Raw genomic sequence first — 45,576 nt, forward strand, 5'->3', positions numbered from 1 at the left:
GGCGTGTGGGGGGGGGGGTCCCCCGCGGGCGGCCGGGGCGGGGCGGCCGGCCCGCCCCCCCCCCCCCCCCCGGCCGCTGTCTGCGGCACCCCGCCGCGGCGCCGGGCGGCCGGCGGGGAAACCCCGTCGAGCCTCCGGCCGGATCGGGGTACCGTTCTTGATGTCCCTGCCCACACCAGTGGCGGGGCCATCGATCCCGTGCCGGCGGGTCATCCGGATACACACATGTACGTGGGGACGCTGTCCTTCGACCTCCTCCTCGGCGACGTACGGTCGCTGAAGGAGAAGCGGTCCGTCGTCCGCCCGATCGTCGCCGAGCTCCAGCGGAAGTACGCCGTGAGCGCGGCCGAGGTGGAGAACATGGACCTGCACCGGCGAGCCGGTATCGGCCTCGCCATGGTCTCCGCGGACGCGGGGCACCTGACCGACGTGCTCGACCGGTGCGAACGGCTGGTCGCCGCCCGTCCCGAGGTGGAACTGCTGTCGGTGCGACGGCGCTTCCACGGCGAGGACGACTGACTTACCCAGCCCAGGAACAGAGACAGGAAAGAACGGGAGACGGACCAGTGGCCGACAACGCGCGGGCGAAAAGGCTGGCGGACCTCATCCGAGAGGTGGTGGCCCAGAAGCTGCAGCGCGGGATCAAGGACCCGCGGCTCGGCTCGCACGTCACCATCACGGACACCCGGGTCACGGGTGACCTGCGGGAGGCGACCGTCTTCTACACGGTGTACGGGGACGACGAGGAGCGCAAGGCCGCTTCCGCCGGGCTGGAGAGCGCCAAGGGCATCCTGCGCTCCGAGGTCGGCAAGGCGGCCGGCGTGAAGTTCACGCCCACCCTGACCTTCGTCATGGACGCCCTCCCGGACACCGCCCGGAACATCGAGGACCTCCTCGACAAGGCGCGCCAGTCCGACGCGAAGGTGCGCGAGGTGTCCGCGGGCGCCGCGTACGCCGGCGAGGCGGACCCGTACAAGAAGCCGGGCGCCGAGGACGACGAGACGGACGACACCGCGGAATGACCGACAAGCACACCACGCCCGACGGCCTTGTCATCGTCGACAAGCCGTCGGGCTTCACGTCGCACGACGTCGTCGCGAAGATGCGGGGCATCGCCCGGACGCGGCGCGTCGGGCACGCCGGCACGCTCGACCCGATGGCGACGGGCGTCCTGGTCCTCGGCGTGGAGCGGGCCACCAAGCTCCTCGGGCACCTCGCCCTCACCGAGAAGGAGTACCTGGGCACCATCAGGCTCGGGCAGACGACGCTGACGGACGACGCCGAGGGCGAGATCACGAGGTCGCAGGACGCCTCGAAGGTCACCCGGGAGGCCGTCGACGCCGCCGTCGCCAAGCTGACCGGCGACATCATGCAGGTGCCGTCCAAGGTCAGCGCCATCAAGATCAACGGCGTGCGCTCCTACAAGCGGGCGCGCGAGGGCGAGGAGTTCGAGATCCCCGCCCGTCCCGTCACCGTCTCCTCCTTCACGGTGTACGACGTCCGGGACGCCGTCGCCGAGGACGGCACCCCGGTGCTGGACCTGGTGGTCTCGGTGGTCTGCTCCTCCGGCACCTACATCCGCGCCCTGGCCCGCGACCTCGGCACCGACCTCGGTGTGGGCGGCCACCTCACGGCGCTGCGCCGCACCCGCGTCGGCCCGTACAAGCTGGACGGCGCGAGGACGCTGGAACAGCTTCAGCAGGACCTCACGGTCATGCCGGTCGCCGAGGCGGCGGCCGCGGCCTTCCCGCGCTGGGACGTGGACGCCAAGCGAACCCGGCTGCTCCTCAACGGGGTGCGGCTGGAGATGCCCGACACCTACGCGGGCGCCGGTGCCGTGGCCGTCTTCGACCCCGAGGGCCGCTTCGTCGCGCTCGTGGAGGAGCACCGGGGCAAGGCGAAGAGCCTGGCCGTCTTCGGCTGAGCCCACGCCCTGTCAACTCCCGTCCGTGGAGCGGCGGTCACGAGGACTGCCACGTCCGCCGCTCCACGGTCCCCCTCGGTTCCCCCACCCCTAGGTGTATCCAGCCCCTCCCTTCTGTTCACCCGTCCGGGCAGGCGCTCGGAGTGAACCGGGGGAGCGGAAGGGGGCGCGTTCGCGAGGCGATCTGTCCCGCCGATCTTCACGTGCCTACCGTCGAAACGGAGCACGGGTGTACGGCGGTACGGCGGGGAGGTGCGGCGATGGCGTCGCGGAACCGGTCCCGGGAGGCGGGCGGCAGCGCACGGCGGCTGTCGCGGGACGACCTTCCGGGCGCGCAGGACGGTGCCCGGCCGTCGCCCGACGGAGCGGACGGCCCCCTGGTCCGCATCCACGACCTGGCCGGCCGCCCCCGGGGCACGGGATTCGCCGCCGACCACCACGGCACGGTGATCACCAGCCACGAAGCGGTCGACGGACTGACCCGGCTCGTCCTGCGCACCGCCGGCGACCGCCGCCTGGTCGTGGCCGCCGCGGACGTCACCCCCCTGCCCGGCCTCGGCCTGGCTCTCGTGCGCGCCGGGGGACTCGGCACCGAACCGCTGCCGGTCACCGTGCGGGACCGGGTGGAGGCGGGGACCTACGTCCGGATCGCCGCAGGCTGCTGGCGCGAGGCCCGGGTCCTCGGCACCACCGGCGTCACCTACACGGCCACCGACCGCTTCCACCACGTCGGGGGCGCCTTGGAGCTGGCGGTCGGCACGGCCGGGCGGGACGCGCTGCGGCTGGGCGGCGGCGCGGCCGGCGGTCCCGTGCTCGACGTCGGGACCGGTGCCGTCCTCGGGGTCCTCGGCACCGCCCTCACCTCCGGGCACCGCGACGTCGGCTTCGCCGTGCCGCTGCGCGCCGCCTCCGGCCCCCTCGCCGACCTGCTCGCCGAGAACGCGCGGACGGTTCCGGCGTACGGCGCCGACCTCAATACGGCGGGCACGCTCGAGCTCACGACGGCGTCGGTGCGGTGGGACGGCCCGGAGGGAGCGCGGCCGGTACGGCCACCGGATCCGGCGGACCGGTCGGACGCCCCGGGGACCGCCGAGCCGGTCGGACGGGCCGTGCCCGCCCGCGAGTTCGCCGCGTTCACCGCCCGCAGCGGGGGGCCGGCCCAGGTCCTCGGTCTCGTCGGCGCGCCCGGGAGCGGCCGGACGACCGAGCTGGCGGCCCTCGCCGCCCGCCGTTCCCGGGGCCCGGAGGCCGCGCCCACGCTGTGGCTGCGGGGCGCCGGACTGTGCGACGACGACACGTCGGTGGCCGACGCCGCGCGCAGGACACTGGCCCGCGCCGCGCGCGTCGTGGCCGGCGCCGGCGACATCTCCCCGGAACGCCTCGCCCGCGTCGCCGGCGCCGCCGGCCGTCCCCTGCTGATCCTCCTCGACGGCCCCGAGGAGATGCCGCCGGTCCTGGCCCACCGCCTCGCCGAGTGGACCGAGGGCACGACGGCATGGCTCCGGGAGACGGGAGCACGGCTGGTCGTGGCGTGCCGGGCCGAGTACTGGGAGCGGGCGGGGGCGGAGTTCCCACGGGAGGTGCTGCACAGGGCGGTCGGGGCGACGGCGGGGGAGCTGCCCGGGACAGCGGAGGGGGCGAGGCCCGGCGATGCGGGGCCGGTGCCCTGTCCGCTGCCCGGCACGGAGCGGCCAGGGGATGTCCGGTTGCGGGGGAGCGGGCGGGACGCCCTGGGCGCGCGACGGGGGATGGACGGCGCGGTCGCGGTGACGCGCGCGTCGGGCGACGGAGGCCGGCCCGGTACGGGGCCGGAGGCAGGGGGCGACACCGTGAGGTTGGGTGCGGGTGTGGCGAGGCCCGGCGACGGCGGGCTCGGGGCTGACTCGGCGGGTGGTGCCGGGCGGATCGAGGCGGGTCGCGTGCCGGAGGCCGGTGCCGGGGGTGCCGGGGCTGTTCCGGTGGGTGCCCGTGACGAAGACGGTGCCGACGGGGCCGGGAGGGGCCCGGGGGTCCGCGGCAGGGCATCCGGGCGGCCCGGGGCGCCCCGGCCGGCCGCGGACGCCGAGCGCCCCGCACCACCCGCCGGCGTCGGAACCGTCGCGCTGCCGCCCTGTGTGCACCTCGGTGACCTGCGGGACGACGAGGCGCGGGAAGCGCGGGCGCGGTACCGGATCGCGGAGGGCACCCTGTCGGACGGCGACGGCCGCCACCCCCTCACCCTGCGCCTGCTCTCCGAGGTCCAGGCGGTCCTCCCCGGCCCTCCGCCGACCGTCCGCACCGACCGCGACGCGGTCTTCGGGGCCTACCTGGACCTGATGTGCCTGCGCGTCGCGACCCGGCTGGCCGCGGAGAACGGCCTGCGCGGCACCGCCGTGCGCCGGCTCGCGGCCCGGGTCTCCGGCCAGGTCCACGAGGCCGCCCGGCGCAGCCTCGGCCCCGGGCAGGGCGAGCTGGACCCGGAGTCCTTCGGGGCGGTGTTCCCCTGGGGCCCGGCGCCGGCCCGGCTCGGCGGCGGCACCGGCTGGGCGTACGCCGTACTCGCCGAGGGCCTCCTCGTGTCCGCGGGCAGCGGCTACCGCTTCGCGCACGAGGAGCTCGCCGACTGGATCCAGGGCACCCACCTCGACCTGGACGAGGCCCTGCGCGTCCTCGTCCACGACCGCCACGGCCCGCACGACCCCCGCACCCTCCCCGTCCCGCACCACCGCATCGGCCCCGTCGTCGAGGCCCTGCTGCACCTCGGCCGCCAGCACGGCGTTCCCCAGCTCGCCCTGACCCTGGAGGAGCTCGCGCACGCCCTGGACGCCGACCCGCACTCCTGGTGGGCCGGCCGGCTCCTCGCCGGGACACTGACCCGCGTACCGGACGCGGCGCCGTACACGGAGGTGCTGCGCCTGCTCGCCGACGGCATCGCGGAGCGGCGGGGCGAAGGGCACCCCGTGCCCGCGGAGTTCGGGCCCGCCTTCTGGACGGGGCTGCGGCTGCCGGACACCACGCGTCTCGACCTGCTGCGCCGCCTCGTCCTCGCCGACGGCGCCCCGCTCGAACCCGGCCCCCGGCACCTCGACACCGCCGCCCGGCTGCTCGCCGCCGAGCCCGCGACCGTACAGCCGCTCCTGGTCCGCTGGTTCGACGACGAGCGGCCGCTGCCCGCCGCCCCGCACGCCACCGTGGCGACCGCCGCCCAGGCGCTGCTCCACACCCACCGCCACCGGGGCCTGGACGGCCTCACCGAGGTGCTCGCCGACAGCGCCCACCGGCGGGCCGACGAACTGCTCGCCGTACTGGCCGAGGAGGAGCCGTCCGCCGTCTGCCGGGCCGTCGACCGGTGGGCCCGCGACGACCGGCCGGCCCGGCACACGACCGCCGTGGTCCAAGGGCTGCGCGCCGCGCCCCACGCGCGCACCGCCGCCGACCGCACCCTGCTGCGCCACGCCGCCCTCGTCCTCCTCACCCGCCCCGCCGACGGACTGCTGCACGGCGGCGCCCTCGCCCTGCTCGTCCAGGACCCGGGCAGCCGCGACCGGCACCTGCCGCGCACCCTGGAGCAGTTCGCCGCGGGCGACCCGTATCTGCCCCCGAGCGCGGTGGCCGCCGCCCTGCCGACCCACCCCGATCCGGTGCTCCGCGCCTTCCGGGCCCGGCTGTGCGGCCCGGACGCCGGGGAGGCGCTGCGCAGACTCGTCGACGCCACCACCCCCCGGCTGGCCCGCCGGGTCGCCGCACTGATCGCCCAGGCCGTGACGGAACGGCCGGAGACCGCCGGACACGTGGCCGCCTACACCGACCGGCGCCTCGATGAGGGCCCCGCCGCCCGGGGCGTACTCCTCCCGCTGGTCACCGGACTGCTGGACGGCGGACCGGAGCCGGTGCGGTCCGCGCTGGCCGGCGTCCTCGCCACCGACGGCGCGCCCGCCTCCGGTTCCCTCCGCCGGGAGCTGCGGGAACACCTCCTGGCCCGCGAGGACGACCCCGCCGTCCTGGACGCGCTCCTGCGCGCCGCGTCCCGGTGCGGCGACCGGCGGGCCCTCGTCCACCGCACCGCCCTGCTCCTGGTCCGCACCCCCGACGGCACCACCCGCCTCGACCGCGCCCTGGTCGACCTGGCCCGCCACCTCCCCGGGTTCGCCGAACGCCTGACCGGATGGCTGGCGGACGCCCCCCAGGAGTGGGCGGCCCTGGTCGGCCCGAGCGCACGCCGCACGATCGAGGGCCTCGCGGGCACCCGGATCCCCGCCTGACCACCCCCGCGGCGCGGCGTGCGGCCGGTCACAGCACCCATGCCGATGCGGGCGGGAGGGCCCCGGCATGGCACCCTTAGACCTGCATCGAAGGCTTCGACTCCGACGAGTGTGCGACAAGGAGCAGACACAGTGCAGCGCTGGCGTGGCTTGGAGGACATCCCCGAGGACTGGGGGCGCAGCGTCGTCACCATCGGCTCCTACGACGGAGTCCACCGCGGACACCAGCTGATCATCAAGCACGCCGTGGACCGCGCCCGTGAGCTGGGCGTCCCCGCCGTCCTCGTCACCTTCGACCCGCACCCCAGCGAGGTCGTCCGCCCCGGCAGCCACCCGCCGCTGCTCGCCCCGCACCACCGCCGCGCCGAACTCTGCGCCGAGCTGGGTGTGGACGCGGTGCTGATCCTTCCGTTCACGAAGGAGTTCTCGAAGCTCTCCGCGGCCGACTTCGTGGTCAAGGTCCTCGTCGACAAGCTGCACGCCAGGGCCGTCGTCGAGGGCCCCAACTTCCGCTTCGGCCACAAGGCCGCCGGCACCGTGGACTTCCTCGCCGAGCAGGGCCGGATCTACGACTTCGAGGTCGAGGTCGTCGACCTGTACGTGTCCGGCGAGGCGGGCGGCGGTGAACCGTTCTCCTCCACTCTGACCCGCCGCCTGGTCGCCGAGGGCGACGTCCGGGGCGCCGCCGAGATCCTGGGCCGCCCGCACCGGGTGGAGGGCGTGGTAGTCCGCGGCGCCCAGCGCGGCCGCGAGCTGGGCTTCCCCACGGCCAACGTCGAGACCCTGCCGCACACCGCGATCCCCGCCGACGGCGTCTACGCCGGCCGGCTGCACGCCCAGGGCGAGGCGATGCCCGCCGCGATCTCCGTCGGCACCAACCCGCAGTTCGAGGGCACCGAACGCACGGTGGAGGCGTACGCCATCGACCGCGTCGGCCTCGACCTGTACGGGCTGCACGTCGCCGTGGACTTCCTCGCCTTCGTCCGGGGCCAGGCGAAGTTCGAGACGCTGGACGCGCTCCTCGAGCGGATGGCCGAGGACGTCCAGGAGTGCCGCGAGCTCATCGCGGCGGACGACAAGCGGGCCTGACCCCGCTCCGCACCGCCCCGCGCCCCCCGCCCGGTCAGTCCACCGCGGGGGCGACGGCGTCCCCGGACGGCGCGGTCCCGGCCTCCGCCGCGCCGGCCTCCTCCCGCGCCCGCGCCCAGTGGCAGGCCACCTGCGCCGCACCGCCGCCCCGGAGGATCCCCGGGTCCCGGGTCCGGCACGCGTCGGCGACGCCAGCGCGGGACGCCTCGCCGCTCGCCAGGACCTGGCAGCGGGCGTGGAAGCGGCAGCCGGCGGGCACCCGGGACGGGTCCGGCGGCTCGCCCGTGAGGACCACCGGAGCTCCCGGGGCCTCGGGCAGGACGGACAGCAGGGCCCGGGTGTACGGGTGGCGCGGTGCCGTCAGCACCCGCTCGACCTCGCCCGTCTCCACGATCCGGCCGAGGTACATCACCGCGACCCGGTCGGCGATGTTCCAGGCCAGCCCGAGGTCATGGGTCACCACCAGCGCGGACAGTCCCAGCTCGGTGCGCAGCCGCAGCAGCAGCGCGAGGATCTCGCCGCGCACCGAGGCGTCCAGGGAGGCCACCGGCTCGTCGGCGACGAGCAGTTCGGGCTCCAGGACCAGCGCGCCCGCGATGACGACCCGCTGGCGCTGGCCGCCCGACAGCTCGTGCGGATAGCGCAGGAAGAAGCGCTCGGGCGGCCGCAGCCCGGCCCGGGCCAGCGCGCCGGCGACCGCCGCCCGTTCGTCACCGCCGTACCCGTGGATGCGCAGTCCCTCGGCGACGGCGTCGTAGACCGTGTGCCGCGGGTTGAGGGAGCCGCTCGGGTCCTGGAGGACCAGTTGGGCGCGCTTGCGGTAGGCCTTCAGGGCGCGCGAGGAGTAGTCGAGCGGCGCCCCGTCGAAGGTGACGCGGCCCGAGGTCGGCGGGACCAGGCCCAGCAGGGAACGGGCCAGCGTCGTCTTGCCGCAGCCGGACTCGCCGACCAGCGCCACGATCTCGCCCGGCCGGATGTCGAGGTCCACCCCGTCCACGGCCCGGGCGGGCGGTGCGCCGTGCCGGCCGGGGAAGGCCACGTGCAGGCCCTCGACGCTCAGCAGCGATGGCGTGGTCGTCATGCGGTACCGCTCCTCACTTCCGGCTCGTCCGTGGCCGCCGGTGTTCCCCCGGCCACGTGCACGCACGCCGCCCGCCGGTCCGCCCCCGCCCCGCGCAGCACCTGGTCGTCGGTGGCGCAGACGTCCAGGGCGACGGGGCAGCGGGGGTGGAAGGCGCAGCCGGACGGCACGGCGGCGGGGTCGGGCGGATCGCCCGGCAGCCCGCGCGGCGCGAACCGCGACCGCGGGTCGCCGATCCTCGGGAACGCCTCCGACAGCGCCCTGCCGTAGGGGTGGCGGGCATCGTCGTAGACCAGTCGCGCAGGGCCCTCCTCGACCACCCGGCCCGCGTACATCACCGCGAGCCGGTCGCAGGTGTCGGCGAGGACGGCCAGGTCGTGACTGATCATGACCAGTCCCACGTCCTGCTCGCTCACCAGCTCCTCGATCAGCCGGAGTATCTGGGCCTGGACCATCACGTCGAGCGCCGTGGTGGGCTCGTCGGCGACGATCAGACGCGGATCACAGGCCAGCGCCATCGCGATCATCACGCGCTGCCGCTGCCCGCCGGACAGCTCGTGCGGGTAGGCGGACGCCCGCGCCGCCGGCAGACCCACCTGCTCCAGCAGCTCACCGGCCCTTCTCCGCGCCTTCGCCGGGGTCGCCCCGCGGTGCAGCAGGATCGGTTCGGCGATCTGGTCGCCGACGCGGTGCACGGCGTTGAGGGAGTGCATCGCGCCCTGGAAGACGATCGACGCCCCGGCCCAGCGCACCGCCCGCACCCGGCCCCACTTCATGGTCAGCACGTCCTCCCCGTCGAGGAGGATCTCGCCGCCGACCCGGGTGCCGGCGGGCAGCAGCCGCAGCAGCGCCAGCGCGAGCGTCGACTTGCCGCAGCCGGACTCGCCCGCGATGCCGAGCTTCTCGCCCGCGGCGAGGCTCAGGTCGACCCCGCGTACGGCGGCCGCGCCGCCCGGGTACGTCACTTCCAGGTTCCGGACGTCGAGCAGAGTCAACGGGACACTCCCAGCCTGGGGTTGAGAATGGACTCGACCGCACGCCCGCACAGCGTGAACGCCAGCGCGACGACCGCGATCGCGATGCCCGGCGGCACCAGGTACCACCAGTCGCCGGAACTGACCGCGCCCGCCTCCCGCGCGTCCTGCAGCAGCCCGCCCCACGACACGACCGAGGGATCGCCGAGCCCCAGGAACGCCAGGGTGGCCTCGGCGAGGATCGCCGAGGAGATGATCAGGGTGGTCTGGGCGAGGATGAGCGGCATGACGTTCGGCAGCACGTGCCGGGACATGATGTGCCCGTGCCCGCCGCCGAGCGCCTTCGCGCGCTCGATGTAGGGCCGGGACTCCACCGCCAGCGTCTGGGCCCGCACCAGCCGTGCGGTCGTCGGCCAGGTGGTGACGCCGATCGCCAGGACGATGGTGCCCAGCGAACGGGACATGACGGTCGCGAGCACGATGGCGAGCACCAGCGTCGGCATCACCAGGAACCAGTCCGTGACCCGCATGATCACCGTGGCGTACCAGCCGCGGAAGTGCCCGGCGGTGATGCCGATCAGCGCCCCGATGGCCACCGACAGCACGGCCGCGAGCAGTCCCACCAGCAGCGAGACGCGCGAGCCCCAGATCAGCAGCCCCAGCAGGTTCCGCCCGAACTGGTCGGTGCCCAGCGGGAACCGGCCGCTGGGCCCCTCCAGCGGCTGCCCGGGGGCGTCGGTCACGCTCTGCACGTCCGACCCGACGGTCAGCGGCGCGGTCAGCGCGATCAGCCCGAACAGCACCAGCGCGGCGAGCCCGAACAGGCCCGCGCGGTGCCGCCGGTACTCCTTCCAGAAGCGTGCGGCGGAGGCCCGGCGGCGCTGCCACGCGAGCGTGCGCGGGCCGAGCGGCGGTGCGGTCTCGGCGGTCATCGGCCCACCCTCGGGTCGAGCAGCGGATACAGGAGGTCGGCCAGGGTGTTCATCAGGATCACCGCCGAGGCGAAGACGAAGAACAGCCCCTGCACCAGTGGCAGGTCGGGCACGCTCAGCGCCTGGTAGAACAGCCCGCCGAGCCCCGGCCAGGAGAACACCGTCTCGACGAGGATGACACCCGCGACGGTCCGGCCGAGGTTGACGAAGATCAGGGTCACGGTGGGCAGCAGTGCGTTCGGCACGGCGTGCCGGCGCCGTACGAGGTCGTCCCTAAGGCCCTTGGCGCGTGCCGTGGTCAGATAGTCGCCGCCCATCTCGTCGAGCAGCGCCGACCGGGTGACCAGCAGCGTCTGCCCGTACTCGACCGCGACCAGCGTCAGCACCGGCAGGACGAGGTGGTGGGCGACGTCGACGACGTACGCGAAGCCCTCCTCGCCGCCGGACTCCATGCCCCCGGTCGGGAACATCCCCGGGATCGGGCCCACGCCGACCGACAGCACGATGATGAGCAGCAGCCCCAGCCAGAAGGACGGGATGGAGTAGAGGGTCAGTGCCAGCCCGGTGTTGACCCGGTCGCCGAGCCGGCCGTGCCGCCACGCGGAGCGGGTGCCGAGGAAGATGCCCAGGGCCGTGTAGAGCACGAAGGCCGTGCCGGTGAGCAGCAGCGTGTTCGGCAGCGCCTCGGTGATCCTGTCGACGACGGGACCGTGGAACTGGTAGGAGGTCCCCAGGTCTCCCGTCAGCGCCTTGCCGCAGTACTGCGTGAACTGCTGCCACATCGGCAGGTCGAGTCCGAACTCCCGCCGGTAGGCGGCGATCTGCTCCGCGGACACCGGGCGGCCGCCGGTCATGAACTTGACCGGATCGCCCGGGATCAGCCGGAACAGGAAGAAGCTGGTGACGAGGACGGCGAACAGCGAGACGGCCGCACCGGCCAGCTTGGCGGCCACGTACCGCAGATATGCTGTCCCGCCGCCGGCCCGCGGGGCGCGCCCCGCCCCGGCCGGCCCGGACTTCACCGGACCGGCCGCGGCCGCACCCCCGAGCGGGGAGGATGTCGCTTCCGTGGTCATGGGCACCCGAGCCTGGTCGTGGACGTTCGGCCGGTCGTGGACGCGCGCCGCACGGCCCGCCTACTCACGCTCTTCCGCCGTCGCGCGGCGACGCACCGCGACCAGCACCCCGAGGCCGACGAGTACGACGACGCCCGCGACGATCCCGATCACCACGCCGGTCGACGAGGAGTCGCCGGAGGAGTCCCCGGAGTCCGCGGGGACGGCGGACCACCAGCTCCAGTAGCCGTCCTGGCCGTAGATGTTGCCCGCCCCGGACGGCATCGTGGTGATCGACGCGATCTGGTCCGTGCGGTAGGCCTCGACGGCGTTCGGGTAGGCCATGACGTTCATGTAGCCGAGGTCGTACAGCCGCGACTGCATCTGCCGGACGAGGTCGGCCCGCTTGGCCGGGTCGTACTCGGCGAGCTGCTTGGCGTACAGGCCGTCGTACGTCGGGTCGCAGATGAAGTTGTCCGTGGCGCCGGTGTCCTTGGGCGTCTGCGGACGGGCGGCGCAGGTGTGGATGGACAGCACGAAGTCGGGGTCCGGGTTGACGGACCAGCCGTCGAAGGCGAGGTCGTACGTGCCGGCGAGCCACGGGTCGGTCACGTTGTCGAGGCAGTTGAGGGTGGTGCCGATGCCGAGCTCGCCCCACCACTCCTGGAGGTACTTGCCGACCGCCTTGTCGTTCGGGTCGGTGGCGTGGCACAGCACCCGGTAGTTGAGCGGCTTGCCGTCCTTGCCGACGCGCTTGCCGTCGGCGTTCTTCCGGTAACCCGCCTCGTCGAGCAGCTTGCCCGCCGCGTCCGGGTCGTGGGCCAGCTCCTGGTCCGCCGCGGGCTTCCAGAAGTACGAGGAGAAGCGCGGGGGTATGTAGCCCTCGCCCTGGACCGCGTGCCCCCGGAAGACCCTGTCGACGATCGCCTTGCGGTCCACCGCCATGAACAGTGCGTGCCGCACCCGCTGGTCGAGCAGCGAAGGGTGGCCGTCACCGATCTTCGTGCCGTCCTTGGCCTGTGCGCCCGGGTTGGTGGCGAGGGCGTAGAAGCGGCGGCCGGGCGCGTCGTTGACGTGGATGTTCTTGTCGCCCTTGAGCGAGTCGGCCTGGGCGGGCGTCAGTGACGGGGACCCGGCCACGAAGGACACCTCGCCCTTGCGCAGCGCGGCGACGGCGGCGTCCTGGTCCTTGTAGTACCGGAAGACGAGCTCGTCGAACTTCGGCGCGCCCCGCCAGAAGTCCTTGTTGGCCTTCAGCCGCACATAGCTGTCCGGCTTGTAGTCGGTGAGGACGAACGGCCCGTCGCCCACCAGGGGGAAGGCCTTGTCGTTGTTGAACTCGGAGAAGTCCCCGACCTTCTCCCACACGTGCTTGGGCACGATCGGCACGTCGAGCGCGGTCATCGTGGCCTGCGGCTTCTTCAGCCGGATCACCAGCTGGGTGGGGCTGGGCGCGGTGACCTTCTCGAAGTTGGTGACGAAGCTGCCGTTGGCGGTGGCGGCGCCGTCGTCGGTCATCATCTTGTTGAACGTCCACGCCGCGTCCTCGGCGGTGACCTTCCGGCCGTCCGACCACTTCGAGTCGGAGCGGATCGTGTAGGTCCAGGTCAGCTTGTCCGGGGAGGACTGCCACTGCGTGGCCAGGCCCGGGGTGACGTGGTTGTCCTTGGGGTCGTAGCCGGTCAGGTACTCGTACGTCAGCCGGAGAATGCTCGTGCTGACCAGCCGCACCGCGAGGAAGGGGCTGAGCGAGTCGACGCTCTGCGCGACCGCGACGGTGAGGACCTTGTCGCCCTGCTCGCCCTCCTTGGCCTGCACCGGGCCGCTCCGCGGTCCGGCCGAGGCGGACGGGGCGGCGACGCCGGACGCGAGGACGAGGGCCGCGGCACCCGCGGCGGCCAGCAGCCGCGTCCTCCTCAGACGGGAGCCGATAGGTCCTCTGCCGTGCTGATCCTGTGTGTTCATGGTTCGGAGACCTCGCGTCATCACTCGCGCGGGACGCTCGCTCGGCGTACCGCACGGGGCGGGCTTGAACAGATGCGAACAGACTTGAACGGGTTTGAGCAGCCTTGGGTGAAGCTTGATCGGTTGGCGCCGACGCAATGAAGTGTGTGTCTATCAGCGGCAGTCTGCGCCCGTCAACGGTGTGTCAAACCCCATGTGGCCTGCGGAAACGGCGAGTTCACCGCAGCTTCGCCCACATTGGTGGAGACCACTGACGCCTTGCAGGTGAGAGTGTGGCGGCGCGTTCCCGCCGGTTCTGACCGCGAACGCGCGAAGGCCCGCGCCGTCGGATGACGACGCGGGCCCGGGGACCGCCGGCTCACTGCTGCGGTGGAGGCGGGGGCGGGGTCCGGCCCTGCGGGGGCTGCGGCTGGTGGGGGTGGCCGGGCTGCTGCGGATACGGCTGCCCGGGCTGCTGCGGGTACGGCTGGGGCTGACCCGGCTGGTGCGCGGGCTGCCCGTACGGCTGGGGCTGTCCCGGCTGGGGCATCCCGGGCTGAGGCGCGTACTGCCCCGCGCCCGGCTGTCCGTAGGGCTGCCCCGGGTACGGCTGCTGCTGCCCGGGCACGCCCTGCCCCGGTACGGGGTGACCTGGCATCGGCTGACCGGGCATCGGCTGGCCGGGGAACTCGTGGCCCGGCATGGGCGGCGCGGCGACCGGCGGCGGGTTGCCGTCGGACGTCCACAGGCCGTGGGACTGCTGATGGCGGACGAAGTCCTCGGCGACCATGGCCGCGAGGTTGAAGTACGCCTCCCGCACCTTCGGCCGCATCATGTCGAGGTCGACCTCGGCGCCGGCCGCCAGGTGCTCGTCGAACGGCACCACCACGACACCCCGGCACCGCGTCTGGAAGTGGCCGACGATGTCCTCCACCTTGATCATCTTGCCGGTCTCGCGGACCCCGGAGATGACGGTGATGGAACGGGACACCAGGTCGGCGTACCCGTGGGCGGACAGCCAGTCCAGCGTCGTGCTGGCGCTGCTGGCACCGTCCACGGACGGCGTCGAGATGATGATGAGCTGGTCGGCGAGGTCGAGCACCCCGCGCATGGCGCTGTAGAGCAGACCGGTGCCCGAGTCGGTCAGGATGACCGGGTACTGCCTGCCCAGGACGTCGATCGCACGCCGGTAGTCCTCGTCGTTGAAGGTCGTGGACACGGCCGGGTCGACGTCGTTGGCGATGATCTCCAGCCCGGACGGCGCCTGGGAGGTGAACCGCCGGATGTCCATGTACGAGTTGAGGTACGGGATCGCCTGGACGAGGTCACGGATGGTGGCCCCGGTCTCGCGGCGCACCCGGCGGCCGAGCGTGCCGGCGTCCGGGTTGGCGTCGATCGCGAGGATCTTGTCCTGCCGCTCGGTGGCGAGCGTGGAACCCAGCGCGGTGGTCGTGGTGGTCTTGCCGACACCGCCCTTGAGGCTGATGACGGCGATGCGGTAGCAGGACAGCACAGGTGTGCGGATCAGCTCGAGCTTCCGCTGCCGCTCGGCCTCCTCCTTCTTGCCGCCCAGCTTGAACCGTGAGCCGCCGGCCGCCGGGCGGCTGCTCTTCGCCTTCTGCCGCTTGTTGTTGAGCAGCCGGTCCGACGACAGCTCGACGGCCGCCGTGTAACCGAGCGGCGCGGCGCCCGGGTTGGTGGGCTGTCGCTGGTCGTGCTGTATGGGCTGCGGCCACGCGGTACCGAGCCGTGGATCGGCCGGCTGCTGCGGGTGGGGCTGGGGCTGGGCCTGCTGCGGCTGGTGCTGCTGCTCGGGCTGTGCCGGCTGTGCCGACTGCGGCGGCTGCGGGACCTGGCCGGGCTGCGCCTGGGGCGGCAACTGCTGCGCCTGGTGGGGCTGGTGTGGCTGGTGCGCATGGTGCGCCTGGTGCGGCACGCCGGGCTGCGGCTGCTGCGCGTGCGGTGCGGTCGGCTGCGGGAAGCCGTAGCCGGCGGCGGGTGGGGTGCCCGGGGCACCCTGCTGCGGGAAGCCGTAACCGCCGGGCTGCGGCTGCTGTCCGTGCGGGGCGGGCTGCTGGGGGAAGCCGTAGCCGGCCGCGGCGGGCATGGCGCCCGGGTGGCCCGGCTGCGGTGCGGCGCCGCCCGGCTGCGGTGCCGGGGGCTGGGCCGTCGCCGGGGGAGTGGCGCCCTGCGGCGGGAAGCCGTAACCCGCCGGCGCCGCGGGCTGCCCGGGTCCCTGACCGGGAGGCATCGGCGCACCGGTCTGCGGGTGCCACGCGGCGGGCGCCGGCTGCGGGGCCTGGGGCTGGAAGGAGGGCTGCTGCGCTGGTGCGTCCGGCTGCCCGGGCGCGGCGGGCGCCGGCTGCGGCTGCGCGGGCCAGTGATGGGCCGCGGCGGGCGCGGCCGGAGGGTACGACGGAGGCAGCGGCGGCACACCGTGCGGCGCCGCGGGGGGTCCGCCGACGGCAGCGGTGTCCTGCGGTGCCGTGTCCTGAGAAGCGCTGCTGTCCTGCGGCGCCGGGTCGACCGAAGCCGCCGGGTCGGCCGAAGCCGCCGGGTCGGCCGAAGCCGCCGGGTCGGCCGGAACCGCCGGGCCGGACTCGGCGACCGGGGCCGGACCGGGCTCCGCGTCGGGTTCGACGCCACCGGCCGCGTCCGGAGCGTCGGCGGCCTCGGCGGAGGGGCCGTCGTCGCCGACCTCACCGTCCCCGTCCGGCAGTTCGTCCGCACCGTGGGCGGTGTGCTCGGGCTCCACCGCGTCGTCGTCCACGGCGGCCGGCTCCGGCGTCGCGTCGTCCGCGGCGGCCTCGTCGGTCGCTTCGGCGTCAGAGGCGGCGGACGCGTCGGACGCGGCGGCGGAGGCGGCCGGTTCGGCGCCGGTCGCTTCCCCGGCCGCGGTCCCGCCGGCGGCGGTCTCCCGCTCGGCCTGCTGCCGCGCCTGCTCCTGCCGCGCCTCGTCGGCGGCGGCGAGTTCCGCGAACTCCCGCTTCAGGGCGGCGGCGGAGAACCGCATGGTGGCGCCGCTCTCGAGGTCACCGTTGCCGGGCTCGGGCTCGACCCGCGGCTCCGGCTGCACCGGCTGCCGGACCTCCGGCTCCGGATCCGGCTCGCGGCCGGTCGCGGCCTGGGCCGGCTGCTGCTGGGGCTCGAAGCCGCTCCCGACCGGAAGACCGGGCACCCCGGCCGACCCGGCGACGGGAGGAGCGGTCGGGGCGGGCGGTGCGTACGGCGTGCTCGTCGCCGGCGGAGGCGGCGGCGTGAAGGCGCCCTGGGACGGGGGCTGGGGAGCAGGCGGAGGGGAGGCGGCGCCGCCGGGCGAACCGGCCCCCTGACCCTGCCCGGTGTCACCGGACGCGTTCTGCGTGTACCAGGCAGGCGGCGCGTAGTCGATGGTGAACTCGCCCGTCGTCTCGATCGCGGACTCCGCGTCGGGCTGGTCGTCGCCGGGTGTCGCCCAGCCCCCGCGGTTCCCGTCCCGGTCGCTGCTCACAGTTCCTCCTGGTGTGGTCGAGCACCCTCACGCCGTGCTGGGGCGACCCTTGCTTGTCATTCGCAGTTGTCCGAGGCCGTTCGAGGTCGTCCGCTCCACCGGCTCTCCCCCTGGGACGCCGACGCCCCGTCCACGGGTTCTGGCGCAGCGCCGGGACCCAGCCTAATCACCACGGGCACGACCCCGGCAGCCCCGCCCGCCAATCTCGCCGCACCCCCCGGCGAGGACGGGCACGCACAGGTGACGTGAGGCCCCAAAACGGTCGAAAGACGGTCGGTCAGTCCATCCGGCGAGGGGTGCCCAGCAGGCCGACCTCGGCATCCGTCGGCTGCGTCATCACGTACTGCCGGTCGCGTTCCGTGCACCACAGGGTGACGCCGTCGGCGAGCGTGGGCAGGGCTTCGTACTCGGCGCGAGGCAGCCGCGCCCCGCGCCCGATCTCCACGGCCTCGTCCGGCGAGACCCGCTGGACGCCCACCAGGCGCGCCTGACGCATCAGACGCGGCGCCACCGGGCTCAGATACGGCAGCAGCGTGAGCACCGACTGCCAGGGTGCCGACGCCACCCGGCCCCGCGGCGGCCGCATGCCGCAGTCCCGGATCACCAGGACCGGCCCCATCGCCGAGGCGCCCTGCGGCGGCACCCGGCCCACGTCGTGCACCGTCATCCCCGACTGGCCGCCGCCGACCGCCTGGACGACCTGCGCCCAGTGTCCGGGTCTGCCGGTCTCCACCGTGACCCGCGCGCCGGTCGCCGCCGCACGCAGCGCCAGCACCTGAGCCGTCCACAGACCGCCGATGAACAGGATGTCGAACGGCGTCGGGCGGTTCACCCCGAGAACGGCGGGCTGCCCCTCGGCGTCCACACCGACGACGACGCCGTCGTCCCCGACGGGCAGGGCCAGCGCGTCGATCTGGGAGAGGGACAGCGTGTGCCGCGGATGCCGGGGCCCCAGCAGCCCGAACCCGGTGCGCAGCCGCTCCCGCAGGCCACCCTCGGGTCCGCCGCCGCCACCGGCGGGGCGGGCAGGTGTCGTCGATGTGGTGGTCATGGCCATCAGCGGGCACCTCCGAGCGGCAACGTGGCGAGCACACCGGGCAGTTGCTCGCGGTCGAGACGGACGATCCCGGTCCGTTCCTGGCGCGCCGCACGCTCCAGGGCCCGCCGCGCGTCGGACAGTTCGGTGCTGCTGCGGCCGGTGACCCGCACGTGCCCGGTGACCGCGACGTCCTGGCGCCCGCTGCGGGCCAGCGTCAGACTGAACGTCGTCGCCAGCGCGGGAACCGCCGTCAACCGGGCCACCAGCTGCGGCAGCGCGACACCGGAGCCGCCGAGCTGCGGCCAGCGCCGCACCCAGTAGGTGGTGTGCCGCCGGTTGTCGCAGCGCCAGCTGCGGCTGGACTCCTCGGTCCGGCGCCGGGGCGCGTCCCCCTGGTCGGCCTGGGAGGTCACCATCGGGTTGGCGCACGCCGAGGTGGCGATCGCGGCCGACAGCTCCTCCTCCGTCAGCACGTTCGCCCGGAACCCGGCGCCGGTCAGCCGGCTCGACAGATGCCCGGCCGCGCGCACCAGGCACTTCTGCGCCCCGAGGAGCCCGCCGCCGCGTGCGGCCACCGCCTCCGGGCACAGCTCGGGGTCGAGCTTCAGCGCGATCCACATGATCCGCACCGCGGGGGAGGCCGTCTCCGCCTGGAGCTGCGCGTAGTTCGTCACCACGACCGACTGCTGCGGCAGATGAGGAGCGGGCGCGGGCTGGGTGTGCACCACGACCTGAGCCGACTCCAGACGTATGCCGTCCACGTCGAGCACGTCCCGCACCAGGGCGAGAGGGAGCGGCGTGCGTCCCCGCTCGGCGCGCAGGGCGCCGGCGTCGGCCTCCACCTGAAGCACGGCGGTGAGGAAGCCCCCGTCGCCCACCATGCCCACCGGGCGCCGGTCGTGGTCGTCCCGGTGGCTGTACTGGTAGGTCCGCAGGTTCGGCTCGCACTCCACGGCGGGAGCCAGGCTGGAGTCCACCCCGGCCGGCAGCGCGGTGCCCGCCGCTTTGCGCAGCCGGGCACGCAGGGCCAGCTGACTGCCCAGCCACTCCGGCAGGGAGCGCCCGCGCCGGCGTACGACGGCGAGCAGCGCGAGGATGCCGGCGACCACCCCCGCCGGCACCAGCGCGGCGGGGCCGACGAGCCAGCCGCACACCACCAGCGCGGCGGCCAGCTCCAGCATCACCAGCCGCTGCAGCGCGAAGGAGCCACCACGCCCCGAACGCGCCTGCAGGTGCGGCGTGACGGATCCGCGAGCGGACGAGGAGCCGCGTGCGGGCGCGGCACCACCGCTGGTCGGCGCCGCGTCGGCCCGCCGCGCCGCGGATTGCGATCGCGACCGGGTTCGCGGTGCGGAAGCCATCACTGCAAAACCCCCGAACTGTCCCGAAAATCACCGCACTCAGCAGGCGGCGAGGCTTCAGCACCCTACCCGTGCCGCGCGCACCACTGTGCAACAGGCATAGTAGGGGCCGGGTCTGACAGCCGAGGTTCCAGAGGCGACCGGGACGGGGGCGGACGTCAGTGGTCCGCACTGCCGCTCCATCGGTCTCCATGGCTTCGTACGGGGAGAGAACGAACACAGATGGCATCACGGCGCGATGAACTGAACGCCTACACCTTCGCGAAGCGCCGCACTCTCGCGTCCTTCCTGCAACCCTCTCCCTCGGGTTCGGAGGAGGGAGCGCCCAAGCCGCTCCGAGCGGTCGTGCCGAGCCTCATCGTCGGGGTGGTCGTCCTCGCCGTCTTCGGCGCCATCGGCATGTTCAGCCCGACCGCCCCGAAGGGCTGGGACGAGCCGGGGGCGCACGTGATCGTGGCCAGCAAGTCCACGACCCGGTACGTCGTTCTGAAGACGGGCGGGGAGACGCAGCTGCACCCGGTCCTCAACATGGCGTCCGCCAAGCTCCTGCTGGACCCCGACAAGGACAGCGTCATCACCGTCGCCGAGGACGTGCTGGACAGCGGCGACCCGCCGCACGGGGCCACCATCGGCATCCCCTACGCGCCCGACCGCCTGCCCTCGCCCGAAGAGGCCGAGAAGGCCATGCGGTGGGCGGTCTGCGAACGCCCCGGACCGGGCGGCCGGGCCATCCAGAAGGCGGCGTTCGTCCTCGCCGGCAAGGAGTGGTCCCGGACCGAGGGCGCGGACCGGGTCACCGGTGGCGAGCTGATGTACGTCGTCGGCCCGGACGGCAAGAAGCAGTACGTGGTCGACTCGCGCGGGTACGCCTACCCGCTGGCGAACCCGGCCGACAAGGAGGTCCTCAAGGCCCTCGACACCCAGGGCCGCGCCCCGCAGCGCGTCTCCCAGGACTGGCTCGACACTCTCCACAAGGGCGATCCGATCGCCATCCCCGACATCAAGGGCACGCCGGGCGCGGCCGCGGGAGCCTCCGACATGCTCCGGCAGTACGACAAGGTCGGCATGGTCATCAAGGCCTACGACGGCCGGCGCATGCAGTACTACGTGGTCCTGCAGGGCGCCGTGGCACGCATCTCGGAGTTCACCGCCACCCTGCTCCTCAACAGCGGTGACCTCGTCGGCGTGGGACAGGCCGGTGAGGCACAGCAGGTCAGCCCCGGCGCGGTCGTCGACAGCACCGACTTCGAGGGACAGCGCAACTGGCCGCTCTACCGGCCCCAGACGGTCAACGACGGCTCCTCCGCCACCGCCGGCCGCAACACCGTCTGCAACGTCCTGCGCGCGGTGGACGCCAAGAACGGCACGACGACCCTGTCCACCTGGGCGGGCAAGGACTTCCCCGCCCAGCTGCCCACCGGTTCCTCCAGCGCCTACGTCACGCCGGGCTCCGGACAGCTCTACCGGCAGTTCCAGGGCACCGAGACCAAGGCGGGCGGGGTCTTCCTCGTCACCGACACGGGGCTGCGCTACGCCCTGCAGTCCAACAACGACAGCGCCACCGACGACAAGGGCATCGGAACCTCCGAGAAGCAGCGCGAGCAGCAGCTCAACGAGGCCCGCATCGCCCAGACCCGCCTCGGCTACGAGAAGGTGGAGCCGTCCCCCGTTCCGGTGAACTGGTCGACGTTCCTGCCCACCGGCCCCCGCCTGTCGGAAGCGGCGGCCCGGCAGCCTCAGGGCTCGTAGCGGTGGCAGCCCAGGAGAACGGCGAGGACATGCAGCGCGACAGCCGCTTCCACAGGATCCCCCGTACGGCGACGACCGTCCTCGCGGCGACGCTCCTCGCCGGTACGGCGGTGTGCGCCCTCCCGGCGCCCGAGGCCAGAGCCGACGACGGCGGACAGTGCACGTTCCCGTCGAAGAAGTACGAGGGCCGGCCGTGGTCCCTGCAGCGCGTCAACCTCGACGAGCTGTGGGAGCAGTCGAAGGGCGCCGGCGTACAGGTCGCGGTGATCGACACCGGCGTCGACGTCAAGAACCCGCAGCTCACCGCCGCCGTCGATGTGTCCAGGGGCAAGAACTACCTCCCCGCCAAGAACTCCAAGGGCGAGGAGATCGACCGGGGCAACGCGCAGGGCACCACGGACGCCGTCGGCCACGGCACCCGCGTGGCCGGCATCATCGCCGCCCGCCCGGCCAAGGGCACCGGCTTCGTCGGCCTGGCCCCCGAGGCCACGATCATCCCCGTCAAGCAGAACGACGCGGAGGGCAACGGCACCGCGAAGACCCTCGCCGAGTCGATCCGGTACGCCGTCGACGCGGGCGCCGACGTCATCAACATCTCCCAGGACACGGCCAACGCCGTCGAGCCCGGCGAGACTCTGAAGACGGCGGTGGACTACGCCCTGGCCAAACAGGTCGTGGTCGTCGCCTCGGCCGGCAACGACGGCCTCGGCGGCAACGTCAAGGTCACCTACCCGGCCTCCTACGAGGGCGTCCTGGCCGTGGCGTCCTCCGACCGCAACAACGAACGCGCGTCCTTCTCCCAGTCGAACGAGTTCATCGGCGTGGCGGCCCCCGGCGTGGACATGATCTCCACGGTCCCCGGCGGCGGCCACTGCTCGGACAACGGCACGAGCTTCTCCGCCCCGTACGTGGCCGGCGTGGCCGCCCTCCTGAAGGCCAAGTACCCCAAGTGGACGGCCGCCCGGATCGTCGCCCAGATCGAGCAGACGGCCGAACGCTCCATCCCCGGCCACGACCGCCTCGTCGGCTGGGGCGTGATCGACCCGGTCAAGGCCCTCACGGACGTCGACCCGGCCCACCCCGTGGAGTCCCCAACCCCCGACCGGGGCGTACTCCCGGCCGAGGCCCCCTCGGTACCCCCGCTGCACTTCGGCGAGACGGCCGATGAACGCAACACCCGCGTGGGCACCTACGTGGTCGTCGGCGGCCTCGTCCTGGTAGCGGGCCTGAGCGGCACAGCAGTCGCCCTCAGAGACGCCCGCCGCCGACGGCGGGGGGAGCGGTGAGGTCGCGCGGTCCTCTTACGTCCACGCAACGCACCCGGCTGGGGGCCGGGTTCTTCGCCTCGTAGCTGATCTATGTTCCTGGCGGAAGCAGCTGAGAGAGTGCGCCCTGATCAACCGCAAGGCCGCATAGCGAACCGGGGACGCTGTACTCCCGTGTCCGGTTCGCCTCACTGCAACTGGCGGGGCAGTCCGCGACCACGAGACACTCGACATCTCACGCGGGTCTGCGCCGCTCGCCGGGTGTACGCCATATCGGCGTCCTGGCCATTCTCCCGGCTCTCGCCCATCGTGGGGTGATTGCGGAGGTGAAGTTTCGGGGAGATCCGCCGGTCGATGAATGGCGGAGCAGTGGACGGCCTCAAGCACGACGCCTCGGGCCTCCTGCTCGCAGTGCGTCCCGAAGGAGTGCACCGTCCAACTCCGTCCCGGTGCACTCCTCCGAGTGATGCGACGGTCCGCGCCCGCGTGGGCGTCTAACGGGACAGCACATCGTTGACGCTTTAACCACATGGCTGCGACCGTGGCGCGCCAGTCCGCTGCCGGACGGCTGGGTCACCGAGTGCCGCCCCGCCCTCGACCGCCATATCGGTCCAAGTGTCATGTCCGAGGCACCTTTGTAACTGGACTAGCACACTTCCCGGTTGGCCCTGTCGTACCCGTTGACTACAGTGGTGATCGCAAAACGCGCGCGACCCGCTTTGCGATCGCGGGGGCGAGTGGCCGGCCGGCCACAGCGATGAAGCTACGGGGAACGGGGAGGGAGCGGCGTGCTTCCAGCGGACATGGTGGGGGGCGTGTCGGCAGCCAGGGCGGCGAACCTGGAGGTCACCGGCGAGGCACTGAGCACGTTCGTCAAACGGGTGGACGGGGTCCTGACCGGTCTGGAGGGCTCGCCCGGCAACCCGGCACGAGTCGGTGCGCAGACGATCAAACCCGGGTCGCTGGCGGGGAACCCGTCCGCCTTCCCCGAGGCGCATGCCCTGTACCTGCAGTACAACCAGGTGCACGAGAAGCTCACCTCTCTGTCCAAGACCCTGCACCTGCAGATCGAGGCGATCGGTATCGCCGTCCGGGGTGCGCACGTGGGCTTCGACAACCTCGAAGAAGAGCAGCGCCGTCGCTTCTGGGCGATCCAGACGCAGATCAAGGGCATCCAGGACGCAGGGGACGGCAAGCAGCGCGCTCAGGGCGACAACACCACCGGGGACCTGTGATGACCGACAAGCAGCACGAGCAGGATCTGGAGCGGGTCTCCGGGCAGAACACCTTCACGGACCTCACGCGTCACGCCGAGGAGCACCCGGGCGGTGGCTTCCTCAGCGGCGTCATCGACAACCTGGTGCGTTCGGCGGCGAAGGGCACGCCCTACGCACGGGGGGTCCACGGGCGTACGGACTTCGACAACCACCGTCTGAACGACATGATCGACCTGGTCGAGCAGACCAACCCGGAGGACCTCGAGTCCTCGGGCAAGGCGCTGTGGGACGCACGGGACGCCATCACGGAGGCCGCCAAGGAACTGGACGGCCACATCGAGAAGGTGCACTGGGTCGGCAAGTCGGGCGAGGCCTTCCGCAAGTGGGGGCGGTCGCTCGTCACCAGCACGTACGGGCTGAGCGACTTCGCCGGCGGGGCCGGGGACCAGATCACCGCCGCCGCCGTGGGCCTGGCCGCGGTGCGCAAGGCCATGCCGCCCCGCGACACGAGGCCGGAGAGCCAGGCGCTGAAGCCGGACAAACTCCCGACGCCCAAGCAGGTCGAGGGCAACGCCGAGTACGCCGAAGCGGTCCGCGTGGAGAAGAACCGTCAGGAGGCGATCAACCAGATGAACCGGTTGTCGTCCTACTACGCGGTGGCCAACGAGCAACTCATGGCACTGCCCCAGCCGGACTTCAAGACCATGCCGGACGTGGGCGTCCCGAAGCCCGCCGGTGGCTACGAGACCTGGCCCCAGAGCACGCCCACGTCTTCTGCTCAGAGGGCGGAATCGGGAAGTGGCTCGGGGCCGCATGCAGCCGGCTTCACCTCCGGGCACACAAGCACACATGGGGCCCCGGACACGCCGCTGCCGCCCACGCAGGCTTCCGGCAAGATCTCCTACCCGGATGCCCCCACGCTCCCGAGCGTGGGTACGAGCATCGACAGCGTCGGCACTTTGCCTCCCCCCACCACGCCACCCGTGACTGGTCACACCCCCCCTGTGCCCACCACTCCGGTGGCGAACGGAAACACCAACTTCCCGGGTCAGGGCTACGGGCTTCCGTTGCCCCAGACCGCGGCACCGAAGACCGGGCGCACACCCGGCGGTCTGCGGGCTCCTGTGTCGGCTCAGGGTCTGACCGGGAAACCCGCGACGGGCAACTCGCTCCCTGGTCGTACCACCGGGCCGGGCAACTCGCTCCCCGGTCGTGCCACGGGGCCGGGCAACTCGCTCCCCGGTCGTCCCACCGGGCCGGGGCAGGGACCGCTCCGACAGTTCGGCCAGCCGGCGCCGACGGGGCAGCCGACCGCCAGGGGCACCACGGGCGGACCCAGGTCGGTCCCGATGGGACGCGGGGTGACCGGTGGTACACCCCGGGCCGGTGGCACAGGCGCGCCACGGCCGGCTGGAGGACCGGCGACCGGCGCAGGCCGCTCCAACGGTGTGGTCGGAGGCCGGCCCACGACAGCCCCTGCCACGGGCGCGGGCACCGGACGGCAGATTCCCCGCGGCACGGTCGTCGGAGGCGGCACGTCGGCGACTCCTCAGAGTTCGGCAGGTCGCCCGCCGCAGCGGGGCGTCGTGGGGGCACCCCAGCCCCCGTTGCGGCAGGGCGCCGGTGCGAACGGCTCCCGTGCCGTCCCGGGCAAGTCGGCTCCGGTGACAAGCAAGCCCGCCACGCGTACTTCCGTCACCGGCGCCGAGCGCAACGGCATGACCCGTGGGGGTGCCGGTCTTCGACGCGGTCCTGGTGGCCGGGGAGAGCCGGGCGATCGGCGGGAGACCGACCGGGCAGGGCGCCCGGACCGAGAGGTCGAAGAGGAAGAGTCGGGGACCGACCTGCCCACCGAGCCGCGGCGTGACACGTCGTCGGGCTCCCACTGACCGCGAACGAGGACGACGAAGCGATGAAGTCAGCAACCAGCCGCCGAACCGAGCGCGCCGGTCTCATCAACCCGGACCGCAGAAGGCGGGTGCGTGTCGCGGGTGCGTTGGCCGGCGCCATGGTTGCTGTTGGTGTCGGGTTCGCACCCAGCGCCGCTGCCGACGACATCAGGCCGAAGCAGTGGTACCTGGAGCCGATGCAGGCCGAGCAGATGTGGAAGGTCAGCACCGGAGAAGGGGTGAAGGTCGCTGTGATCGACAGCGGCGTGAATGCGAACACCCCCGCCCTCAAGGGGCAAGTCCTCGCCGACGAAGTGCCGGACAGCTTCTCCTCCCACGCGACGCGTGACGACGTCGGTCACGGAACGAGCATGGCGGAGCTGATCGCCGGGACCGGGGCCGGCGGTGGATTGCAGGGACTGGCTCCCGGAGCGAAGATCGTCCCCTTCTACGTCAGCGTCGACCCGGCGAAGGCGGGCGGAAAGCAGGAGACGCCTGATGTGGCGGAGGTGATCAGGGCGGCGGCCGACACCGACGCGAAGATCATCAACATGTCGTTCGGCAACCCGGCGTTCGACGCGGAAGAACAAGCGGCCGTGGAGTACGCCGTCTCTAAGGGCAAGTTGCTGGTCGCTTCCGCCGGTAACGATGGTCTGGAGAACGGGTTCGCGGGCTACCCGGTCTCCTACAACTACGTCCTCGGCGTCTCCTCGATGAACGAGGCCGGCACGGTCTCGCGGTTCGCCACCCACGGGAACTATGTCGATCTCGTCGCACCGGGTGAGGAAGTTCCGACCTGGTGCGACGCCTCGTTCCAGTCCTATTGCAGCAACAGCGCGGGAACAAGTATCTCGAGTGCGCTGGTGTCGGCCTCCGCGGCCCTCATCTGGTCCGCCCACCCCGACTGGACCGCGAACCAGGTCACCCGGGCGCTCATCGACACCGCGAGCCGCAAGTGGCCGAAGAACGACCCGACCCAGTACGCCGGTTACGGCACCATCCGGCCCCGCATGGTGCTCGAGAACCCCGACTACGACGCAGGCCCCGCCTACTCCGACCCCCTCGCCAAGTGGAACAAGGAGAAGGGCAAGAAGCTGGTGACGGAGATTCCGCCCGCTTCCGCCGCCTCCCCTTCCGCAACAGGCTCGTCACAAGCCCCCGAGACCTCTTCTGATGGCGGGAAAGCCGCAGCAGGATCGAAGGCGGAGGGCACGGAGAAGACGGAGAAGGCGGCAGCGGAGTCCTCGAGCGACGACAACAGCACGCTGTGGATCGTGCTCGGCGTAGCCGCCGCCGTGGTCGTCGTCGGAGGCGGAGCCGCAGTCGTCCTGCGATCGCGTCGCACCGCGTGACGCCGGCCGCCCGCGCCCCGCGCCGATAGGCCCGGGCATGGAGAACGTGCTCACCGCCGCGAGGCGTTGAGCCGCACAGTTGGACCCCGAAACGGAAAGAGGGAGGGCAGGCGGAACATGGCCGTCGACCAGAAGCTCGAAGATGCAGCGGTAGTCAAGCTGCAGAAGGACATGTACGAGAAGTTCGACAGCATCCGCTCGCGGGTGCACAGCCTGCAGGGTGTCATCGACAGCCTCGAGGGTCAGTGGCAGGGCATCGGCCGCGCCGCGTTCGACACCAAGCAGTACGAGATCAACACGTCGCTGAAGAACATGGGTGGCATCCTCGCCGAGGTCATCGAGGCGATGACCGCGACGCGCAACATCAAGGACACCAAGGAAGACGAAGTCCGCGCGGCCGTGAACAAGATCAACGTGAAGGACGGCGCCCCCACGGTGTCGCCGTTCAGCTCGATGTCGTAACGACATCCAAGGCGCGGACAACAATCACCGGCGGAAAGAGACGAGGTAGGCGGATATGGGCGCTAACGGGGACGGCCTGCAGGTAACGTACGACGGGCTCGACATCGCGGCGACGACCATCGCCAACCAGGCGAAGCAGCTCGACGAGGACATCCAGCAGCTTCGGAAGATGGTGGAGAACAGCAAGCAGTACTGGGTGGGTAAGGCCCAGGACACCTACAACGCCAAGCTGGAGCGCTGGGACAGGGAGACCAGGGACATCCACCAGGCCCTGATGGGCATCGGCCACGTCGTCGGCCAGTCGGGCGGTACGTACATGGAGGGTGACCTGGCGGCGTCCAGGTACCTGCAGTAGTCACCGGCGGCCGAGGCCGCGGCAGGAACGAGGGTGGGCGTGCGCGGGAGACGCCCACCCTGCTGCTGTGCGCCACGCGACCGTGCGGGCGCTGGACGTCGCGCTCGGCCAGTTGCACCGCAGCGACGTGGTCTGGGGTGCTGGTCTTCGCGGCCACCGGCCGTGCCCCGTTCAGGCACGTACACCGCGAGCCCCCTGCCGGTGCAGGGGCGCCTGCTTCTGAACGACACCGATCAGCCCGGCAGCCGCAGCCCCGTGCACCCGTGCCGCTTCGCCGACCGCTCGGCGAAGGTGTGCAGGGCCGACGCGAGGAACTCCCGCGTCGGAGCGGCGTAGACCGTCGCGCCGATGCTGAACACGGCCGGCACGGTGCTGCCCGGGCAGGTCGCCGTCGCCAACGCGCTGTCGCGTGTCAGGCGCGGCTGCGGCCAGTCCTCGTCGTCACCGGCATCCGGCCGCAGCCGTTGGGCGTACGGGCCGAACGAGGCGTTCAGGGAGTAGAGGACCTCGTCGCGTCCCCCCGTCTCGCCCAGGAGACACCGCTCCAGCGGTGCGCCGTCCGACGCCTCGGTCTCCTCGATCCAGTCGATCCAGTCGTCCGGCGCGGAATCCGGTATCCGGATGCCGGCGCACGTGCCCGACGCGCTCAGCAGGGCCGTCTTCCCCTTCGGGAGCGAGAGTTCCGGTATGGCGCCGCCGAGAGTCGTCACGCACGACTCCGTTTCGGCCGCCTCGCGGGCGACGGCCGCGGCGAGCCGTCCCACCGCCCGGCCCTCCTCGGCGTCCTCGTGGGACGCGTCGCCGGCGACGCTCACCACCAGGGACGCGTCCTTGCCGGCGCAGGGCAGCACGACGCCCGTGTTCCGCAGGTCCGTGTAACCGCGCCAACCGCCGCCCAGCGCCACGGGGAGCCTGTCCGGGGAACCGCCGCCCAGCATGCTCAGCATGCCGTCACGCGTGCCCGAGACAGCCGCGTCGGCGGGGATCAGCCCGACGGACACGGTCAGATCCGCCACTTGGCACGAGCGGAAGCGGTCCGCGCCGTATCCGTACTCCCCGTCCCGAGAGAGGCCGGCCTCGGTGTCGAGGCCGGTGAAGACCGCCGACTCGTCGTACGGAATCAGGCCGCCGCAGTAGGACGCGAGCTTGTCCTCGTAGCGCCATCCCCGGCCCGTGTCGCTCTGCCGGTACCAGATGTAGGCGGCGGTCAGGGCGAGCACCAGGGGAAGCACGCAGTAGAGCCCGACCCTGCGGACGACCGTCACCGTCCGTCGCCGTCCTGCACCAGACCCACCTGCACCAGCGGCTTGCCCCGGCGCCGGGACACGAACACGCCCCGCCCCGGTGGCATCTGGCGCGGCCGTACTCCACCGAGCAGATCGCCCTCGGCCGGGTCGCCGCTGAGAACGACGCCCTGGGCGCCGAGTTCCTTGATGCGCTGCATGAAGGACTCGTAACCGGCGCGGCCCGCGCCCGCCGTGGAGCGGGCGATGATGAAGCGGACGCCGACGTCCCGGGCGAAGGGCAGCATCTCGGTCAGGCCCGCCAGCGGGTTGCCGCTCGACGTGGCCACCAGGTCGTAGTCGTCGACGATGACGTAGATCGTCGGGCCGTTCCACCAACTGCGGTCACGCAACTGCTCCGGCGTGACGTCGGCGGTCGGGGTGCGGCGCTGCATCAGCTCGGCGAGCGCGTCCATGTGGTGCTGCATCTGGTTCGACATCGGGACGTACTCGGCCAGGTGCGAGGTCGGGGTCACGCCCAGCAGGGAGCGCCGGTTGTCGACGACGAACAGCTTGCAGCCGTCCCCGTCGTAGCGCTCGGTGATCCGCTGGATGAGAAGCCTCAGCAGGTTCGACTTGCCGGACTCGCTCTCGCCGAACACCAGGAGGAACGGGTCCTGCTCGAAGTCCACGAACACCGGCTCGAGGTTCTCCTCGTCGAGCGCGAAGGAGACACCGCGGCGGGGGAACCGGTCGCCGGGCGGAAGCTGGTGCGCCGGGAACTCCCGCGGCAGCAGCCGCACCGCCGGGGCACCGGGCTGCTGCCAGTGCCGGGAGACCTCCGTGCCGAGCGCCTGCGTCGCCTCCGCCAGGTCCGTGTCGGAGGACAGGCCGTCGATGCGCGGCACCGCCGCCATGAAGTGCTGCTTCTGCGGGGTCTGGCCACGGCCCGGCACGCCCGTCGGCACGTTGGCCGCGACCTTGCGGTCGAACTCGGAGTCCATGGGGTCGCCGAGCCGCAGTTCCAGCCGGTTCATCAGCTGGTCCTTGAGGTTGCTGCGGACCTCCATGGAACGGGACGCCGTGAGGATCAGGTGGATGCCGTAGCCGAGACCGCGCGCCGCGATGTCCAGGACGTACGGCTCCAGCGCCTCGTAGTCCGTGCGGAAGTTGCCCCAGCCGTCGATGACCAGGAAGACGTCGCCCCAGGGCTGATCCGTCACGGAGATGTCGCCCCGCGCGCGGCGGCTGCGGAACTCCGCGATCGAGGAGATGCCGGCGCTGCGGAAGTACTCCTCGCGACGGGTCATGACGCCGTACACCTCGGCCGCCGTCCGCCGTACCTGCTCGGGGTCCAGACGTGAGGCCACCCCGCCCACGTGCGGCAGGCCCGACACGGCGGACAGGCCGCCGCCACCGAAGTCCAGCGCGTAGAACTGCACTTCGTACGGGGTGTGGGTGAGACCGAAGGACGCGATGATCGAGCGGAGCAGCGTCGACTTGCCGGACTGCGGACCGCCGAGGATCTGCATGTGGCCGGCCGCGCCGCCGAAGTCCACCCACAGCGGGTCACGGCGCTGCTCGTACGGCTTGTCGACGAGACCGACGGGCACCACCAGGCGTCCCGCGCCCTCGTAACCGGGCTGGGTCAGGCCGCGGCCCGGCACCTCCGCGAGACCCGGCAGCAGCGTGTCGAGCGACGGCGGGCTGTCCAGCGGCGGCAGCCACACCTGGTGGGCGGCCGGCCCCTGCGCCTCCAGGCGCCGCACGATGACGTCGAGCACCGTGTCGGCGAGCGCCTCGTCCGTCTCCTCCCGCGTCTCCTCGCGCTGCGCGGGAACCGCCAGGTACCGCACCGGCACCTGGGCGGCGGTGAACAGCACCGGCCGCCGGTCGACCGGGAGCGGCCCCCCGAAGGACGCCGTCTGCTGAGCGCTCGTGCGGTACACACCCGACACGTACGCGGCCTTGAAGCGGACCATCTCGTCCGTGCCGAACTTGAGGAAACCGGAGCCGGGGACGTTCGGCAGTTCGTAGGCGTCGGGGACGCCGAGCGCGGCGCGCGACTCGGCCGCCGAGAAGGTGCGCAGACCGATCCGGTACGACAGATAGGTCTCCAGCCCGCGCAGACGGCCCTCCTCCAGCCGCTGCGAGGCCAGCAGCAGATGCACGCCCAGCGACCGGCCGATGCGGCCGATCTGCACGAACATCTCGATGAAGTCCGGCTTTGCGGTCAGCAGTTCGCTGAACTCGTCGATCACCAGGACGAGGGACGGGATCGGCTGGAGCGCGGCACCGGCGGCGCGGGCCTTCTCGTACGCGTGGATGTTGGCGTAGTTGCCCGCGTCGCGGAGCATCTCCTGCCGGCGGTTGAGCTCACCGCGGATCGAGTCGCCCATCCGGTCGACGAGCGTCAGGTCGTCCGCGAGGTTGGTGATGACGGCCGCCACGTGGGGCATCTGCGCCATGCCCGCGAAGGTGGCACCGCCCTTGAAGTCCGCCAGCACGAAGTTGAGCGTCTCGGAGGAGTGCGTGACGGCCAGGCCCAGGACCAGCGTGCGCAGCAGCTCGGACTTTCCGGAGCCGGTCGCGCCGACGCACAGGCCGTGCGGGCCCATGCCCTCCTGCGCCGCCTCCTTCAGGTCGAGCATCACGGGCCGGCCGTCCTCGCCGACGCCGATCGGCACCCGCAGCCGCTCCGACTGCGAACGGGGCCGCCAGGTGCGCCGGGTGTCGACGGAGGCCGCGTCACCGAGGTTCAGCAGGTCGGTGAACTCCAGGTTGGCGAGCAGCGGTTCGTCGTCGTCCCCGCCCGACGCCATGCGCAGCGGCGCGAGCTGCCGCGCCAGGGCCTCGGCGGCCTCGTACGACAGGCCGTCGGGCGTGCCCTCGTAGACCATGCCGTGCGCCGACTCCAGGCGCAGCTCCTTCGGGTGGACGACGATCGAGAGGTCGCCGCGGCCGCTGGTGAGGCTTCCGGGCATGACCTCCAGCACCGTGACGCCCTGCATGCCCTCCGGGCTGGCCAGCAGGGAAGTCGGCGGCAGCGAGACCCCGTCGAGCACGACGACCAGGTGCGGCTGGTCGGGCACGGGCTGCCCGTCCGGGTGGAAGCGGGGGCGCCCCTGGAGCCGGTCGGCGAGCAGGTCCTCCAGCTCCACCGGGTCGGTCGTGACCAGGCGGATGCTTCCCGCGCCGTCCGCGGCGCCCCGGGACTGCACGTGCGGGAGCCACTTGCTCCACTCCCACTCCCCGGTGGACTCCCGGCCGGTGGCCACGGCGATGACCAGGTCGTCGGGGGAGTGCAGCGAGGCGAGCGAGGCGGTGACGGCGCGGGCGGTGGCGCGCACGGTGCCCGGCTCGCCGCTGACCGTCACGTGGTAGAAGGCGCGCAGCGAGACCGCCATCGGCAGGTCGTCGAGGGTGCTGTGCGTGACCAGGAAGCGCTGCATGGCGCCCGTGGTCAGCGGCTCCAACTGGTCGACGGGGGCCGTCTCCGGGGCGATCAGGGGAGTGGCCAGGGCCTGTGGGCCGAGGCCCACCCGCACCTGGCCGAAGTCCTCGTCACCGGCGCGGCGTTCCCACACCCGGCTGCCCTCGGCGACCAGCGCCCACAGTTGCTCCGGTGAAGGATGCAGGTAGTACTGGGCGTCGCGCTGGACGCGCGCCGTCGTCTGGGCGGACTGCCGGGCCTGGGACAGGTAACGCAGGTAGTCCCGGCGCATGTCGGCCATCTGCCCCTGGTTGCCCCGGCGGTAGCGGACCAGCATCGCGACGCCCATGGCGATCGTGGAGGCCACCATCACCATGCCCATGATCTTCATGAACGGCTGGGCCTGGGGATTGAAGAAGAAGACCACGGACCCGCCCATGCCGAGCATGGGCAGGAGTTGCATCAGGGCGCCCTCGGTCTGCCCGCGCGGGAGCTCGGGCGGTGGCTGGAGCACGACCTCCTGCGTGGGCACGTCCTTCGGCAGTGCCCGTGGTGGGCGCTTGACGACGATGTGGCTCACTTCGCACCAATTCCCTTGCCCGGCCGATCCGTTCCGCCCGCCGCCCCGTGTCCGGCGCACGTCGATCGCGAAGGGCGATCCTACTGACTCCCGCCGGCGACGGCGGACGATAGGGTGCCCGTGAGACGTGTGAACAGTTGCGAATCGGCCGGGGTCGCGGGCGGCACGGAACGGCCCGGCGCGACGGCCGACGGTGGGCGAGGCGCAACGGTACCGCGCCGTACCGTATTACCGACGAGGGGGAACAGCAGGTGAGCATGACGGCCTCCGCGCCGGCCGGCGCGGCCGGCGGACCGGGCAGCACAGTCCCAGCGGGGTCAGGTACGGGACTTGGCTTCTGCCGGGTCACCATCGTGGCTCCCGACAGCCGCATCGACGTGGCACTGCCCGACGACGTACCGGTCGCCGACCTCTACCCGGAGATCCTGAGGTTCTCCCAGCAGAGCCCCGCCGAAGGCGGGCCCGTCGGCTACCACCTCGTGCGCCGCGACGGCACCGTCCTCGACAGCGCCCGGTCGTTCGCGGCCCAGCGCATCCTGGACGGGGAACTGCTCACGCTGCGGCCCTTCGCCGAGTCCCTGCCCCCCGCCGTCATCGACGACGTCTCGGAGGCGGTCGCCTCGGCGGTCACCCGCGACCGCGCCCTCTGGGACGGCGAGCTCACGCGCACCGCCGGCCTGATCGGGGCGGGAGTGCTCCCGGTGCTGCTCGCCTTCGTGGCGTGGAGTTCGCAGGTCCACCACGACATGCACAGCCTCCAGGGCATCATCGCCGCGGTCACCGGTGTCCTGCTGGTCACCTTCGCGTGCGTCCGCGCCCGGGTGTACGACGACCGCGGCTCCGCGGTCGCGCTGGGGCTGGGTGCCCTGCCGAACATCGCCGTGGCGGGCTCGGGGCTGCTGCCGCTCGCCGACGGGCAGGGCATCGGACGGCTCCAGTTCCTCCTCGCCTGTGCCGCGGTCCTGGTCGCCTCCGTCGTGCTGACACTCGTGTCGCCGGGCGGCGACAGCCCCTTCGTGGCGTTCGTCTTCTCCGCCACGATCGGTCTCCTCACGACCTTCGTCGCGATGCTGACCCACCTCGAGCCCAGGGAGACGGCCGCGATCTGCGCCCCCCTGTCGGTGTGCGCACTGGCCTTCCTGCCCGGTCTGTCCATGCGCTTCGCCCGGCTGCCGATCGGCTTCGAACTGCCCAACGGCTCGCGCGGCTCCTACACGACGGACGAGATGGTCTCCCCGGAACCCGTCGACGCCGAACGCGTCGCCGCGCAGGCCCGCCGCGGCCACGAACTCCTCGCGGGACTGGTCGGCGGCTGTGCGCTCCTCTCGGTCGGCGCGGCGATCGTCCTCAGCTTCTCCGCCGACGTGTGGGCCCAGCTCCTCGCCCTGGCCACCGGGATCGCGATGCTGATGCGCGCCCACCTGTTCCGCTACACCACGCAGGTCGCCGCCACGCTGGCCGCCGGACTCGGGTCGCTCGTCTTCCTCGGGCTCGGCCTCGCGATGAATCCGCCGATGGAGTACTGGCGCGACGCCCTCCAGGGCGACACCGCCGCCCTCGACATCCGCAGCGTGTGGCTCGCGGCGGCCGTCGCCGCGGCCGTCGCCCTGGTCACGGCCATCGGCCTGATCACCTCCCGCCGCGGGGTCACGCCCTTCTGGGGCCGTTTCACGGAGATCGCGGAGGCCTTCGTCCTCCTGACCCTGATCCCCCTCGCGCTCGCGGTGTTCGACGTGTATGCCGCGGCGCGGTCGATGACCAGCGACTGACCGCCGGTACCCCCGGCGGCGCGGGGCGCGCGCCCGCCGCCCAGCCCGCGGGGCGGCGCACACCGTGCCGCCCCGCCCGCCTCAGCCCGCGCCGTTCCCCGGCGCCGGCTCCAGGTCGAATTCCCCGTCCCGCGCGCCGAGCACGAACGCGCGCCACTCCGCCTCCGTGTACCGCAACACGGTGTCCGGGTCGAGCGACGACCGCATGGCGACGGCACCGGCCGGAAGATAGGCGATCTCCACCCGCTCCTCGTGCTCCTCGGTGCCGGGCGCGCTGTGCCACTCGACGCCGGAGATGTCGAGGGAGTACAGCTCGTCCCTCTCCCGCTCCTTGCGCGCCTTCGCTTCGGCGTTCTCGGTGCTCTCGGCGTTCTCGGCGTCGGCCATCGGGGCTCGGTCCTTCCTGCGGTGCCAACGGGATGCGCGGCCACCCTACTTCCCGGGGTTCTCCCAGCTCAGCGGTTTGCCGATGTCCGTACCGGCACGAGTGACGACCCGGCCCCGAGCCCACGGACAGCGGCGTCCGCACAGGCTGGTACGCTGTGTGACGGCCGTTTGTGTACGCGCCCCCGGAGCCCGGTGCCCTGGAGGCCGCGCCCAGCGGATCCCCGCCTTCCGAGTCACGGAAGATCCCCCGAGACGCAGACCGGGGGCACTCGAAGGCCAGTCACAGACCCAAAGAGGAGTACGCGTGTCGCTCGACGCCGCCGTCAAGAAGCAGATCATCTCCGAGTTCGGTACCAAGGAGGGCGACACCGGTTCCCCCGAGGTCCAGGTCGCGCTGCTGTCCCGTCGGATCTCCGACCTGACCGAGCACCTCAAGACCCACAAGCACGACCACCACTCCCGCCGTGGCCTGCTGATCCTCGTGGGTCAGCGCCGCCGGCTGCTGCAGTACCTCGCCAAGAAGGACATCCAGCGCTTCCGTGCGCTGGTCGAGCGCCTCGGCATCCGCCGCGGTGCGGCGGGCGCCAAGTAGGACGCCGTGGAGGGAGCGGTTCCCATCGTTCGGGGGCCGCTCCCTTTGCTGTACGTGCGAGGTGTCACCGCCGCTTTGTAGTGTGGTAGCACAACACAGGACGTACGACACAGCGTGATGGGTACCCGCCGTATCGGGCGGGGCACACCACGCACACCGAACGAAACGAGGAGAAGCGCGCCTCGCCGCCGCCGGTCCTCGGTAGTGGCCCCCGGGGAATGTGCCCCGGGTGCTTCGATCGAAGACCGGCCCGCACAGGACGGAGCGCTTCTCCGCAGACGTCCCCCCGCCACACGGGCGAGGAGGGACGAAGACGAGGAGAAAACACTAGTGGAGAACGAGACCCACTACGCCGAAGCCGTGATCGACAACGGCGCTTTCGGCACCCGCACCATCCGCTTCGAGACGGGCCGCCTGGCCAAGCAGGCCGCCGGTTCCGCCGTGGCGTACCTGGACGACGACACCATGGTGCTGTCGGCCACCAGCGCCTCCAAGAACCCCAAGGACCAGCTCGACTTCTTCCCGCTCACGGTGGACGTCGAGGAGCGGATGTACGCCGCCGGCAAGATCCCCGGCAGCTTCTTCCGCCGCGAGGGCCGGCCGTCCGAGGACGCCGTCCTCACCTGCCGCCTCATCGACCGCCCGCTGCGCCCGTCCTTCAAGAAGGGCCTGCGCAACGAGATCCAGGTCGTCGCCACGATCATGGCGCTCAACCCCGACCACCTGTACGACGTCGTGGCGATCAACGCCGCGTCCGCGTCGACGCAGCTGGCCGGCCTGCCCTTCTCCGGCCCGATCGGCGGCGTCCGCGTCGCGCTGATCCGCGGCCAGTGGGTGGCCTTCCCGACGCACACCGAGCTCGAGGACGCCGTCTTCGACATGGTCGTCGCGGGCCGCGCCCTGGAGGACGGCGACGTCGCGATCATGATGGTCGAGGCCGAGGCCACCGAGAAGACCATCAAGCTCGTCGAGGGCGGTGCCGAGGCCCCCACCGAGGAGGTCGTCGCCGCCGGTCTCGAGGCCGCGAAGCCCTTCATCAAGGTGCTGTGCCGCGCCCAGGCCGACCTCGCCGCGAAGGCCGCCAAGCCGACCGGCGAGTTCCCGATCTTCCTGGACTACCAGGACGACGTCCTGGAGGCCCTGACCGCCGCCGTCCGCCCCGAGCTCGCCCAGGCGCTCACCATCGCCGGCAAGCAGGACCGCGAGGCCGAGCTGGACCGCGTCAAGGCGCTCGCCGCCGAGAAGCTCCTGCCGGAGTTCGAGGGCCGCGAGAAGGAGATCTCCGCCGCGTACCGCGCGCTGACCAAGTCCCTGGTCCGCGAGCGCGTCATCAAGGAGAAGACCCGCATCGACGGCCGCGGTGTCACCGACATCCGCACCCTGGCCGCCGAGGTCGAGGCCATCCCGCGGGTCCACGGCTCCGCCCTGTTCGAGCGTGGCGAGACCCAGATCCTGGGCGTCACCACCCTGAACATGCTCCGCATGGAGCAGCAGCTGGACACCCTCTCCCCGGTGACCCGCAAGCGCTACATGCACAACTACAACTTCCCGCCCTACTCCGTCGGCGAGACCGGCCGCGTCGGCTCCCCGAAGCGCCGCGAGATCGGCCACGGCGCCCTCGCCGAGCGCGCCATCGTGCCGGTGCTGCCGACGCGCGAGGAGTTCCCCTACGCGATCCGCCAGGTGTCCGAGGCCCTCGGCTCCAACGGCTCGACGTCCATGGGCTCGGTCTGCGCCTCCACCATGTCGCTGCTGAACGCCGGTGTGCCGCTGAAGGCCCCCGTCGCCGGTATCGCCATGGGCCTGATCTCCCAGGAGATCAACGGCGAGACGCACTACGTCGCCCTCACCGACATCCTCGGTGCGGAGGACGCCTTCGGCGACATGGACTTCAAGGTCGCCGGCACCAAGGAGTTCGTGACGGCCCTCCAGCTCGACACCAAGCTGGACGGCATCCCCGCCTCCGTCCTGGCCGCAGCCCTCAAGCAGGCCCGTGACGCCCGCCTCCACATCCTCGACGTGATGATGGAAGCGATCGACACGCCGGACGAGATGTCCCCGAACGCGCCGCGGATCATCACCGTGAAGATCCCCGTCGACAAGATCGGTGAGGTCATCGGCCCCAAGGGCAAGATGATCAACCAGATCCAGGAGGACACGGGCGCCGAGATCACGATCGAGGACGACGGCACGATCTACATCGGTGCCGCCGACGGCCCGGCCGCCGAGGCCGCCCGCACCACGATCAACGGCATCGCCAACCCGACGATGCCCGAGGTCGGCGAGCGCTACCTGGGCACCGTCGTGAAGACGACGACCTTCGGCGCGTTCGTCTCCCTGCTGCCGGGCAAGGACGGTCTGCTGCACATCTCGCAGATCCGCAAGCTCGCCGGCGGCAAGCGCGTGGAGAACGTCGAGGACGTGCTCGGCGTGGGCCAGAAGGTCCAGGTCGAGATCGCCGAGATCGACTCCCGCGGCAAGCTCTCCCTGATCCCCGTGATCGAGGGCGAGGAAGGCTCCGACGAGAACAAGAAGGACGACGCCGACCAGTGACGTCCCGTGGCTCCAAGGCGACGGCCCGCACCTCCTCGGAGGCGCGGGCCGTCGCCCGTACCCAAACCCTCATCAAGGGCGAGAACGGCACCGGCACGGTCCGCAAGACCACCCTCCCGGGCGGCCTGCGCATCGTCACCGAGACCCTGCCCTCGGTCCGCTCGGCGACCTTCGGCATCTGGGCGCACGTCGGCTCCCGCGACGAGACCCCGGCCCTGAACGGCGCCACCCACTACCTGGAGCACCTGCTCTTCAAGGGCACGCGCAGGCGCAGCGCCCTGGACATCTCCTCCGCCGTCGACGCGGTCGGCGGCGAGATGAACGCGTTCACGGCCAAGGAGTACACGTGCTACTACGCGCGCGTGCTCGACACCGACCTGCCGCTCGCCATCGACGTCGTCTGCGACATGCTGACCGGCTCCCTGATCCGCGAGGAGGACGTCGACGTCGAGCGCGGCGCCATCCTCGAAGAGATCGCGATGACCGAGGACGACCCGGGCGACTGCGTGCACGACCTGTTCGCGCACACCATGTTCGGCGACAGCGCCCTCGGCCGCCCCGTCCTCGGCACGGTCGACACGGTCAACGCCCTCACCGCCGACCGCATCCGCCGCTTCTACAGGAAGCACTACGACCCGACCCACCTGGTGGTCGCCGCCGCCGGCAACGTCGACCACAACAAGGTCGTACGCCAGGTCCGCGCCGCCTTCGAGAAGGCCGGCGCCTTCAAGGACCCCGTGGCCGTGCCGATCACCCCCCGCGACGGCCGGCGCAGCCTGCGCACCGCGGGCCGCGTCGAGCTCGTCGGCCGCAAGACCGAGCAGGCGCACGTCATCCTCGGCATGCCGGGCCTGGCCCGCACCGACGAACGCCGCTGGGCCCTGGGCGTCCTCAACACCGCCCTCGGCGGCGGCATGTCTTCCCGCCTCTTCCAGGAGGTCCGCGAGAAGCGCGGCCTGGCCTACAGCGTGTACTCGTACACCTCGGGCTTCGCCGACTGCGGTCTCTTCGGGGTGTACGCGGGCTGCCGGCCCTCCCAGGTCCACGACGTGCTGAAGATCTGCCGCGACGAACTGGACCACGTCGCCGAGAACGGACTGTCCGACGACGAGATCGGCCGCGCCGTCGGCCAGCTCCAGGGCTCCACCGTCCTCGGCCTGGAGGACACCGGCGCGCTGATGAACCGCATCGGCAAGAGCGAGCTGTGCTGGGGCGAGCAGATGTCCGTCGACGACATGCTGGCCCGGATAGCCTCGGTCACGCCGGACGACGTCCGCGCCGTCGCCCGCGACGTCCTGGGACGGCGGCCCTCGCTGTCGGTCATCGGCCCGCTGAAGGACAAGCAGGCGTCCAGGCTGCACGACGCCGTCGCCTAACCCCCTCCGGTAAGGAAGCAACAGACATGAGCAAGCTGCGCGTGGCCGTCCTCGGCGCCAAGGGCCGTATCGGCTCCGAGGCGGTGCGGGCGGTCGAGGCCGCCGAGGACATGGAACTGGTCGCCGCCCTGGGCCGCGGCGACTCCCTGGAGACGCTGACCGGCAGCGGCGCACAGGTCGCGGTCGAGCTGACCACCCCGGCGTCCGTCATGGACAACCTCGAGTTCTGCGTGGGCCACGGCATCCACGCCGTCGTCGGCACCACGGGCTGGACCGACGAGCGCCTCGCGCGGCTGAGGGGCTGGCTCGACGGCTCCCCGGAGACGGGCGTGCTCATCGCGCCCAACTTCTCCATCGGGGCCGTGCTCACCATGAAGTTCGCGCAGATCGCCGCCCCGTACTTCGAGTCCGTCGAGGTCGTCGAGCTGCACCACCCGAACAAGGTGGACGCCCCCAGCGGCACCGCCACGCGCACCGCCCAGCTCATCGCCGAGGCACGGCAGAAGGCAGGCGTCGCTCCGGCGCCCGACGCCACTGCCACCGCCCTCGACGGTGCCCGCGGCGCGGACGTGGACGGCGTCCCGGTGCACGCGGTCCGCCTGCGCGGCCTGCTCGCGCACCAGGAGGTCCTGCTCGGCGGCGAGGGCGAGACCCTCACCGTCCGGCACGACTCCCTGCACCACAGCAGCTTCATGCCGGGCATCCTGCTCGGCGCCCGGCGCGTGGTGAGCACTCCGGGCCTCACCTTCGGCCTGGAACACTTCCTGGACCTGGGCTGAACCGTGCGCGCGAAGATCTCCTACGTCATCACGGCCGCCGTCCTGGTCTTCTACTTCGCCCTGGTCGGCAGCCGCGGTGTGATGCTCATCGACGCCGGCACCCCCGTCACCGTGACCCTCGGTGTGGCGGTGCTGGTGCTGCCGGTGATCGGCGTGTGGTTCCTGTGGAAGAACACCCAGTTCGTCCGCCGCGCCAACCAGCTCGCCGCCGAACTGGACGCCGAGGGCGGACTGCCGGTCGACGAGCTGAAGCGCACCCCCAGCGGCCGCATCGACCGCGACTCGGCCGACGAGGTCTTCGCCCGCCGCAAGGCCGAGACGGAGGCGGCTCCGGACGACTGGCGCAGCTGGTTCCGGCTCGCCGTCGCCTACCAGGACGCCCGCGACACCCCGCGCGCCCGCAAGGCGATGCAGCGGGCGATCGCCCTGCACGACCACAAGCAGGTCGAGGCGGCCTGAGAGACCCGTAATGCCGGTGGCCCGGTCGAAGGCCTCCGGCCGCGCGAGGAAGTCCGCGTTGTGGCTGGTCATCAGCACGGGCACGGTGTCCGCTGCCCGGCCCTTCCGTACGAGGAGCAGCGCCTGGCCCTGCACCGTGCGCGGCAGACCCAGCCACCGGACCGGCTGCTGCACGGTCCGCACGCTGGCGACCTGCTGCCAGGCCACCGTGCGGGTGGTGAAGAACCCCACCTGGCGCACGCCCCGCGCGCTCACCCACGCACCCATGCGCAGCAGCCGCAGGGCACAGACGATCATGACGAGGGCGACGGCGAAGACCACGCCGGCCGAGGACGGCGAGTCCGTCACCGCGATGATGACCGCCGCGAACAGCACGAACGAGGCGAGCAGCAGCGTCAGCGCCGCCACCCCCACCCGCCAGGGCCCCGGCCGGTAGGGCCGACGCCACTGGTCGCGGTCGTCGTGCGGCAGTGCGACGTCCTCGACCGCGTCGAAGGCGCGGTCGGCCGTCAGGAAGGGCAGGGGCACGGCTGGTCCTCACTCGTTCCATGGCGTGTGCTGTGCCCGGTGAGGCTACCGACCTGTGTGTCCGGTCACCACCTTCGGGGCCCGGATGGAGTCAGGACCGGCCGGTGCCGTCTCAGCGCCCGTCGGACGCCTGTGACTGCTGATGCTGTGACGAGGGCTGGTCGGCCGACAACGCGGGCATCCCGATCAGCAGGGACCCCGCGATCCCGGCGACCACGGTGAGACCGAGGAGCCAGCGCCCGGCCAACTGGCCGAAGGACGCCCGCTCGCGGGGCGGGGGAGTGACATTGCTGCGGAACCTGTCGGCTTCGGCGACGAAGGCGAACGGCACGGGTTCACGCCGGCGGATCATCGGAGGTGCGTCTCCCTTCAGGGATCAAGCGAATCGCTGTTACTCATACAGACGAACGAACGCCCCCGCGGGTGCCCTCTTTCACCGACTTCATCGCGGCACGGCACCGAACGCCCCGTTTGGCGGGACGTAGAGTGGCCTCGCCAAGCGACAAGATGGGAAGGCCCTCCACCCGTGACCGACACCCCCGCCGACGATCTCAAGATCGACCTTCGCAGCGACATCACCGTCGAGCTGGTCAAGAACAGCGCCACCGACTCCGACGTGCTGTTCGCAGCCCGCGTCTCGACCGTCGGGGAGCAGTCCCTGGACGAGCTGAACAAGGACCCGGAGCGCTCGAAGGGCCTGATCAACTACCTGATGCGGGACCGGCACGGCAGCCCGTTCGAGCACAACTCGATGACCTTCTTCATCAGCGCCCCGATCTTCGTGTTCCGCGAGTTCATGCGGCACCGCGTCGGCTGGTCCTACAACGAGGAGTCCGGCCGCTACCGGGAGCTCCAGCCGGTCTTCTACGTGCCGGGCGCCGAGCGCAAGCTGGTCCAGCAGGGCCGCCCGGGCAAGTACGTCTTCGTCGAGGGCACCGCCGAGCAGCACGAACTGGTGAGCCGGTCGATGGAGGACTCCTACCGCCAGGCCTACCGGACGTACCAGGAGATGCTCGCCGCCGGCGTCGCCCGCGAGGTGGCCCGCTCGGTGCTCCCCGTCGGCCTGTACTCCTCGATGTACGCCACCTGCAACGCCCGCTCGCTGATGCACTTCCTCGGCCTGCGCACCCAGCACGAGCTGGCGAAGGTGCCCTCCTTCCCGCAGCGGGAGATCGAGATGGTGGGGGAGAAGATGGAGCAGGAGTGGGCGCGGCTCATGCCGCTCACCTACGCCGCCTTCAACGCGAACGGGCGCGTGGCTCCGTAACGCCTCCGAGCGCCCGACCGGGCACGGATGTGCGCATCAGCCGCCTGAAGTGTCCCGATTGCGGCATTTGGAGAAGTTCATCTAGCCTGATCAAAGGGACCCGGCACTGCTTGAACCCCCGAGCAGGCAGTGCCGGGCTCCACCTCCCCGCCGACCTGCCGCCTCCCCCGAGGGCAGACCCCGCCCTGAGCAACGAGTAGCGTGTAACCCATGGCTCCGACCTCCACTCCGCAGACCCCCTTCGGGCGGGTCCTCACCGCCATGGTCACGCCCTTCGCGGCGGACGGCGCACTCGACCTCGACGGCGCGCAGCGGCTCGCCGCCCACCTGGTGGACGCAGGCAACGACGGCCTGATCGTCAACGGCACCACCGGCGAGTCCCCCACCACCAGCGACGCGGAGAAAACGGACCTCGTACGAGCCGTCCTGGAGGCCGTCGGCGACCGCGCCCACGTCGTCGCCGGAGTCGGTACGAACAACACGCAGCACAGCATCGAGCTGGCCCGCGCCGCCGAGCGCGCCGGCGCCCACGGCCTGCTGCTGGTCACGCCGTACTACAACAAGCCCCCGCAGGAGGGCCTGTACCGCCACTTCACGGCCATCGCCGATGCCACCGAGCTGCCCGTCATGCTCTACGACATCCCCGGCCGCAGCGGCGTCCCGATCAACACGGAGACGCTCGTCCGCCTCGCGCAGCACCCGCGGATCATCGCCAACAAGGACGCCAAGGGCGACCTCGGCCGCGCGAGCTGGGCCATCGCGCGCTCCGGCCTCGCCTGGTACTCCGGCGACGACATGCTCAACCTCCCGCTGCTCTCGGTCGGCGCGGTCGGTTTCGTCTCGGTCGTCGGCCACGTCGTCACCCCCGAGCTGCGCGCCATGGTGGACGCCTTCGTCACGGGGGACGTGCAGAAGGCGCTGGAGATCCACCAGAAGCTGCTCCCGGTCTTCACCGGCATGTTCCGCACCCAGGGCGTCATGACCACCAAGGCCGCGCTCACCCTCCAGGGCCTGCCCGCGGGCCCCCTGCGCGCGCCCATGGTCGAGCTCACGGCGGAGGAGACGGAGCAGCTCAAGATCGATCTTGCTGCCGGCGGGGTACAGCTCTGACAACGGACTTCGCACCACCGCACCGCCAGGTGCCACAACGGCTTCACAACTGAATACGCAGGCCACCGGTGCCTGCACCCCACTACGACAACTGCTTCTGCACGAACGTCACGCGCGCCACGTGCCCACCGGTACGTGGCGCGTGTGGTTGAGGAGAGTCTTTTGAGTCATCCGCATCCTGAACTGGGCCGGCCCCCGGCGCTCCCCGCAGGCGGCCTCCGGGTCACTCCGCTGGGAGGCCTCGGCGAGATCGGCCGCAACATGACGGTCTTCGAGTACGGCGGCCGCCTGCTGATCGTCGACTGCGGAGTGCTCTTCCCCGAGGAGGAGCAGCCCGGAATCGATCTGATCCTGCCGGACTTCACGTCCATCCGGGACCGCCTCGACGACATCGAGGGCATCGTCCTGACCCACGGCCACGAGGACCACATCGGCGGCGTCCCCTTCCTCCTCCGAGAGAAGCCGGACATCCCGCTGATCGGCTCCAAGCTGACCCTCGCCCTCATCGAGGCCAAGCTCCAGGAGCACCGCATCCGCCCGTACACCCTGGAGGTGGCGGAGGGGAACCGCGAGCGCATCGGTCCGTTCGACTGCGAGTTCGTCGCGGTGAACCACTCGATCCCGGACGCGCTGGCCGTCGCCATCCGCACCCCCGCGGGCATGGCGGTCCACACCGGCGACTTCAAGATGGACCAGCTTCCGCTGGACGGCCGCCTCACGGACCTGCACGCGTTCGCCCGGCTGAGCGAGGAGGGCATCGACCTCCTCCTCGCCGACTCGACGAACGCCGAGGTCCCGGGCTTCGTCCCGCCCGAGCGCGACATCTCCAACGTCCTGCGGCAGGTCTTCGCCGGAGCGCGCAAGCGCATCATCGTGGCGAGCTTCGCCAGCCACGTCCACCGCATCCAGCAGATCCTGGACGCCGCGTACGAGTACGGCCGCCGGGTCGCGTTCGTCGGCCGCTCCATGGTCCGCAACATGGGCATCGCCCGTGACCTCGGCTACCTGAAGGTCCCGCCGGGCCTGGTCGTGGACGTCAAGACCCTCGACGACCTGCCGGACAGCGAGGTCGTGCTGGTCTGCACGGGCTCCCAGGGCGAACCGATGGCGGCCCTGTCCCGCATGGCCAACCGGGACCACCAGATCCGCATCGTCGAGGGCGACACGGTGATCCTGGCGTCGTCCCTCATCCCGGGCAACGAGAACGCGGTCTACCGCGTGATCAACGGCCTGACCCGGTGGGGCGCCAGCGTCGTCCACAAGGGCAACGCCAAGGTGCACGTCTCGGGCCACGCGTCCGCGGGCGAGCTTTTGTACTTCTACAACATCTGCCGCCCGAAGAACCTGATGCCGGTCCACGGCGAATGGCGCCACCTGCGGGCCAACGCGGAACTGGGCGCCCTGACCGGCGTCCCGCACGACCGCATCGTCATCGCCGAGGACGGAGTCGTCGTCGACCTCGTCGAGGGCAAGGCGAAGATCGCCGGCAAGGTCCAGGCGGGATACGTGTACGTCGACGGACTCTCCGTCGGCGACGTCGGGGAGCCGGCCCTCAAGGACCGCAAGATCCTCGGCGACGAGGGCATCATCTCGGTCTTCGTCGTCGTCGACTCCTCCACCGGCAAGATCACCGGTGGCCCGCACGTCCAGGCACGCGGTTCGGGTATCGAGGACTCGGCGTTCGCCGACGTCCTGCCCCGGATCACGGAGGCCCTGGAGCGCTCGGCCCAGGACGGGGTCGTCGAACCGCACCAGCTCCAGCAGCTGGTGCGCAGGACCCTCGGCAAGTGGGTCTCGGACAAGTACCGGCGCCGGCCGATGATCCTCCCTGTGGTCGTGGAGGTCTGACGGACCGTCGGCCCAGGGGCCGTCCGAACGAGGAGCGGGGCGCCACGATTTGCATCGGGGCGCCCCGCTCCAGTACGTTTACAACTCCGCTCGGACGGGCATCCGACCACCTCGTGGTTCGGAGCAGCCCCGGAGGGCGGGAAATCCGACTCAGAATCTCTGATAAAGTCGGAACCGCCGGAAAGGGAAACGCGAAAGCGGGAACCTGGAAAGCACCGAGGAAATCGGATCGGAAAAGGATCTGATAGAGTCG

At 72.1% G+C, this 45,576-nt stretch carries 33 protein-coding genes and 1 pseudogene; 21 read left to right on the forward strand and 13 right to left on the reverse strand.

What is annotated here, in order from left to right; all coding sequences use genetic code 11:
- Positions 1–225 precede the first annotated feature (225 nt).
- From ACFWJB_RS30955 to ACFWJB_RS30975, 5 genes are all read left to right on the forward strand, one after another.
- A complete protein-coding gene (locus tag ACFWJB_RS30955) occupies positions 226–519 on the forward strand; it encodes a DUF503 domain-containing protein (RefSeq protein ID WP_385465609.1) in 294 nt (97 codons plus the stop codon).
- 47 nt (positions 520–566) lie between these two features.
- On the forward strand, positions 567–1,022 hold the full coding sequence (gene rbfA, locus ACFWJB_RS30960) for a 30S ribosome-binding factor RbfA (protein WP_385465606.1): 456 nt from the start codon (positions 567–569) through the stop codon (positions 1,020–1,022).
- The gene (gene truB / locus ACFWJB_RS30965) at positions 1,019–1,924 is read left to right on the forward strand and encodes a tRNA pseudouridine(55) synthase TruB (RefSeq protein ID WP_385465603.1); all 906 of its coding nucleotides are present in this window, start codon (positions 1,019–1,021) and stop codon (positions 1,922–1,924) included. The genes rbfA and truB overlap by 4 nt, the downstream gene beginning before the upstream one ends.
- Positions 1,925–2,184: 260 nt before the next feature.
- Positions 2,185–6,165 carry a hypothetical protein gene (locus tag ACFWJB_RS30970; RefSeq protein ID WP_386926349.1) on the forward strand — a complete coding sequence of 1,327 codons (3,981 nt, stop codon included), beginning with the start codon at positions 2,185–2,187 and terminating at the stop codon, positions 6,163–6,165.
- A gap of 132 nt (positions 6,166–6,297) precedes the next feature.
- Complete coding sequence (locus ACFWJB_RS30975) at positions 6,298–7,254, forward strand: bifunctional riboflavin kinase/FAD synthetase (protein ID WP_385465598.1); 957 nt, start codon at positions 6,298–6,300, stop codon at positions 7,252–7,254.
- A 34-nt stretch (positions 7,255–7,288) separates the two neighbouring features.
- On the opposite strand, the gene ACFWJB_RS30980 is transcribed toward ACFWJB_RS30975, so the two are convergent.
- The 8 genes from ACFWJB_RS30980 to eccE all read right to left on the reverse strand — a co-directional run bounded on the left by ACFWJB_RS30980 (position 7,289) and on the right by eccE (position 19,130).
- The gene (locus tag ACFWJB_RS30980) at positions 7,289–8,335 is read right to left on the reverse strand and encodes an ABC transporter ATP-binding protein (RefSeq protein ID WP_385465595.1); all 1,047 of its coding nucleotides are present in this window, start codon (positions 8,333–8,335) and stop codon (positions 7,289–7,291) included.
- On the reverse strand, positions 8,332–9,330 hold the full coding sequence (locus tag ACFWJB_RS30985) for an ABC transporter ATP-binding protein (RefSeq protein ID WP_386926352.1): 999 nt from the start codon (positions 9,328–9,330) through the stop codon (positions 8,332–8,334). The genes ACFWJB_RS30980 and ACFWJB_RS30985 overlap by 4 nt, the downstream gene beginning before the upstream one ends.
- A complete protein-coding gene (locus ACFWJB_RS30990; protein ID WP_386926354.1) occupies positions 9,327–10,241 on the reverse strand; it encodes an ABC transporter permease in 915 nt (304 codons plus the stop codon). Before ACFWJB_RS30990 ends, ACFWJB_RS30985 begins: the two co-directional genes overlap by 4 nt.
- Entirely contained in the window at positions 10,238–11,317 is a 1,080-nt protein-coding gene (locus ACFWJB_RS30995; protein ID WP_386926356.1) for an ABC transporter permease, read from the reverse strand. Before ACFWJB_RS30995 ends, ACFWJB_RS30990 begins: the two co-directional genes overlap by 4 nt.
- A gap of 60 nt (positions 11,318–11,377) precedes the next feature.
- Complete coding sequence (locus tag ACFWJB_RS31000; RefSeq protein WP_386926358.1) at positions 11,378–13,261, reverse strand: ABC transporter substrate-binding protein; 1,884 nt, start codon at positions 13,259–13,261, stop codon at positions 11,378–11,380.
- Positions 13,262–13,619: 358 nt separating this feature from the next.
- Positions 13,620–16,730, reverse strand: a complete 3,111-nt coding sequence (locus tag ACFWJB_RS31005) for an SCO5717 family growth-regulating ATPase (protein ID WP_386926360.1) — start codon at positions 16,728–16,730, stop codon at positions 13,620–13,622.
- Between the two features lie 277 nt (positions 16,731–17,007).
- Positions 17,008–17,781, reverse strand: a complete 774-nt coding sequence (locus ACFWJB_RS31010) for a hypothetical protein (protein WP_385465577.1) — start codon at positions 17,779–17,781, stop codon at positions 17,008–17,010.
- Between the two features lie 5 nt (positions 17,782–17,786).
- Positions 17,787–19,130 carry a type VII secretion protein EccE gene (gene eccE / locus ACFWJB_RS31015; protein WP_385465574.1) on the reverse strand — a complete coding sequence of 448 codons (1,344 nt, stop codon included), beginning with the start codon at positions 19,128–19,130 and terminating at the stop codon, positions 17,787–17,789.
- 222 nt (positions 19,131–19,352) lie between these two features.
- On the opposite strand from eccE, the gene eccB reads away from it, so the two are divergent.
- The 7 genes from eccB to ACFWJB_RS31050 all read left to right on the forward strand — a co-directional run bounded on the left by eccB (position 19,353) and on the right by ACFWJB_RS31050 (position 27,419).
- On the forward strand, positions 19,353–20,879 hold the full coding sequence (gene eccB, locus ACFWJB_RS31020; protein ID WP_385465571.1) for a type VII secretion protein EccB: 1,527 nt from the start codon (positions 19,353–19,355) through the stop codon (positions 20,877–20,879).
- Positions 20,880–20,908: 29 nt separating this feature from the next.
- Positions 20,909–22,165, forward strand: coding sequence for a type VII secretion-associated serine protease mycosin (gene mycP / locus ACFWJB_RS31025; RefSeq protein ID WP_386926380.1), 1,257 nt, complete (start codon positions 20,909–20,911; stop codon positions 22,163–22,165).
- 767 nt (positions 22,166–22,932) lie between these two features.
- Positions 22,933–23,379: a hypothetical protein gene (locus ACFWJB_RS31030; RefSeq protein WP_385465568.1), complete on the forward strand. Its 447-nt coding sequence runs from the start codon at positions 22,933–22,935 to the stop codon at positions 23,377–23,379.
- Positions 23,379–25,250 carry a hypothetical protein gene (locus ACFWJB_RS31035; RefSeq protein WP_386926364.1) on the forward strand — a complete coding sequence of 624 codons (1,872 nt, stop codon included), beginning with the start codon at positions 23,379–23,381 and terminating at the stop codon, positions 25,248–25,250. Before ACFWJB_RS31030 ends, ACFWJB_RS31035 begins: the two co-directional genes overlap by 1 nt.
- Positions 25,251–25,339: 89 nt before the next feature.
- On the forward strand, positions 25,340–26,602 hold the full coding sequence (locus ACFWJB_RS31040) for a S8 family serine peptidase (protein ID WP_385465615.1): 1,263 nt from the start codon (positions 25,340–25,342) through the stop codon (positions 26,600–26,602).
- 117 nt (positions 26,603–26,719) lie between these two features.
- Positions 26,720–27,064 carry a WXG100 family type VII secretion target gene (locus ACFWJB_RS31045; protein ID WP_385465562.1) on the forward strand — a complete coding sequence of 115 codons (345 nt, stop codon included), beginning with the start codon at positions 26,720–26,722 and terminating at the stop codon, positions 27,062–27,064.
- Positions 27,065–27,119: 55 nt separating this feature from the next.
- On the forward strand, positions 27,120–27,419 hold the full coding sequence (locus tag ACFWJB_RS31050) for a WXG100 family type VII secretion target (RefSeq protein ID WP_385465559.1): 300 nt from the start codon (positions 27,120–27,122) through the stop codon (positions 27,417–27,419).
- A gap of 233 nt (positions 27,420–27,652) precedes the next feature.
- On the opposite strand, the gene ACFWJB_RS31055 is transcribed toward ACFWJB_RS31050, so the two are convergent.
- The gene (locus ACFWJB_RS31055) at positions 27,653–28,684 is read right to left on the reverse strand and encodes a hypothetical protein (protein ID WP_386926367.1); all 1,032 of its coding nucleotides are present in this window, start codon (positions 28,682–28,684) and stop codon (positions 27,653–27,655) included.
- Positions 28,681–32,655 (reverse strand): type VII secretion protein EccCa, encoded by a 3,975-nt coding sequence (gene eccCa, locus ACFWJB_RS31060; protein ID WP_386926369.1) that lies wholly within the window; start codon positions 32,653–32,655, stop codon positions 28,681–28,683. The genes ACFWJB_RS31055 and eccCa overlap by 4 nt, the downstream gene beginning before the upstream one ends.
- A 257-nt stretch (positions 32,656–32,912) precedes the next feature.
- Between eccCa and eccD the strand changes: the two genes are divergently transcribed.
- The gene (gene eccD, locus ACFWJB_RS31065) at positions 32,913–34,424 is read left to right on the forward strand and encodes a type VII secretion integral membrane protein EccD (RefSeq protein WP_386926382.1); all 1,512 of its coding nucleotides are present in this window, start codon (positions 32,913–32,915) and stop codon (positions 34,422–34,424) included.
- A gap of 81 nt (positions 34,425–34,505) precedes the next feature.
- Here the strand turns inward: eccD and ACFWJB_RS31070 are convergent, their stop codons facing one another.
- The gene (locus ACFWJB_RS31070; protein WP_385465550.1) at positions 34,506–34,811 is read right to left on the reverse strand and encodes a DUF397 domain-containing protein; all 306 of its coding nucleotides are present in this window, start codon (positions 34,809–34,811) and stop codon (positions 34,506–34,508) included.
- A 304-nt stretch (positions 34,812–35,115) separates the two neighbouring features.
- Between ACFWJB_RS31070 and rpsO the strand changes: the two genes are divergently transcribed.
- From rpsO to ACFWJB_RS31095, 5 genes are all read left to right on the forward strand, one after another.
- Entirely contained in the window at positions 35,116–35,403 is a 288-nt protein-coding gene (rpsO, locus tag ACFWJB_RS31075) for a 30S ribosomal protein S15 (protein ID WP_006130415.1), read from the forward strand.
- A 330-nt stretch (positions 35,404–35,733) separates the two neighbouring features.
- Positions 35,734–37,956, forward strand: a complete 2,223-nt coding sequence (locus tag ACFWJB_RS31080) for a polyribonucleotide nucleotidyltransferase (RefSeq protein ID WP_385465545.1) — start codon at positions 35,734–35,736, stop codon at positions 37,954–37,956.
- Positions 37,953–39,332: a M16 family metallopeptidase gene (locus tag ACFWJB_RS31085; protein WP_386926372.1), complete on the forward strand. Its 1,380-nt coding sequence runs from the start codon at positions 37,953–37,955 to the stop codon at positions 39,330–39,332. The genes ACFWJB_RS31080 and ACFWJB_RS31085 overlap by 4 nt, the downstream gene beginning before the upstream one ends.
- Positions 39,333–39,358: 26 nt before the next feature.
- A complete protein-coding gene (gene dapB, locus ACFWJB_RS31090; RefSeq protein WP_385473570.1) occupies positions 39,359–40,111 on the forward strand; it encodes a 4-hydroxy-tetrahydrodipicolinate reductase in 753 nt (250 codons plus the stop codon).
- A 3-nt stretch (positions 40,112–40,114) separates the two neighbouring features.
- Complete coding sequence (locus ACFWJB_RS31095; protein WP_386926375.1) at positions 40,115–40,570, forward strand: hypothetical protein; 456 nt, start codon at positions 40,115–40,117, stop codon at positions 40,568–40,570.
- Between the two features lie 18 nt (positions 40,571–40,588).
- On the opposite strand, the pseudogene ACFWJB_RS31100 reads toward ACFWJB_RS31095, so the two are convergent.
- Positions 40,589–41,098: pseudogene (locus ACFWJB_RS31100) on the reverse strand (hypothetical protein); the annotation flags it as partial.
- 112 nt (positions 41,099–41,210) lie between these two features.
- Positions 41,211–41,450, reverse strand: a complete 240-nt coding sequence (locus tag ACFWJB_RS31105) for a hypothetical protein (RefSeq protein WP_385473339.1) — start codon at positions 41,448–41,450, stop codon at positions 41,211–41,213.
- A gap of 174 nt (positions 41,451–41,624) precedes the next feature.
- On the opposite strand from ACFWJB_RS31105, the gene thyX reads away from it, so the two are divergent.
- From thyX to ACFWJB_RS31120, 3 genes are all read left to right on the forward strand, one after another.
- On the forward strand, positions 41,625–42,365 hold the full coding sequence (gene thyX, locus ACFWJB_RS31110; RefSeq protein ID WP_386926377.1) for an FAD-dependent thymidylate synthase: 741 nt from the start codon (positions 41,625–41,627) through the stop codon (positions 42,363–42,365).
- Positions 42,366–42,575: 210 nt separating this feature from the next.
- Positions 42,576–43,475: a 4-hydroxy-tetrahydrodipicolinate synthase gene (gene dapA, locus ACFWJB_RS31115; protein WP_385473345.1), complete on the forward strand. Its 900-nt coding sequence runs from the start codon at positions 42,576–42,578 to the stop codon at positions 43,473–43,475.
- Positions 43,476–43,637: 162 nt separating this feature from the next.
- Positions 43,638–45,323, forward strand: a complete 1,686-nt coding sequence (locus tag ACFWJB_RS31120; RefSeq protein ID WP_385473347.1) for a ribonuclease J — start codon at positions 43,638–43,640, stop codon at positions 45,321–45,323.
- Positions 45,324–45,576 lie beyond the last annotated feature (253 nt).

Source organism: Streptomyces sp. NPDC127100, from assembly GCF_042724095.1.
In the GTDB taxonomy this organism is placed as follows: Bacteria; Actinomycetota; Actinomycetes; order Streptomycetales; family Streptomycetaceae; genus Streptomyces.

What these genes read in the sequence shown, in the direction of transcription:
- ACFWJB_RS30955 (WP_385465609.1), top strand. Translation starts at nt 226, where the DNA reads ATGTACGTGGGGACGCTGTCCTTCGACCTCCTCCTCGGCGACGTACGG.
- truB (WP_385465603.1), top strand. Translation starts at nt 1,019, where the DNA reads ATGACCGACAAGCACACCACGCCCGACGGCCTTGTCATCGTCGACAAG.
- mycP (WP_386926380.1), top strand. Translation starts at nt 20,909, where the DNA reads ATGCAGCGCGACAGCCGCTTCCACAGGATCCCCCGTACGGCGACGACC.
- ACFWJB_RS31105 (WP_385473339.1), bottom strand. Translation starts at nt 41,450, where the DNA reads ATGATCCGCCGGCGTGAACCCGTGCCGTTCGCCTTCGTCGCCGAAGCC.
- ACFWJB_RS30970 (WP_386926349.1), top strand. Translation starts at nt 2,185, where the DNA reads ATGGCGTCGCGGAACCGGTCCCGGGAGGCGGGCGGCAGCGCACGGCGG.
- ACFWJB_RS31010 (WP_385465577.1), bottom strand. Translation starts at nt 17,781, where the DNA reads ATGACCACCACATCGACGACACCTGCCCGCCCCGCCGGTGGCGGCGGC.
- dapB (WP_385473570.1), top strand. Translation starts at nt 39,359, where the DNA reads ATGAGCAAGCTGCGCGTGGCCGTCCTCGGCGCCAAGGGCCGTATCGGC.
- ACFWJB_RS30990 (WP_386926354.1), bottom strand. Translation starts at nt 10,241, where the DNA reads ATGACCGCCGAGACCGCACCGCCGCTCGGCCCGCGCACGCTCGCGTGG.
- ACFWJB_RS30980 (WP_385465595.1), bottom strand. Translation starts at nt 8,335, where the DNA reads ATGACGACCACGCCATCGCTGCTGAGCGTCGAGGGCCTGCACGTGGCC.
- ACFWJB_RS31070 (WP_385465550.1), bottom strand. Translation starts at nt 34,811, where the DNA reads ATGGCCGACGCCGAGAACGCCGAGAGCACCGAGAACGCCGAAGCGAAG.
- ACFWJB_RS31035 (WP_386926364.1), top strand. Translation starts at nt 23,379, where the DNA reads ATGACCGACAAGCAGCACGAGCAGGATCTGGAGCGGGTCTCCGGGCAG.
- eccD (WP_386926382.1), top strand. Translation starts at nt 32,913, where the DNA reads ATGACGGCCTCCGCGCCGGCCGGCGCGGCCGGCGGACCGGGCAGCACA.
- ACFWJB_RS31050 (WP_385465559.1), top strand. Translation starts at nt 27,120, where the DNA reads ATGGGCGCTAACGGGGACGGCCTGCAGGTAACGTACGACGGGCTCGAC.
- ACFWJB_RS31045 (WP_385465562.1), top strand. Translation starts at nt 26,720, where the DNA reads ATGGCCGTCGACCAGAAGCTCGAAGATGCAGCGGTAGTCAAGCTGCAG.
- ACFWJB_RS31000 (WP_386926358.1), bottom strand. Translation starts at nt 13,261, where the DNA reads ATGAACACACAGGATCAGCACGGCAGAGGACCTATCGGCTCCCGTCTG.
- eccB (WP_385465571.1), top strand. Translation starts at nt 19,353, where the DNA reads ATGGCATCACGGCGCGATGAACTGAACGCCTACACCTTCGCGAAGCGC.
- ACFWJB_RS30995 (WP_386926356.1), bottom strand. Translation starts at nt 11,317, where the DNA reads ATGACCACGGAAGCGACATCCTCCCCGCTCGGGGGTGCGGCCGCGGCC.
- dapA (WP_385473345.1), top strand. Translation starts at nt 42,576, where the DNA reads ATGGCTCCGACCTCCACTCCGCAGACCCCCTTCGGGCGGGTCCTCACC.
- eccE (WP_385465574.1), bottom strand. Translation starts at nt 19,130, where the DNA reads ATGGCTTCCGCACCGCGAACCCGGTCGCGATCGCAATCCGCGGCGCGG.